This is a genomic window from Saprospiraceae bacterium (assembly GCA_016709995.1).
Taxonomy (GTDB): domain Bacteria; phylum Bacteroidota; class Bacteroidia; order Chitinophagales; family Saprospiraceae; genus JADJLQ01.
The window spans coordinates 1,258,086-1,315,756 of sequence record JADJLQ010000001.1 but is presented as its reverse complement, the minus strand read 5'-3'; the positions used below and the strand labels follow the sequence as shown (position 1 = coordinate 1,315,756).

The 57,671-nt window shown below is 40.7% G+C and carries 51 protein-coding genes and 3 tRNA genes (1 of these 54 only partly in view); 29 read left to right on the top strand and 25 right to left on the bottom strand.

What is annotated here, in order from left to right:
• Positions 1-817 precede the first annotated feature (817 nt).
• Positions 818-1,870 carry a DUF1080 domain-containing protein gene (locus IPJ09_05555; GenBank protein MBK7370894.1) on the top strand — a complete coding sequence of 351 codons (1,053 nt, stop codon included), beginning with the start codon at positions 818-820 and terminating at the stop codon, positions 1,868-1,870.
• 268 nt (positions 1,871-2,138) lie between these two features.
• On the opposite strand, the gene IPJ09_05550 is transcribed toward IPJ09_05555, so the two are convergent.
• The 10 genes from IPJ09_05550 to IPJ09_05505 form a co-directional block, all read right to left on the bottom strand.
• Positions 2,139-2,309 (bottom strand): hypothetical protein, encoded by a 171-nt coding sequence (locus tag IPJ09_05550; GenBank protein ID MBK7370893.1) that lies wholly within the window; start codon positions 2,307-2,309, stop codon positions 2,139-2,141.
• A 39-nt stretch (positions 2,310-2,348) separates the two neighbouring features.
• Positions 2,349-3,080, bottom strand: a complete 732-nt coding sequence (locus tag IPJ09_05545; GenBank protein MBK7370892.1) for a hypothetical protein — start codon at positions 3,078-3,080, stop codon at positions 2,349-2,351.
• Between the two features lie 310 nt (positions 3,081-3,390).
• Complete coding sequence (locus tag IPJ09_05540; protein ID MBK7370891.1) at positions 3,391-4,476, bottom strand: gliding motility-associated C-terminal domain-containing protein; 1,086 nt, start codon at positions 4,474-4,476, stop codon at positions 3,391-3,393.
• 42 nt (positions 4,477-4,518) lie between these two features.
• Entirely contained in the window at positions 4,519-5,133 is a 615-nt protein-coding gene (locus tag IPJ09_05535) for a LamG domain-containing protein (GenBank protein ID MBK7370890.1), read from the bottom strand.
• 123 nt (positions 5,134-5,256) lie between these two features.
• Positions 5,257-5,502, bottom strand: a complete 246-nt coding sequence (locus tag IPJ09_05530) for a DUF4190 domain-containing protein (GenBank protein ID MBK7370889.1) — start codon at positions 5,500-5,502, stop codon at positions 5,257-5,259.
• 39 nt (positions 5,503-5,541) lie between these two features.
• Complete coding sequence (locus tag IPJ09_05525; protein MBK7370888.1) at positions 5,542-5,775, bottom strand: hypothetical protein; 234 nt, start codon at positions 5,773-5,775, stop codon at positions 5,542-5,544.
• Positions 5,776-6,224: 449 nt separating this feature from the next.
• Entirely contained in the window at positions 6,225-7,292 is a 1,068-nt protein-coding gene (locus IPJ09_05520; GenBank protein MBK7370887.1) for a beta-propeller fold lactonase family protein, read from the bottom strand.
• Positions 7,293-8,065: 773 nt separating this feature from the next.
• Positions 8,066-8,704, bottom strand: coding sequence for a response regulator transcription factor (locus IPJ09_05515; GenBank protein ID MBK7370886.1), 639 nt, complete (start codon positions 8,702-8,704; stop codon positions 8,066-8,068).
• A 324-nt stretch (positions 8,705-9,028) separates the two neighbouring features.
• Positions 9,029-11,284, bottom strand: a complete 2,256-nt coding sequence (locus IPJ09_05510) for a hypothetical protein (GenBank protein MBK7370885.1) — start codon at positions 11,282-11,284, stop codon at positions 9,029-9,031.
• A complete protein-coding gene (locus tag IPJ09_05505) occupies positions 11,260-11,667 on the bottom strand; it encodes a hypothetical protein (protein ID MBK7370884.1) in 408 nt (135 codons plus the stop codon). Before IPJ09_05505 ends, IPJ09_05510 begins: the two co-directional genes overlap by 25 nt.
• 508 nt (positions 11,668-12,175) lie before the next feature.
• On the opposite strand from IPJ09_05505, the gene IPJ09_05500 reads away from it, so the two are divergent.
• Both IPJ09_05500 and IPJ09_05495 read left to right on the top strand, forming a co-directional pair.
• Positions 12,176-12,994 (top strand): LamG domain-containing protein, encoded by an 819-nt coding sequence (locus tag IPJ09_05500; GenBank protein ID MBK7370883.1) that lies wholly within the window; start codon positions 12,176-12,178, stop codon positions 12,992-12,994.
• A gap of 14 nt (positions 12,995-13,008) precedes the next feature.
• The gene (locus IPJ09_05495) at positions 13,009-13,539 is read left to right on the top strand and encodes a T9SS type A sorting domain-containing protein (GenBank protein ID MBK7370882.1); all 531 of its coding nucleotides are present in this window, start codon (positions 13,009-13,011) and stop codon (positions 13,537-13,539) included.
• A gap of 312 nt (positions 13,540-13,851) precedes the next feature.
• Here IPJ09_05495 and IPJ09_05490 read toward each other — a convergent pair whose 3' ends face one another.
• Positions 13,852-14,859, bottom strand: coding sequence for a hypothetical protein (locus tag IPJ09_05490; GenBank protein ID MBK7370881.1), 1,008 nt, complete (start codon positions 14,857-14,859; stop codon positions 13,852-13,854).
• Between the two features lie 325 nt (positions 14,860-15,184).
• Between IPJ09_05490 and IPJ09_05485 the strand changes: the two genes are divergently transcribed.
• From IPJ09_05485 to IPJ09_05460, 6 genes are all read left to right on the top strand, one after another.
• The gene (locus tag IPJ09_05485) at positions 15,185-15,538 is read left to right on the top strand and encodes a VOC family protein (GenBank protein ID MBK7370880.1); all 354 of its coding nucleotides are present in this window, start codon (positions 15,185-15,187) and stop codon (positions 15,536-15,538) included.
• 198 nt (positions 15,539-15,736) lie between these two features.
• The gene (locus IPJ09_05480) at positions 15,737-17,257 is read left to right on the top strand and encodes a VCBS repeat-containing protein (GenBank protein ID MBK7370879.1); all 1,521 of its coding nucleotides are present in this window, start codon (positions 15,737-15,739) and stop codon (positions 17,255-17,257) included.
• 491 nt (positions 17,258-17,748) lie between these two features.
• Positions 17,749-17,822: transfer RNA gene (locus tag IPJ09_05475), tRNA-Pro, on the top strand.
• A 39-nt stretch (positions 17,823-17,861) separates the two neighbouring features.
• Positions 17,862-17,938, top strand: a tRNA-Pro gene (locus IPJ09_05470).
• Between the two features lie 50 nt (positions 17,939-17,988).
• A tRNA-Val gene (locus IPJ09_05465) sits at positions 17,989-18,063 on the top strand.
• 7 nt (positions 18,064-18,070) lie between these two features.
• Positions 18,071-18,733: a YggS family pyridoxal phosphate-dependent enzyme gene (locus IPJ09_05460; protein ID MBK7370878.1), complete on the top strand. Its 663-nt coding sequence runs from the start codon at positions 18,071-18,073 to the stop codon at positions 18,731-18,733.
• Here IPJ09_05460 and IPJ09_05455 read toward each other — a convergent pair.
• Entirely contained in the window at positions 18,730-20,004 is a 1,275-nt protein-coding gene (locus tag IPJ09_05455; GenBank protein ID MBK7370877.1) for a tyrosine--tRNA ligase, read from the bottom strand. The two genes, IPJ09_05460 and IPJ09_05455, sit on opposite strands and share 4 nt — an antisense overlap.
• A 44-nt stretch (positions 20,005-20,048) precedes the next feature.
• On the opposite strand from IPJ09_05455, the gene IPJ09_05450 reads away from it, so the two are divergent.
• Together IPJ09_05450 and IPJ09_05445 are read left to right on the top strand one after the other, a co-directional pair.
• Positions 20,049-21,266 carry an ABC transporter permease gene (locus IPJ09_05450; GenBank protein MBK7370876.1) on the top strand — a complete coding sequence of 406 codons (1,218 nt, stop codon included), beginning with the start codon at positions 20,049-20,051 and terminating at the stop codon, positions 21,264-21,266.
• 74 nt (positions 21,267-21,340) lie between these two features.
• The gene (locus IPJ09_05445; protein ID MBK7370875.1) at positions 21,341-21,964 is read left to right on the top strand and encodes a hypothetical protein; all 624 of its coding nucleotides are present in this window, start codon (positions 21,341-21,343) and stop codon (positions 21,962-21,964) included.
• Positions 21,965-22,001: 37 nt separating this feature from the next.
• Here the strand turns inward: IPJ09_05445 and IPJ09_05440 are convergent, their stop codons facing one another.
• The gene (locus IPJ09_05440; protein MBK7370874.1) at positions 22,002-22,874 is read right to left on the bottom strand and encodes a TIM barrel protein; all 873 of its coding nucleotides are present in this window, start codon (positions 22,872-22,874) and stop codon (positions 22,002-22,004) included.
• 58 nt (positions 22,875-22,932) lie between these two features.
• Complete coding sequence (locus IPJ09_05435) at positions 22,933-23,517, bottom strand: MarC family protein (GenBank protein MBK7370873.1); 585 nt, start codon at positions 23,515-23,517, stop codon at positions 22,933-22,935.
• A gap of 89 nt (positions 23,518-23,606) precedes the next feature.
• On the opposite strand from IPJ09_05435, the gene IPJ09_05430 reads away from it, so the two are divergent.
• Positions 23,607-24,149, top strand: coding sequence for a hypothetical protein (locus IPJ09_05430; protein ID MBK7370872.1), 543 nt, complete (start codon positions 23,607-23,609; stop codon positions 24,147-24,149).
• Here IPJ09_05430 and IPJ09_05425 read toward each other — a convergent pair whose 3' ends face one another.
• The 3 genes from IPJ09_05425 to IPJ09_05415 all read right to left on the bottom strand — a co-directional run bounded on the left by IPJ09_05425 (position 24,150) and on the right by IPJ09_05415 (position 28,046).
• Positions 24,150-24,590 (bottom strand): hypothetical protein, encoded by a 441-nt coding sequence (locus IPJ09_05425; protein ID MBK7370871.1) that lies wholly within the window; start codon positions 24,588-24,590, stop codon positions 24,150-24,152. It abuts the gene before it with no gap.
• Positions 24,591-24,632: 42 nt separating this feature from the next.
• Complete coding sequence (locus IPJ09_05420) at positions 24,633-26,825, bottom strand: carbohydrate binding family 9 domain-containing protein (GenBank protein MBK7370870.1); 2,193 nt, start codon at positions 26,823-26,825, stop codon at positions 24,633-24,635.
• 66 nt (positions 26,826-26,891) lie between these two features.
• The gene (locus IPJ09_05415) at positions 26,892-28,046 is read right to left on the bottom strand and encodes an aminotransferase class I/II-fold pyridoxal phosphate-dependent enzyme (protein ID MBK7370869.1); all 1,155 of its coding nucleotides are present in this window, start codon (positions 28,044-28,046) and stop codon (positions 26,892-26,894) included.
• A gap of 137 nt (positions 28,047-28,183) precedes the next feature.
• Between IPJ09_05415 and IPJ09_05410 the strand changes: the two genes are divergently transcribed.
• On the top strand, positions 28,184-29,593 hold the full coding sequence (locus IPJ09_05410) for a redoxin domain-containing protein (protein MBK7370868.1): 1,410 nt from the start codon (positions 28,184-28,186) through the stop codon (positions 29,591-29,593).
• Here IPJ09_05410 and IPJ09_05405 read toward each other — a convergent pair whose 3' ends face one another.
• Entirely contained in the window at positions 29,594-30,505 is a 912-nt protein-coding gene (locus IPJ09_05405) for a methionyl-tRNA formyltransferase (protein ID MBK7370867.1), read from the bottom strand.
• 285 nt (positions 30,506-30,790) lie between these two features.
• Here IPJ09_05405 and smc point away from each other — a divergent pair, with 285 nt between their 5' ends.
• Entirely contained in the window at positions 30,791-34,381 is a 3,591-nt protein-coding gene (gene smc / locus IPJ09_05400) for a chromosome segregation protein SMC (protein ID MBK7370866.1), read from the top strand.
• Positions 34,382-34,423: 42 nt separating this feature from the next.
• Entirely contained in the window at positions 34,424-34,915 is a 492-nt protein-coding gene (locus tag IPJ09_05395) for a hypothetical protein (GenBank protein MBK7370865.1), read from the top strand.
• Between the two features lie 9 nt (positions 34,916-34,924).
• Here IPJ09_05395 and IPJ09_05390 read toward each other — a convergent pair whose 3' ends face one another.
• A complete protein-coding gene (locus IPJ09_05390; GenBank protein ID MBK7370864.1) occupies positions 34,925-35,755 on the bottom strand; it encodes a T9SS type A sorting domain-containing protein in 831 nt (276 codons plus the stop codon).
• A 135-nt stretch (positions 35,756-35,890) separates the two neighbouring features.
• Between IPJ09_05390 and IPJ09_05385 the strand changes: the two genes are divergently transcribed.
• Both IPJ09_05385 and IPJ09_05380 read left to right on the top strand, forming a co-directional pair.
• Positions 35,891-38,065, top strand: a complete 2,175-nt coding sequence (locus tag IPJ09_05385; protein ID MBK7370863.1) for a TonB-dependent receptor — start codon at positions 35,891-35,893, stop codon at positions 38,063-38,065.
• A 97-nt stretch (positions 38,066-38,162) separates the two neighbouring features.
• Entirely contained in the window at positions 38,163-38,612 is a 450-nt protein-coding gene (locus IPJ09_05380) for a DUF2721 domain-containing protein (GenBank protein ID MBK7370862.1), read from the top strand.
• A 91-nt stretch (positions 38,613-38,703) separates the two neighbouring features.
• Here IPJ09_05380 and lysM read toward each other — a convergent pair whose 3' ends face one another.
• The 3 genes from lysM to greA all read right to left on the bottom strand — a co-directional run bounded on the left by lysM (position 38,704) and on the right by greA (position 40,220).
• A complete protein-coding gene (gene lysM / locus IPJ09_05375) occupies positions 38,704-39,180 on the bottom strand; it encodes a peptidoglycan-binding protein LysM (protein MBK7370861.1) in 477 nt (158 codons plus the stop codon).
• A gap of 158 nt (positions 39,181-39,338) precedes the next feature.
• Complete coding sequence (locus IPJ09_05370) at positions 39,339-39,740, bottom strand: HIT family protein (protein ID MBK7370860.1); 402 nt, start codon at positions 39,738-39,740, stop codon at positions 39,339-39,341.
• Between the two features lie 6 nt (positions 39,741-39,746).
• Positions 39,747-40,220, bottom strand: a complete 474-nt coding sequence (gene greA, locus IPJ09_05365) for a transcription elongation factor GreA (protein MBK7370859.1) — start codon at positions 40,218-40,220, stop codon at positions 39,747-39,749.
• A 386-nt stretch (positions 40,221-40,606) separates the two neighbouring features.
• Here greA and IPJ09_05360 point away from each other — a divergent pair, with 386 nt between their 5' ends.
• Both IPJ09_05360 and IPJ09_05355 read left to right on the top strand, forming a co-directional pair.
• Entirely contained in the window at positions 40,607-42,982 is a 2,376-nt protein-coding gene (locus tag IPJ09_05360; GenBank protein MBK7370858.1) for a TSUP family transporter, read from the top strand.
• A gap of 13 nt (positions 42,983-42,995) precedes the next feature.
• Positions 42,996-43,610 (top strand): hypothetical protein, encoded by a 615-nt coding sequence (locus tag IPJ09_05355; protein ID MBK7370857.1) that lies wholly within the window; start codon positions 42,996-42,998, stop codon positions 43,608-43,610.
• A 33-nt stretch (positions 43,611-43,643) separates the two neighbouring features.
• Here IPJ09_05355 and IPJ09_05350 read toward each other — a convergent pair whose 3' ends face one another.
• From IPJ09_05350 to sppA, 3 genes are all read right to left on the bottom strand, one after another.
• Complete coding sequence (locus IPJ09_05350; protein ID MBK7370856.1) at positions 43,644-44,342, bottom strand: SDR family oxidoreductase; 699 nt, start codon at positions 44,340-44,342, stop codon at positions 43,644-43,646.
• Between the two features lie 109 nt (positions 44,343-44,451).
• A complete protein-coding gene (locus tag IPJ09_05345; GenBank protein MBK7370855.1) occupies positions 44,452-45,042 on the bottom strand; it encodes a YceI family protein in 591 nt (196 codons plus the stop codon).
• A 184-nt stretch (positions 45,043-45,226) separates the two neighbouring features.
• On the bottom strand, positions 45,227-47,005 hold the full coding sequence (gene sppA, locus IPJ09_05340; protein ID MBK7370854.1) for a signal peptide peptidase SppA: 1,779 nt from the start codon (positions 47,003-47,005) through the stop codon (positions 45,227-45,229).
• A gap of 283 nt (positions 47,006-47,288) precedes the next feature.
• Between sppA and IPJ09_05335 the strand changes: the two genes are divergently transcribed.
• From IPJ09_05335 to IPJ09_05290, 10 genes are all read left to right on the top strand, one after another.
• Positions 47,289-48,242: a magnesium transporter CorA family protein gene (locus IPJ09_05335; protein ID MBK7370853.1), complete on the top strand. Its 954-nt coding sequence runs from the start codon at positions 47,289-47,291 to the stop codon at positions 48,240-48,242.
• A 433-nt stretch (positions 48,243-48,675) separates the two neighbouring features.
• The gene (locus IPJ09_05330) at positions 48,676-49,653 is read left to right on the top strand and encodes a ribonucleotide-diphosphate reductase subunit beta (protein MBK7370852.1); all 978 of its coding nucleotides are present in this window, start codon (positions 48,676-48,678) and stop codon (positions 49,651-49,653) included.
• 97 nt (positions 49,654-49,750) lie between these two features.
• Positions 49,751-52,237, top strand: coding sequence for a ribonucleoside-diphosphate reductase subunit alpha (locus IPJ09_05325; GenBank protein MBK7370851.1), 2,487 nt, complete (start codon positions 49,751-49,753; stop codon positions 52,235-52,237).
• 615 nt (positions 52,238-52,852) lie between these two features.
• A complete protein-coding gene (locus IPJ09_05320) occupies positions 52,853-53,209 on the top strand; it encodes a hypothetical protein (protein ID MBK7370850.1) in 357 nt (118 codons plus the stop codon).
• Positions 53,210-53,899: 690 nt separating this feature from the next.
• A complete protein-coding gene (locus IPJ09_05315) occupies positions 53,900-54,199 on the top strand; it encodes an RNA-binding protein (GenBank protein ID MBK7370849.1) in 300 nt (99 codons plus the stop codon).
• A gap of 150 nt (positions 54,200-54,349) precedes the next feature.
• Positions 54,350-55,468 (top strand): serine hydrolase, encoded by a 1,119-nt coding sequence (locus tag IPJ09_05310; GenBank protein ID MBK7370848.1) that lies wholly within the window; start codon positions 54,350-54,352, stop codon positions 55,466-55,468.
• Positions 55,469-55,542: 74 nt separating this feature from the next.
• The gene (locus IPJ09_05305) at positions 55,543-56,004 is read left to right on the top strand and encodes a GNAT family N-acetyltransferase (GenBank protein MBK7370847.1); all 462 of its coding nucleotides are present in this window, start codon (positions 55,543-55,545) and stop codon (positions 56,002-56,004) included.
• Positions 56,005-56,065: 61 nt separating this feature from the next.
• A complete protein-coding gene (locus tag IPJ09_05300) occupies positions 56,066-56,452 on the top strand; it encodes a hypothetical protein (GenBank protein MBK7370846.1) in 387 nt (128 codons plus the stop codon).
• 180 nt (positions 56,453-56,632) lie between these two features.
• Positions 56,633-57,556, top strand: a complete 924-nt coding sequence (locus tag IPJ09_05295) for an ATP-binding cassette domain-containing protein (GenBank protein MBK7370845.1) — start codon at positions 56,633-56,635, stop codon at positions 57,554-57,556.
• A gap of 43 nt (positions 57,557-57,599) precedes the next feature.
• Positions 57,600-57,671: the 5' end (the start) of an ABC transporter permease subunit gene (locus IPJ09_05290; GenBank protein MBK7370844.1), read on the top strand. Its footprint extends 642 nt past the window's final position; only the first 72 of its 714 coding nucleotides appear in the window; the start codon lies at positions 57,600-57,602; its stop codon lies beyond the right edge, outside the window.

Below are 57,671 nucleotides of genomic sequence, written 5' to 3'. Positions count from 1 at the left end.
AATGTGGTAAGCATTCATGGCAGTTTTTCTTAATGTTTTGATCAGCCGGAATTAGCCACGAATCCAACAGGTACACCCATGGTGGGTATCAGTTGGGCTATCTTGGCAATATAGTCGAGGGTATTCCTGCTGCTATTATGGACAGATTGACAACCCAAGCACACAGAATAGATTTAAAAGGTGAATCATTCAGAAATAAAAAATGATAAAACCAAAGACTTAAGGCTACCTCTAATAACCTCCTTTTGACCGAACGGTAATTTTAATAATATTACCTAATAGGTTCTTTTAAAGTTATACTTCGTTGATTTTTAGTTATTCCGTCAAGATCGACGGGACTATGCGCCTTCAACTCGCCTCGTCTAATTTTATAACAACCAATTTCTGAACAAAACTAGGTTATTAGAGATAGCCTTAATAATATCAACAAGTTGTAATGTTTTAATAGATTCTGTCTGGTCATGTTTCTATGACGGTCTGTCGTCACACGTACCACACTTGGTCACCCGGAGTGGGTATTCCAACCTCCCGGACCGTGATCACCTCCGGTGCACCATATTTTAAATGAATCGCTGCTTGCAGGGATAGGTGTGGTGAAGGCAAGAAAAATCGAAACCCCCAAAACCCATTTTAGTGTCTAATTTATAGCCTTTCATTATCTTTATGTGAAAAATTGCCTTCAGCAAAATAAGGATCAGGTAAAGGTGGTGTGATGGACAGCCGTTTTTCCGGATGTTCAACTCTTTATTACCTCCTCCTGTTTGCCTACAAGTAAATTTCACATTTATACATTGATCATTATTCAAACTATCTTTCGATGAAAACCAAGCTTTTATTCTTCGCCGCATTATTAATTTCTTTATTCTTCACGTCGTGTACGGAACCAGCTAAACAGGAAGCGGCGCCGGCACAAAAAAAATCTGATATCAGCGAATTCCTGGGTCAGTGGACCATCGATGTGGATGGGGGTGGAGTGAGTTGGCTCGAAGTGCGCCAGGAGGCTGGCTATCTGGATGCCGACCTGCTTTGGGTCGGCGGCAGTGTATCTCCGGTAGCGAATGTATATATGGACAATTCGAATCATCTGATCGTTGACCGCATAGACAATGTCGTGCGGACCAAGGATGCCAGCAATGCCCCGATTCGCACCCAGCAAGCCACTAACTGGCTGGAAGTATCCAAAAATGGAGATAAAATAGGCGGCTACCTGTTAAGGCCTAAACGAAATGGCATCGGAGTGGATTCGACTGCGTTCACCGGCACGAAATTGATGGCGCCTCCTGCTGCGCCTGATTTGGCTGCTGCCAAATGGGGTCAACCCATCCAATTGTTTAACGGGAAGGACCTGACCGGTTGGAAGCTGATCAATGAAAAACAAAAAAATGGATTTTATGCCAAAGAGGGCATTCTCGGTACCAATCCTGCACAAGTGGAAGGACAGGAACATATCAGCTACGGCAATCTTCGCACGGAGCAGGAATTTGAAGACTTTAATCTGAAGCTCGAAGTGAATGTGCCGGAGGGCAGCAACAGCGGAGTGTACCTGCGTGGCATCTATGAGATCCAGGTGTTCGATTCTTACAAAAAGCCGCTCGACTCGCACAATATGGGAGCCCTTTACAGCCGCCTGACGCCCTCCGTGAGCGCTGAAAAGCCGGCCGGAAGCTGGCAATCACTGGACATCACGCTGTGTGACCGTCATGTCACAGTACTCCTCAATGGCACTAAGATCATCGACAACCAGCCCGTATACGGACCCACCGGAGGAGCCATGAAATCGGATGTGAATACTCCCGGCCCCATTTATCTGCAGGGTGACCACGGTAAGGTGGAGTACCGAAACCTGGTGCTGACCCCGATCGCAAAGTGAGCTAAACAGTAAAAATAAACCTCCGGTTATCAGCTGATCCTATACTCCTGGTGCGACGGATTTTCTTTTTTGAAATTTCATTACCAGGTTAGTATAGCAGACCGGGAATAAAAACATGCTGAACAGCAAGGTATACAGGAGTAGACTGGCGAAAACAGGGAAATAAATGATGAAAAAGGTGAAAGTCGTATGGACGATGGACATGGCATACATGGTCGTAATAGCTTTTTTATAGTTTATTTCCTGTTTGGAATAATTGGCTCTCCGGTCATACAAAGTCTGCTCGCCTGGTACCTACTTCGATGTCTTCATAAAAGATGGTCTGTCCTTCTTCGCGCACAAAATTAAGGTGGGCTCTCTCCATTTCTATCGCGGGGCAAGTACTTGCATAAATGTCCTTAGGCTCCACCTCTGAATAACACGCCTTTAGGCAGGTCACAGGCCATAAGGTGTACCCAGATAAATGGTTAGTTTAGCCTTAAATCAATGATACATAACCGGTATCGGTGAAGCGAATCATGTGACCAGCCATGACAGTGACCGATTGATTTATGGCATTTTGATACGTGCTATTACTGTCTACGGTTGCGCTTAAAACATACCCGGTGGCAAAAAATTCAATGCTGGATCCAGCCCGGGCAGTGACCGATTGGTTTCTTGCGTTTTGATATGTGCTGTTACTAGCGAGGGTAGCGCTCAAAACATACCCATTAGCAAAAAATTCAATGCTGGCCCCTGCCGCAACAGTAACCGATTGATTTCTTGCGTTTTGATACGTGCTATTACTGGTTACGGTAGTGCTTAAAACATACCCGGCAGCAAAAAACTCAATTCTGGACCCTGCCAGGGCTGTGACCGATTGATTTCTGGCATCCTGATAAGTACTATTACTGGATACTGTAGCACCGGAAACGCTCCCGGTTTCAAAAAAATCGATCCTGGACCCTGCCTGGGCTGTAACGGATTGATTTCTGGCATTCTGATAGGTACTGTTATTTGCTACAGTAGCACCGAAAACGTTCCCGGTTGCAAAAAAATCAATTTCGGTACCTGCCAGGGCAGTGACCGATTGATTTCTGGCATTTTGATAGGTGGCATTGGACGCCAGCACGGCCGACACGACTTTGCCGTTTGCATCAAATTTAACCGGCGTTCCCGATTTACAAGTCACCGATTGATTTTTCGCATTTTGATAGGTTTGATTGCTCATGATACTTCGGTTTAAATAATTTAAATAAAATCATGCAAATGGAGTATAAAGATACGGGTAAGTTCCTCTGCCTGTCAGCTTGTATTCGATCCGATCGAGTCTCTTGTTGATTCATAAACGATGCGCAACGGGAAGCTGCCATGACGATGCCATTGTGCGCCAAGGGGGTAAAATTCATGAACGGTCAGCCTATCGTTTTTTCAATTTTTCGCGGAGATGAAGTAAGCATTCTCGCATACTGACGCAAGCGTTGGGCTTGATGGTTGCGCATTGGCGTCAGATGGCTTGAGTGCATTGTTTCTTGCTATATTTATTTTATTAAAGTTACATCTCCTTTTATTATCGTCTTTTTACAAAATTCTGTTTCGATTTCAATGAAATAAGTATAAACCCCAGCATCACACTTTTCACCGCTGCTTCCTCCGTCCCAACAACTTTGTGGGTTTTCTGTGTGAAAAACCAAACTTCCCCACCTGTCAAAAATGCCAAGCCGATAGGAGACAAAAGACAATTCTGAAAAATTGGGAAAAAAACAATCGTTTATACCGTCATCATTTGGACTAAAAACATTCGGGACAAATGATTTGACATTGAATTGAATATAAATTGTATCAACTATTTCGCAACCATTTGCATCCAATATTGTTGCCCAATAGGTTCCAGTTTTGTATATTATTTTGGTTTTGGCCGTTGTATTGTCAAACCAAGAAGTGTTGTCAGATGGGCTTTTCAAAAGGAAGTCTCTCGCGATACAAATAGAAGTATCATAACCCAAAAAATCATTACGAGCAATTTTCAAATCCAATATTATCAAACTATCGCACCCGGATAGAGTATGAATAGTATCCAAATATTCGCCTTCGTTTGAAATCATCTGTCCGTTAAAATCATAGCTTGATCCCGCACAGATGGTTTTTGTTTCTTTGATTTGATAATTGGGGTTTACAGTTAAGTTTATTGTTCTGATGCTGTCGCATCCGTTTGATGCCATTCCTATTAGCGTATCAACATAAGTGCCGGCAGTAGTGTATCCTGCAAAAACTGTCCCATTGCAAATTTTTTGGTTTAAAGTTCGTGCCTTTTTGGACAAAACTGATAGGTTAATCGTTCGAATACTGTCGCAACCATTTGATGCTTTCTTTAAAAGTGTATCGATAAAAATACCCGTCGTCCCATGCCCTTCAAATGTTTCCCCCTGGCAAATGCTTTTATATACTGTTCCGGCCTTTTGGGGCAAAACAGTCAATATTGTCTTTCGAACTGAATTGCAAGTGACTGTATCATAATAAATCTCGGTAGCACTGTGTCCTTGATAATTTTCACCTGCGCATATATTAATGTTATCAACTATTTCATATAAATTAAAACAAGCATTATTTACTTCCTGAATGGACAAGAATTTATTAAATATTTTTACATCGTCAATGGTCCCTTTAAATCATTCTGGGTAAATTGAATTTTGATAATTTGCCCCTATGAGTAATTCGTTATTATTGGTTAAGTCAAAATTTGAGGTGGCAATGGTCTGTTGTGTATTAAATACTCCGTCAATATAAATTTGTGCAAATGAATCTCTTTTCACAACGCCTGCAACACAGTGCCATTGATCGTCATTTATTGTGGTTGTTCCTGCGAGATAAACTTTGCAACTTGATTGATACGCATTTTCTAAATGTATTTTTGATGCACTTGAACTTCCTGTTCTCATCATATAGCCTGTTTGACAACTCGAACTTCCTTTTGAAATAATTCGGCCCCAATTGTAACTTGAAGTCTTAATCCATGCCACTATTGAATAATCTTGTTTGCCAATATCAAGCACGTTATTATCAGGAATCGTAATAACATCATTCACACCGTCAAAATAATATGCCGAGTTTGGATGGCCGCACCTATCTTCAGTTAATACCGCTCCTGTGACTGTGCCGATTAGCCCATTTGATGAAAGGTCGCCGGCGTTTCCATTAAAAGGAAAAAAAGCAATGTTATTAGATTGGCAAGGACAAACCTGGTTTATCAAGACGAGAAAAAACAATAATACATATTTATTCATTTACTTGGGTTCTGTTTTTCACTTACATGGAACGACGGACTATAAAATGTGTCAGAAATATGGCGTGAGCTTTTGATTCGCTGTCATGGACGAAGAGCCATTGTTTTGTCCGTTTTTTTATATCTACGCAAATGCCAATAGAAATCCTAATATAAATATCAGCCATGCTCCTGCTACCACTATTCCTGTAACCAGTCCAGCAACTGCTAATCCTTTTCCTTTTCTTGGTACCCGTTGCCGTTTAATTCTTTTTAATGCAATGGAACTAAAAAGTATTCCAAGGAGCCCACCGAATATTGATAAAAAAATAAAGAGGTTAATACCTAACAGAAGGCTTGCTACACTAATTGAAAATCCTAAAATTGCCATGGAGTCGGTCTTTGCTTCTTCAGGAGTTGTTTTGGTTTGCTAGTTTAGTCTGAGTTCGATGAGTTTTAACACTATTTTTTCCTTTAATTTTAGTTTTCTACCAATTTTTGCTTCTAGATCTTTTCTGTCAAGGTTAAATAAGTCTTCTGCTTTTGGGCTAATTTCAGAGCGCAGGAGTTTTTGTGTCTCGCCTTGAACTACTCCTGCTATCCCCAAAAGTGGCGCCATCATACATAAAGCCAGAAGAAAACAAAAGGTGATTGATTTATTCATTTTTTAGAAAATCAGGTAAAATATTAGTTTCATGGTACAACACTTTGATATTTATTATCATCTTTTTAGAATATAATTGGACAGATCATCTGTGTTTGTGAATGTTTCGAATTTTCCTTTTAATCGAAGTTTTTGAGAAAGTCCTATGTTATGAATTGACTGATTTTTATTCTGGGACATTTCATTAATGAAAGTTAAGCATTTCAATGATAATATTTATGCAATAAATTGAAGCACTGATGCTTAATGGGCCTAGCCTTCATGACACCTTTTCTTCCAACCCTGTCAGCTTCGTGATGCGCACAGCATACTTGAGCGACCCGTCTGTCCAGGATGCTCTGCATAATCACCATAACAGATAGGAGATGACCGTAACAATGCCACAGCCTCACCTGAAGCACACGCCCTGTTGGCTACAATTATAATAGAGGACACTGTCGCGATGCACCTCAACGGAGTGTTCGAATCCGGTGGGCCTCGCTGTCACCCACATATAAGACTCCGTGAGCGTCTACCAGCACGCCGTGCGGTCGCGCGAGCGCACAGCGATGGGGATCAGGTTCTGGTCCGTCGCCCCGCCGACCGGTACCCAACACGGTGTGAATCAGTCCCGATTTTAATTCAATCCCCCTAATGACATGGTTTTCGGTGTCCGCTACGTACAATAAATCCTGGCTCCAGGCCAGGCCCTTCGGCCCGCCTAATTTGGCCAGGCGCGCCTGGCCACCGTCTCCGAAGTACCCTTTCTCCCCGGTTCCGGCTAAATGATGAAGGGTCAGAGAGGCGCTATCAATGCGGTAGATTGCATTGCCCTCCCGCAGCGCAAGGTACAAGTCGCCGGCTGGATCGAAGGCAATGGTCCTTGGCCCATGGAGTGGTGTACCGCTCAGGGGAGCGCCATCAGGGGTTGGCTGCTGGTCACCGGTGCCGGCGAAGGTGTCTATCAGGCCCGTCGCGAACTCCACCCGCCGTACCCGGTGATTACCGATGTCGCAGATAAACAAGAATCGGCGCGACGGGTCTACAGCAATGCTATGAGGCTGGCGCAGTTGCGCCGCGGAGGCAGGCCCTCCGTCGCCCGAAAATCCAGGAGTCCCGGTGCCTGCAAACGTTGAGATGGTGTGGGTGTAAGCATCTACCTTGCGAATCACATGATTGTCTCGCTCAGCGATGTAGAGATGTCCTACAGCGTCGAATTGTATCTCGTGCGGCATGTTCAGTGAGGCCTTTGTCGCAGCTGCACCATCACCCGAATAACCTTTCTGTCCGTTCCCCGCCACGGTCTGCGTTTGGCGAGTCCTGAGGTCGAGTCTACGGATGCGTTGATTGTCCAAATCGCAGAAATAAAGCGCCCCGTCAGGTCCGATTGCGAGACCGTAGGGGTTGTTGACTTGCCGATTTGAGTATCCGCCCGAACCTGTCCCGATGAGTGTCGAGACGGAGGGCCCCTGCGCCATCCCCGGCAGGCGGACAAAAAGGGCAAACAGTGCTTTGAGCGCGTCACGCCGTTGAATCATTTTTCACTCTCCCCGCTTGTGCCGTGCGTGGTGCCGTCTTACATATATTTCTACTGCCAATAGTAGCATTAAAGTAAATATATGGGATTTTGCAGGATACTGATTTATATTTAGTACGGTTATATATTGACTCTGTATGTCATTTTTTTGCAATGTAAAAATTAAAATTATTAAGTCGAAAGGAGCGCGCCATCCGGACCATACATTTAATCTATATCCATTGATTTTTCAATTTTGTCTAACTTTCATCAGCCAAAATAAGATATATGATTACATCGGTCGCCCCCAAACTTCCATACATAAATGCTGATATAACCAAGGAATATTATCCTGGGTTATCGATATGAACATGATCAACCCACCAACTTTTAACCAAATTGTTGTAAAATATTTTCCTACTAAGGTTCCAACAACCTAACTTTCAGCAAACTACCAAACGCGAGGTTCCTCTCGTTTGCCTACTCAAATCTTTAGTACAGCACCATGAACATTGCAAATGTGAGGGCCAGGCGGCGATGATACGGTTACCCATTTGACTTTCTAATACATGTGTCATCATTGGGGGCTGTCCACTCAGGGGATATCGTTGATGATCTTATACCTCGGTCTTTGAAATGTCCCATTCATAGAACCATCAGCCGGATGTAAAGCAACCTCCATCAGATCAAATGGGATGGTTTCAATGGCTCATAGGGCCAATTGAATGAGTTCCTGACGCTCATATGATACCTTATTAAAGGTACCCGGAAAGTGCAGTGATCAAATGGAATTTTTTATACAATTTTCTTCTCCAGTGCAAGTATTACCGCTTCGGTAGCCGAATGGACATGCAGTTTCTCATAAATTTTTTTAAGGTGTGAGTTTACTGTATTGAAACTAATATCGCTGGATTCTGCAATCATTTTATAACTCATTCCTTTTGCCAGCATCGACAATATTTCTTTTTCACGGGGGGTGAGGTCAAAATTATTTTCGGGCCGATTTAAAGGCTGTTGATTAAAAACTTCCAGGACTTTTTTCGCGACGGACGGTGTCATTGGGGCGCCTCCATCTAAAACATCGCGGATCCCTTCGATTAATTTTAAAGGGTGCGTTTTTTTCAAAAAATATCCATGTGCTCCTGCGTGAATAGCTTCGAATATTTTTTCTTCATCTTCAAACACTGTCTGCATGATGATGTACACTTTTGGAGCAAACTGGCGGATTAATTTAAGACCCTTGATGCCATTGACCTTGGGCATATCGATATCCATCAATACAACATCCGGGTTAGCAGTCTTAATATCCTGCTCTACGGTACTGCAATTTATTTTTGCCCCGGCAAACTCCATATCGTGTGTGGTTTCCAATAACAACTTAAGTGCTTCTTGTCTCCCAATGTTATCATCATAGACAAATACCCGGGTAACCATGGCGTAATATTAGCATTTTTTATTGTATCTCTTCTCTCACTAATAATAGGGAGAAAAGAACGGAAAAGGGAATGCTTTGTTCATTTTTTTATTTTAGTTACTTTTATACTTTAAAATTTAATTTAATTTCAGTTCCTTTTCCGGGTGAAGTCTGAATATGGAACTGACCTTTAAAGCATTGGCCCTAGAACGTAAATTCAAAAGGCCATTGCCATTAGTTATCGTTTTAGGGTCGAAGCCTATACCATTATCTTTAATGATCAAAGTCAACAGGTCGTGATGGGCTTCCATGGTGATCCACATCTTTGCCCCGGGCGTATTTTGCTATATTATTAATTGCTTCTTTATAGATGAGGTAAAAGTTTTTCGCTCCTCCATATTCAAAGAATACGAATTTATCCTTTCATCAATAGACAAGTGGACTGAATAACCCTTTGTTTCCAGCACTTCTCCAGCCAGTTGCCGCATGCGGTTGATAATATTTTCGAAACGATCATTACGGGTGTTGACCATCCATACGATATCATTCATGGCGTCCATCGATGTTTGTGTATAGGTGCTTATTTTTTTAAGTAATTCATTATTATCATCGGATTTTTGTTGGGCCACCTCACTGAAAATAGCAATATTACTGAGATTGCTTCCTATTTCATCGTGCAGGTCTGTGGCAATCCGGTTACGTATAGCCATTAGTTTAAGTGTTTGATTTAACCGGTATCTGTAAAATGCATAAGCACTAAGACACACCAGGCATGCTATCAAGCTTTTGAACCACCAGGTCATATACCAGGGCGGAATGATGGTAAGCAAGACAGACGCACTCTGTTCACTCCAGATTCCATCTTTATTACTTCCGAGGGCTTTAAAAGTATAGGTCCCCGGATCAAGATTGGTATAGGTCGCCGAGTGAAAATAGCCTGAGTTTACCCAATCATGATCAAAACCTTCCATCCTGTATTTATATTGATTTTTATATGGAGCGGTATAATCAAGTGCAGCAAATTCGAAGGTGATCATATTATCCTGATAAGGTAGTGTGATTTGTTGGGTCAGGTATGCAGCATTTTTGAGTGGTGAATTAAGTTGACCGGGATCTATCGATTTATTTCTAATCAACAGACCGGTAATCGCTATTTGTGGTGCAATAGGATTCATTTCTATTTCATCCGGATTGAAATAATTGTAACCATTGACTCCTCCGAAAAAAAGAATGCCATCTTTGTTGCGTAAATAAGCATTGTGATTAAATTCATTGCTTTGAAGTCCATCTTTATCTTCATAGTTTTTAAACGTTTTATTCAAGGGATTAAAGCATGATAATCCTTTATTGGTACTCAACCACAAATTATTATTGTTGTCTTTCAAAATACCGTAAATCACATTATTGGGCAATCCATCTTTTACAGCATAGCGATCACATTTTCCTGTGGAAATATCCATTCGATTCAAGCCTCCTCCATTGGTTCCTATCCATAAATATTTATCCGGAGCTACCGGGTCAAGGCAAAGACTAAAAATGGAATTGAAACTCAATGAATTCTTGTCTTTAGGATCTGTTCTATATATCTTCCAGGTGGACTGTTCAGGATCAAAACAAAACAATCCTTCCATCGTACCTACCCATATTCTACCTGTCTTGTCTTCTTTGAGATCTGATACCATGGAATAATTATTATTGGTCTGTTTTACTGGTAAAGGAAACGAACGAGTTTCTTTGGTGATGACCTGGTAATACGCCAGTCGTTCATTATCCCCAAACCAGCGTCGGTTCCTTTTATCTATGATCGAAGGAAATGATAATGCATTAAAATTTTCAAAGTAGACTTTTGCGTCTTGAATATCCATCGTATCGATATAGGTGCCGGTGGTCAGGTCCAAAGTCTTGGCCAGGCTGGCTCCACTGTTAATGAGTATTCGGTTATCCTCCAATTCAGTAATAGAAAATACGGAAGTATTGTCCGTATGGTGAAATCTTCGGGCGCGATAATTTATAACGTTGATTCCATATCCTTTGGATCCGATCCAAACCAAACCACTGCGATCCACGTAGACGGAATTAATAAGAATGGTGCGGGTTCTGCCTGCATCTTCTGTGGATGTGAGAAATCTCAATTTCCGGCTTTCCAGATTAAATATGCCCATTAGGTCATTATAACTAAACCAGATATTGTGTTCATGGTCAATAAAGCATTGTTTACGGTCAATAGGATGCCTGAGAATACATTCTGATGCTTTGCCGTCCCGAAGTCGAATAATGCCCCTGGTACAGATGAAATACAGATTATTAGTCAAAGTATCCTCGAGTATTTGATAGATTTTGATCTGTTCAGAATTAAGATTGGTTTTTATAGGGTTAATATCCAGGTTATGCGAAGACCAAATGTGGGATGGCGGAAGAAGTTCAAAATATACAGGACTATAGTTTTGCGCAAAAGAACTGTAGTTTTCTAATAAATAAATCATACTGGAGTTTGAAATAAATAATAAGGGACTAATCATCGGCAATGGAAACACATATTCCTCGGTTGAATAAGCCAATGAATCCACTTCATTATTCAATGCACGCTTAATGACCAGCATTTTTTACTAAATAATACTACGATGTCTCCTTGTTTATCTTCTATAATCTGATAAACCGGTCCGTTAGGTGCCTTTTGGGATGTCGTAGCTTGCAGGATGACATGTTGAAACTTACCTGAAGTCTGGTCAAAAAAATCAACCGTTCCGGATGAAGTGCCTACCCAAATCCGGCCCTGACGGTCTTCACATAAGGCATGTACATAACTATCAGACAGGGAAGCAGGGTCTTCAGCATCGTGACGGAATATTTTAAATTTATACCCATCATATTGATTCAATCCATCTTTGGTAGCAAACCACATAAATCCATATCTGTCCTGGATGATCTGATTGACCATGCCTTGTGAAAGTCCTTCGTTGATGGTGAGGGACTGAAAAGCCATCTTTTCTACAATGTATTGTTGTGCATGAAGGCAGCACGCAGAAAATAAAATCCAAATGCAGCAGATCAAATAATGTCGTAGTACCTTATTCATCTCTTAGTTACTCATTAAATGATTGTGATAAAATGTATCTGGGGACATAGTCTGCAGGACGCATATAGAGAATTGGGAATTAATTTTCAATTTATGAAAGCTTGAAGTTAAGGATTAACGCGGTTTTTTTATTATAAGCTGGCTGATATTCCCTCGGCTGTCAGGATCTGGATAAATTGAAGCATTTTTATTACTTTAGGTACAAGACAAATGGTCCATGGTATCCTTGGATTTTGTAAGGTCATTTTTACTGAAATTCCCATTCATATAGATAAAAATTAGCCGCTTGGCAATAGGGTATCACTACAATTAGGGATTGTTTTCTGATTCTGTTTAAAGTAGGTTTACATCGAAATAAACTGGCGCTTCTAATTAAGCCTAAATAATTGCGAATAAAACTTTAAAACAAACCAATATGAAAAAACATTTGTATTTGACATCAGGTCTATCTATTTTATTAATGCTCCTGCTGTCTAAAGGCCTCGTAGCTCAGCCTGGTGCAGCCTTAAATTTTGACGGCGATGACGATAGGATTCAATTGGAGGGACTGAACTTAACCGGAGCATTTACTATTGAAGCATGGGTAAAACCCAGTGAAAAATCGGATTTCAGCACTATTCTTTCCAATAAATATGGTGGGTATGAGTATAGTGGTTTTTCTTTCGCTATTAATACGTATGGAAGTTCGAATGGTAAATTGTATTTGGAGACTCAACTCGCTTCTGTAGTATCTTCAGCTTCAGTAACCTGGGGTGTATGGCAACATGTTGTCATTACCTATGATGGACTTAATGCCGTAAAAATGTATATCAATGGTACAGAGACAGGCACGGAAATAACCTCCTCAATAAACTTAAATGCATCCATCTATCCTACAGTAATGGGTGACTGGTCAGTTTACGGTGGCAATGGTAAATATGCTGGCACCATGGATGAAGTACGCGTTTGGAATTATGCAAAATGTAAACTTGAAATTCTGGCTCAAATGAACTGCGAGCTTATTGGCAATGAAGGTGGACTGCTGGCGTATTATAATTTTAATCAAGGACAAGCAGGTGGCGATAACTCAGGTACCACGATACTAAATGATATAGCAGGAGCTGATAATAATGGTTCATTACAATATTTTACACTGAATGGTAACGCTTCTAATTGGGTCAGTCCTGGGGTGTTGTATCCGGACGCACTTGTTCAACCAATAGCAATCAGGGAGATAGTGACTGTGACGGAGTAAGTAATACATGTGATGTGTGCCCCGGGGGTAATGATAAAGTAGATAATAATCATGATGGCAAACCTGATTGTAAGTATCCTCCTGCAACTCAAACAGAATTAATAGCAGCATGGAAGTGTGGTACCAACAATAAAAAAGTGCTTGTCTGCCATAAAGGAAATACCCTTTGTGTTGACTATTCAGCTTTAGCTGGTCATCTCAATCATGGTGATTATATTGGCCCTTGCGGAAATGCCAATTGTGTCAATGGAATAAATAGTCTAAATAATCAATTAACCCGATCTGATATTTTGGGAAATAAAGAATTGGAAATAACTACTTTCCCAAATCCCAGCACCAATGAATTCCAACTTTCAATAAACAAGGTGATCAACACAGAAAAAGTATCCGTAAAAGTAACGGATGTTCAAGGCAGACAGTTATACTTGCAACAAGGATCTTCTAATCGGGTCTTTAGATTTGGTAGTGATTTTGTAGCTGGAATATATGTATTGGAAGTAAGCCATGCTGGTGAAAGAGAAGTGATGAAATTAATAAAAAATTGATTTTTTCATTACGAATTAGTTTAGGTACTTTCTAATTAAACCGGATAATAAAATATAGCCGCCAACTCATATTGAAAGATAAGGGTTCGGTGGCTATTTTATAGATCAAATGCCCTTTTGAGTAAAAATGATCTTTATTGCTATTTATATTATTTGTTTCAATTTAATTTGAAAGCGTTTTTCAAAAATGGGGATTGCTGACCAGGAGAATAAAAGATTTTTGATTTTTTCAGATTAATATAAAATCTATCATCAGATTTCTATTATACACTATTCCAATGCACCCTTTTCGTTGGTTATTGAAGATAATCCTTATCGAAGGATTCGAATCCTATGTGCCTCGCTATCGCCCACATATAGGGCTCCCCGATCGTCTACATGCACGCCATGCGGTCGGGCGAGCGCACAGCGATAAGGATCAGGCTCTGGTCCATCGCCCCGCTGACCGGTGCCCAACACAGTACGAATCAGTCCCGTAGATAGCTCAATTTCGCGAATGACATGGTTTTCGGTGTCCGCTACGTACAATAAATCCTGGCTCCAGGCAAGACCCTTTGGCCCACCTAATTTGGCCAGGCGCGCCTGGCCACCGTCTCCGGAGTACCCTTTCTCCCCGGTTCCGGCTATATGATGAAGGGTCAGAGAGGTGTTATCGATGCGGTAGATTGCATTGCCCTCCCGCAGTGCAAGGTATAAGCCGCCGGCTGGATCGAAGGCAATGGTCCTTGGCCCATGGAGTGGTGTACCGCTCAGGGGAGCGCCATCTGGGGTAGGCTGCTGGTCACCGGTGCCGGCGAAGGTGTCTATCAGGCCCGTCGCGAACTCCACCCGCCGTACCCGGTGATTACCGATGTCGCAGATATACAAGAATCGGCGCGACGGGTCTTCAGCAATGCTATGAGGCTGGCGCAGTTGCGCCGCGGAGGCAGGCCCTCCGTCGCCCGAAAATCCAGGAGTCCCGGTGCCTGCAAACGTTGAGATGGTGTGGGTGTAAGCATCTACCTTGCGAATCACATGATTGTCTCGCTCAGCGATGTAGAGATGTCCTACAGCGTCGAATTGTATCTCGTGCGGCATGTTCAGTGAGGCCTTTGTGGCAGCTGCGCCATCACCCGAATAACCTTTCTGTCCGTTCCCCGCTACGGTCTGCGTTTGGCGGGTCCTGAGGTCGAGTCGACGGATGCGTTGATTGTCCAAATCGCAGAAATATAGATCTCCGTCAGGTCCGATTGCGAGACCGTAGGGGTTGTTGACTTGCCGATTTGAGTATCCGCCCGAACCTGTCCCGATGAGTGTCGAGACGATGGGCCCCTGCGCCATCCCCGGTAGGCGGACAAAAGGGCAAACAGTGCTTTGAGCGCGTCACGCCGTTGAATCATTTTTCACTCTCCCCGCTTGTGCCGTGCGTGGTGCCGTCTTATATATATTTCTACTGCCAATAGTAGCATTAAAGTAAATATATGGGATTTTGCAGGATACTGATTTATATATAGTACGGTTATATTTTGACTCTGTATGTCATTTTTTTGCAATGTAAAAATTAAAATTATTAAGTCGAAAGGAGCGCGCCATCCGGACCATACATTTAATCTATATCCATTGATTTTTCAATTTTGTCTAACTTTCATTAGCCAAAATAAGATATATGATTACATCTGTCGCTCCTAAACTGCCATACTTAGATGCTGATATAACCAAGGAATATTATCTCTCCAGGTTGGAATTTTCCTTAGTCAGTCAATATCCTGATTATATGATTATGCGCAAAGATGCCATAGAGCTTCATTTTTTTGCTTTTCCCGCCCTGGCCCCTAAAAAATCTGATTTTATGGTTTATTTGAGGATTGACCAGGGCATCACGACTTTTTATCAGGATTTACAGGCAAAAGGGGTCGAGATTCATCCGAATGGTAGATTAGAGGACAAACCCTGGAATATGAAGGAATTTGCCTTGCTGGACCCAAATGGTACTTTGCTTACATTTGGACAGTCCTGTTAATCTGTCTCTTTAGGCCTGACTTACCGGCCTAACGCTCCTAACTATTTGATTAAAAGAAAGATGATTTGTTCGTCTTTCAAAATTTTATTTCACCTATCTATGTTTACCAAGGTCTTGGTTAAATTGGGTAATTTTATTTGGAAATAAGAAGATTCGTAAATAAGGCTATTTTAAATTGTTTTTTTATACTTGACTGTCATGCCCCTCCACCATAGATTTTTGATTGGTTTGATTTTGGTCGGCATTACCTATGCTTGCAAGACCCATGAAAAGCCATATATCGCTCCAAAAGATTCCAACCTGGATAGCATAGCTACCGTCCAAAAATTCTGCAGTACTTGCCATATGGTACCTGGCTTTGAACTCGCCGATAAGAAGACCTGGACTCAGCAAATACTGCCCAATATGGGCTGCAGGTTAGGCATAAACACCATTGATTACGATCCGGTACAGAGCATGGATATGATGGATCAGCTCCTGGTGATGCAAGCCAAAGTATACCCTGACAGACCTCTGATATCAGAAGGTGATTGGCACAAGATCAAAGACTATATCAATGCTCATGCTCCTGATTCACTGATAGTTGACTCTATGCCTACGCTGCCGATGAGCTTGTTTAGCGTGATCCCCCTGGGCAAACTGGCCGGCACGCCAAAAATCACGCTGCTGCATTTTGATCCTGATCAACGAAGCTTTAAGGTCGGTCAGGAATCCGGTAAAATATTGACTTTTAATACTGGATGGAGCCTGATAGATTCGTTGGATATCGGATCCACTCCCTTAGATTATGTGCTTGACCAGGCTCAAAATGAATATATCCTTTCTGTAGGGCGTATGTATCCTTCAGAGCAAAAACTGGGCACTTTGCTCAAGGTACGCGGGCACAGGGTAGATACGCTGTTGCAAGATCTACATCGTCCGGTCCAAGCCCAATACCTGGATCTGAATGGAGATCAGAACAAAGAGGTTATCATCAGTGAATTTGGCTACGAGACTGGTGCCTTGAGCTGGTATGATCTTCATGAACCCAAACCAAACCGCAAGCCCAATCTGCTTAGCTCAATGCCGGGAGCTGTAAAAACGTTAGTCCAGGATATGGATGGCGATGGTGTATCAGACCTGGTGGCCTTGATGGCCCAGGGAGATGAACATGTATCTATTTATAAAATGAAGCCCGGAGGGATTGATCAAGAACTTAAAGTGCTGAGATTTCCACCGATTCATGGAGTATGTGATATAGACCTGGTAGATTTTAACCAGGATGGACTTATGGACATCGTTATTTCCAATGGTGACAATGCAGATTATTCTCCTATCAGCAAGCCTTATCATGGCATCACAATCTATTTAAATCATGGCAATTTGGAGTTTCGAAAATCCTTGTTTTTACCTTACCCCGGGGTACTCCATACCATAGTGAAGGATTTTGATCAGGATGGTGACCTGGATTTTGTGGGGGTGTCCTTTTTTCCAGGAGATCGAAAAACATCGGTTGCTCCTTTTGTCTATTTTGAACAAAAGGATGGCAAATTTGAAGCGCACAGTTTTGAGGAAACTTATTTTGGCAAGTGGATGACTATCATATCGGGTGACTTCGATTCGGATGGAGATGAAGACCTATTGATGGGGTCTTTTTTATTAAACAATTTTCTTGTAAAAGGCGGACCTGCACAATGGAAAGATTACAGCCTGATCTTGCTTAAAAACAATGTGAAATAAAAAAGGCAACATATACGAGATATGTTGCCTCAGAAGTTGGGTTTGCCTTTACATCTCAGGTTGAATTTCGACATAAAAGAAGGATGATTTTTAAAATCTACCCTTGTTAAACCCTTCCGGCTCTGACAACCAGAACTTGTCAGGTTGTTTCCAGGCAGTGTACGAATACATAAATATATTAGCACATAACCAAATGCGAATCAAGGATTTACTGTCTGGGATGCTAGATATTTTGACCGGACAACTTTCTTAACTTTAGAAGAAAGACCTTAAAACGATTCTTAAAGATATGCTAAAAAACTAGTCCTGTCAATATCAGGTAGTTAAAAAATTTAATTGTTTATATATAAAATATCTTGGGAGCTAGTGGTTTAGTGGAAAAATTGAATGGTTTACGGAGCAGAAAAATTAAAAATATCTTATTAACTGGATGGCATCGATAACTAGTTGATGTTTATTTGAAATAAATTTTAATTTTGCAATCTCAAAGGCGGGGTGTAGCGCAGTCCGGTAGCGTATCAGCATGGGGTGCTGGAGGTCGCTGGTTCGAATCCAGTCACCCCGACTAATGTTTTTGAAATTGTTTTAATCCATTCTGTGGTTTCGGGATGTAGCGCAGTCCGGTAGCGTACTTCGTTCGGGACGAAGAGGTCGCTGGTTCGAATCCAGTCATCCCGACCAGACTGATTATGATTCAGGAAAAAGTCTCCTGGATAGAAAGACAAATTTTAGGGTGTTTAGCTCAGTTGGTTCAGAGCGCTACTTTGACAGAGTAGAGGTCACTGGTTCGAGCCCAGTAATACCCACTTTTTTATTTTATTTCCCGACTTGTATCTACCTATCAAACAATACTGTGAAGCTCACCAGGCCGAATTAATCGTGGTATCTAAGCTTCGAAACATAGAGGAAGTATTGGCCGTCTACCAACAAGGTCAGCGAAAGTTTGCAGAGAACAGGGTTCAGGATCTTTTGATCAAGCAGGCTCAAATGCCTGAGGATGTCCAATGGCATCTTATTGGGACCCTACAAACCAACAAAGTAAAATATGTAGCCCCTTTTATTCAATTGATTCATTCTGTTGATGACTTGGGGTTATGGAAGGAGATTGATCGCCAAGCCAAAAAATTTCATCGGAAGATACCCTGTTTGCTCCAAATTAAAATCGCCCGGGAAGAGACCAAGAGTGGATTTGAATGGTCTGATTTAAATAATATACTTGGCAAAGATGATTGGCAGGCTTTTGAGGCTGCCCCAATTCATGGGGTGATGGGAATGGCTACTTTCACCGACGACCAAAATCAGGTACGCACAGAATTTGCATTACTCAAAACCTATTTTGACACTTTAAAAAGCAAATATTTTAACCTAAATCCTGATTTTAAAATAATATCCATGGGGATGTCCGGCGATTATACGATCGCGATCGAGGAAGGGGCTAACATGGTTAGGATCGGCAGTCTGATCTTTGAGCACTAATGCACCTCTATCAAATACTTGTTTTTCTTGCCGTTTTCCAATAATAACCATCTGTCATGTATAAAATCTGCATTACTGATCTGGTGATCAGGCTGAACTATTTTAGATTTATTGATGCTGATGGCCTGGTTTTGTATGGCTTTTTTGGCTTCTGATTTGGAAGCACAAATAGAAACATGTTCGGCCAGTACATCTACGATGACAGCGCCTTCGAGTACAGATTTACTTATGCTAAACGATGGAAGTTCGCCGCTAATCGTATCAAACTGGTCCGTAGTCAGACTTTTAAGAAAATCAATATTTACTTTGGGATTAAATAATAATTCACTGACCTGCATAGCTGCTTCAAATGCCTCATCAGAGTGGATCCTCCGGGTCATCTCCTCTGCAAGGACTTTTTTTACCTGTTGTGGATTGGAAGCAAGTTCTGTCTCAAGGTTTAGGATTTCTTCCTGAGATTTGAGTGAAAAGGTGCGTAAAAACTTAGGCACATCCTGGTCATCAGCATTGATCCAGAACTGATAAAACTTATAGGGGCTGGTAAGGTTGGGGTCCAGCCAGATATTGCCATCCTCTGATTTGCCAAATTTTTTGCCATCTGATTTGGTCAAAAGCGGAGAGGTGAGGGCATGTACCTGGGCATGGTCAGTATTTCGTCTGATGTATTCGGTACCGGCAGTGATATTGCCCCATTGATCTGAGCCTCCCATTTGGAGGCTACATCCATATTTTTGATATAGACAGTAATAGTCATACCCTTGCAATAGCTGGTAACTAAACTCTGTAAATGAAATACCCGTTTCCAGCCTTTTTTGAACTGAATCTTTCGACAGCATGTAGTTGACGGTAAGATGTTTTCCTACTTTTCTCAAAAATTCAAGCACATTCATTTCTTTGTAGAAATCATAATTGTTCTCAAAGATTGCTTTGTTTTCGCCCTGATCAAATTCGAGGTACTTCAAAAATTGCTGCTGTTGAAAACTGAGATTGCGGTCTAATTCTGCTTCGGTTTTTAATTCCCGTTCTTTGTCTTTACCAGACGGGTCGCCTATCCGCCCAGTCGCCCCGCCCATCAATACAATCGGTTTATGACCTGCCAATTGAAAGAATTTAAGCAACATCACCTGGACATAATTGCCTATAGTCAAAGAAGGAGCAGTGGGGTCAAAACCAATGTACCCTGTCATCATACCTTGACGCAAGGCCTCTTCCAGTTCAGGAGTAAGATCATGAACCAAACCTCTCCATCGCAGCGTCTCCAGAAAATCCATATATTTTATTATTGAGTGGTGCAAAAGTAGGACATTTGCATTAGATGAATAGTTGGCATATCGCACAAAGGTTGATGAATTACGAAAAGGGGAGTTTTGTGCGATTTATCTTAAGATTGGCCTATGCCAGCACAGCCTTATCTGTCGCCGTGATGATCGTTGCTATAGCGGTTATATCAGGATTTAATAAAGAGATTTCCAATAAAATATTTGGATTTTGGGGACATATCCAGGTCAATAGTATACATAGCTCTCAACTTAACTTGAGTGATCCTATTGAATTTGATACAGCATTTACCAAGGTCCTCGATACGCTCACCGGTGTGCAACATTACCAGGTATTCGCTTTTATGCCAGCGGTGGTCACTGCTGGAGATGAATTGGATGGATTGATCTTAAAAGGTGTAGGTAAGGACTTTGACTGGGCTTTTTTTAAGAAATTTTTGGTATCAGGGCATATTCCAGACTTCCATGACAGTACTTCGCGATATATTATTTTTTCCAAGAGTCTTGCTTCCAGGTTAAAGTTGTCTGCTGGTGAGCGTTGTAAACTCAATTTTGTGATTGATGAACAAGTGATCACCAGGACTTTTACCATTGCTGGTATTTATAGTACTGGGTTGGAAGAGTATGATCAAAAATTGGCGTTAGCAGATATCAGTGAACTCCAGTCACTTGCCGGTTGGACTCCGACACAGATAGGCGGTTATGAATTATTTGTGAGCGATTTGAAAAATGTGGACCAGATCGCGGATAATATTTATGAGAATTACCTCGGTGAGGAATTATATGTAGAAACCATTCGCCAAAAATTTCCCAGCATTTTTGATTGGCTTAACCTGCAGGGGACCAACCAATATGTCATACAGATACTCATGCTGGTAGTAGCTATGATTAATCTGGTGACCGTCCTCCTCATTCTTATACTTGAACGAACACGCATGATAGGCACCTTAAAGGCGCTTGGCATGAAAAACGGACCTTTAAAAAAGATATTTTTGATGCACGGCTTTCAGATACTTTCAAGAGGATTGATTTGGGGCAATATCATTGGCATACTGGTGTGCCTGGTCCAACAATTTGGTAAGATCATAAAACTCAATGAGGCCGATTATTATTTGAGTGTAGCCCCCATCCATTTAAATCTCTGGAGTGTCGTTTTTCTCAATCTAGGTACTATCCTAATGACACTATTGATCTTATGGATCCCCACAGGCGTCATCACCCGTATATCACCCTTAAAGGCCATAGGTTATAGATAGCTATGGAGGAGCATCCGAATTTGAAAAAGAAAAATCGATTATCCAGGTTACGAAAACTTGTAAATCATATCATCATGCCAGGATCTGATCCATATTTAGGCAGGATGCTCCAACTCAATAAATATGGTGTTTTCCTGGTGCATTATATTTTCGAATTACCGCTCAGGATCCTGGATGTTTTTGGATTGCCGGAAATATTCAATTTTTTTCAAAGAAAATTAAAACCATTCTCTCGCGAGCTATATGAGTTTGAATCTAAATTGGCTCAGCAAATTTTTGCAAGTAGTCTCGACCTTAGCCAGGTGAGAATAGATGAATCCAGTCATGTAGGCACACACAATGGCAAATATGCCTATGTGTCTTTTTATTATATCAATTGCAAGGGAATGTTACAGCTCCCTATACTTATACATGAGATCGTCCACATTCTGCAATATGAACAGGATGGATCACCCTATGCCTTTAGAAATATGATAGCGCATCTGGTGCCACCTACCTATGATTACGGTGGACTAGGTACTATCCAGGCCATTGTGGAGTCGCCAAACAAAGTCCATGACCTTAATTATGAACAACGGGCAGATATTTATTCAGATTATTGCCTTTTGTTATTAGGTAAACGGCCTGAGTGGGGTAGTGCTACCTTACAGGATGCTATGCAATATTACAAGGTAATCAAGCTTCTAAACCAAGGTTAAAGCCAGCGTTTTGTAGAAGAAAAAATTGATTCAACAATTAAACATCACAGATTCTCACGCCCTGCTCCAGGCTAGCCAATGCATCGGGCTTGGCAGGTATGAACTCTTGAGCCACGTATCCTTTGTATCCAGTATCCAGGATGGCCTGCATGATGGCAGGATAATACAATTCTTGGGTAGTATCTATCTCATGTCTTCCAGGTACTCCACCGGTATGGTAATGTGCGATATACTCATGATTTGCTTTGATCGTGGCAATCACATCTCCTTCCATGATCTGCATATGGTAGATATCATAGAGTAGTTTAAAGCGATCAGAACCGACCATTTTGCATAGCTCTACCCCCCAGCTGGTATGATCACATTGATAGTCTTTATGATTGACTTTGCTGTTGAGTAGCTCCATAACCATCGTCACTTTATATTTTTCAGCAATGGGCATGAGTGGTTTTAATCCTTTGGCAGATACTTCTAATCCCTCCTCTTCCGAGATACCTGCACGATTTCCTGAAAAACAAATGATTTTATCATATCCTGCTTCTGCTACTTTAGGGATGATTTCGCTGTATTTTTTAAATAATTGTTCGTGATATTGTTCGTGATTAAACCCTTTGTCGAGACCGATCTCCCCACCATTGGGCATCGCACAGTGCAGGCCATGCTTCTTAAGGATACTCCATTCGCCGGGTCCTACCAGTTCAATCGATTTTAACCCTATTTTTTTGGCGGCGATACAGAGATCTTCCAATCCGATTTTGCTATAACACCATCTGCAGACGGAGTGATTGATATTGCTTTTAAGCTTGCGTTTTTCCATGTCGTTCGCTTTAATATTAAGTGGGTTGATAGCAAAAAGCGATGCCCCGGTACCCAGTTTTTTAAGTGCCTGCCGGCGAGATTTACCTTCCATAATTGATGTATTAATAGTTTATAAATATAGGATGATTTTTATTGAAAAGGTACTTAATTTATGACGGGAACAATGACCCGATATGTGAAGTGAATATTTTGACAGCAATGGCCAGCAAAATCACTCCAAAAAACTTTCTGATGCCGAGTAGGCCGGCCGGGCCTAAAATTTTGGCTATCCGTCCCAATGAAAGTAAAACTATATATACAATACCCAGATTGACCAAAATTGAAGTAAAAATAACGGCACTGCTATAAGTAGCCTTTAAAGAAATGATCGTCGTCAAAGTACCTGAACCTGCTATCATTGGAAAAGCTATCGGCACCACAGTACTGCCAGAGGCAGAGGTGTCAGCTTTAAAAAATTCTATCCCCAGTACCAGCTCCAGACCCAGGATAAAGATGACGATGGAGCCAGCTACCGCAAACGAACGAACATCGACCCCCATTATATTGAGCAGGTTTTCACCAACGACCAAAAACAGGATCATCAGTAGTCCTGAAATCAAAGTTGCTTTGAGTTCATTTATACCTCCCTGGCTTTGCTTAAGCCCTATCAATAAAGGAATGGAACCGATAACATCTATCACAGCAAAAAGTGTAAAACTTACAGTAATCCATGCATCTAAAGTCCAGGCTCCCATAGTATAAAGATAATACAGTGCCTGTAATGAGAATTAATTCCTTTCGGACTCAAAAATTACGAGCCCAGATGCTTATTTTGTACCGCTTTATGGAAAATCAATTGCCACCTGTCCTACAGGAATATATTACCCACAGGCCTCAGAAGGAATTACAGGCAGATCATGCATGGAAGTTATACAGTTCATTGCAGGAAATGATCAGATTTGCAGATTACAAAGTGTATTTATTGTACATGATTGCAGGTGTGGTGCTTTCTTTGGTATTCAGCGAATTCAAAGATCTGTTGGCTCTGGGTCTCGCATTTAAAATATTGATTGCTCTTCTGGTTGCATCATCCGGATTTCTGATTTTATATTCTATGAAAACCATGATGCCCAGAGCCTCCACCAAACATATCATGAAATCCCAAAAGTTGATTTATTTTCTGGATATTGCTTCCCAGGAGGATCATGAGTTTGTACAGCATTTTTTGGAGCTTCCGACTTCCAGCATCACGGAAGATGTGCTGGTGCAGATCGCCATTCTCAGTGATATATTAAAACAGAAATTTTATTACCTCAACAAAGCAATGTTGTCCTTTTACGGAATCCTGTTCATCGTGCTGCTGATTCAAATTTTTAAACTGTTTTGATTAAAATTTTAGCTGACGGACTGACACTGTCTGACCCTCAGTTTTTAGTGACAGAATCACCTGAAAATTAACTTTTTTGCCCCGATCAGTAGCAGGGATCCACTTGGGCATCCTTTCAATACATTCTACAAGCTTATACGGTACCGGGTCAATAGAGGGGTCATTGGCAGAAGACCTGGACAAGGAAGAATAACCATTTCTATCAATCGTAAGCGTCAAAAGCAAGGTACATGGAGCAGCATGTTCGATAGCTGTATTTTTAGCAAAAAAGTTAATAAAGTATTGTTGTAAATGAATGGACTCATCCAGGTTGGAAAATACGGCCTCCTGGTCGGCTTTGGTGTATACTGTCCCTATAACAGGATCTTCTAGTTTGATGGATTGGCCTCTTATTGCAAGGGAATTTATTAAGAATAGCCACCATAAAGATTTGACTAACATGCTGCAAAGCTACATGCCTTCATGTGTTTGTACAACAGTTCATTAGAACCAATAATTTATTTTCAAAACCATACTCCGGTTTTTCGGTCCCCAGAATTCAACTGCATGATTGTCAGTATAAACCAGATAGATATCGGACATTGGCCTATATCTCCATTGCAGTCTGCTGTTGACATTAAAATTATCTGCTTGAGTATTATATTGCAAAAAAGTAGTCCAAAATAGATTTTTTGAGAAATTGAATTCAATTCTTGGATTGATCAATAGGAATCTTGCCCTTCCAAATGGTTCTGGAAATTTAAGATCACTATATTCAACATTCATCTCAAAATTGCCCCAGGGCTGAGCTCTGTACTTGACACCAAATAAGGTTGATTGTATATCACCATTATAAAAGCCGCCGACGGTGCCTTCAAATTTAACCACGAATTTTTTTCTCAAATCAGAGCTATACTCGAGTTTCAAATTTGTGTAAGTGTATTTACCAGGAACTAAAGGCGTGTCCTCCGTAAAAGAAAATGGAAACAATAATCTTGTGAAATTATGCACCAGGGTTATACCTGACAGACTGGAGGAAGCAAAATATAGGTTATAACCAGCTTTAAGGTTCCATTCTGTCAACAGATCGTCCGGGTTGATCTTAAGATTGTTGTTAATGCGAAATTCGTGTGAACTGACTATCTTATGATTAGGTGTGCGAAGGGTGTAGCTCAACATATTGGAAGCTGAGTGAAAACCTTGGCGAATGACAGTATCCCTAAGAGCATCATAGAGATCCAATTGATTCACGAAGCCCATATCAGAAGTATAATTAGTGCCTACTGTACTCAAACTTAATAAACCGGCAATGTTTTTTTTTCGAATAAAAAAGCCGGTACTATACATCGAACGCTTTGCTTCAATATTGTATTTAAATGATCTATGAAGTCCTATCCAACTCAGGACAGAGCCTTCTCCATTCTGGTATATGGCTTCCAGGGAAGCATTTCTACCATAATCTATGTTAGAGAATTCTTTGCCTGCCATTCCCTGGCGATTGGTCAAAAGGCCTTTTACCAAAGATCTTTTAAATAATTTTTTGTGAAGGGTAAAAGCAGAATAATTTTGACCAGCCTGACCGGCTGTTTCTTTTGTTTGCATAGACAGCATGCCTAATCGCCAGGAGTCTCCTACATTGCCAGTGAGTCGCGCACCTCCTAATATTGGGACTGATCGCCCTTCGTCATCCAGACCAATTCGACGGGAAAAAAATATGGGCGATTCGGGATCGCCAAATTGGCTGAATAAGTCTGCATTCTCGAGAAAAAAATTGCGTCTTTCAGGAAAATAAACATCAAATCTTGTAAGATTGGTTACCTGTTGATCCACTTCTACTTGAGAAAAATCCGGATTGAGTGTCAGATCCAGGTTAAGACTGGAGGAGAGTGTGATTTTAGTATCAGCACCAAACCCAATCTTACGAGCAGTATTTTCATTTTCTTCAAAATCTTTGGCATCACTTAGGTTGGTATAAGGGATCAGTGTCACCTTGCCTTTTTTATTTGGTAGCCGGCCATCCCAGGCTAACTTGCCAAAATAACCAAGATCTATACCATCATACTGCTGTGGAATTTTAGTCCAGGTATAAAAGCGATAATTTTTGACATCCCCACGGATAAAATTGAGCCCCCAAGTCATTTGGTTGGGGTCATATCTCATAATATGGAGCGGTATCGCAAGTTCTGCGACCCATTTATCATCATAAGTTTTGACAGATGAATACCATTTTGTATCCCAGTTGGCATCAAAATCAAATCTGTTTAATATAGCATCAGCCTGCACTCCTTTGGGGGTAATAGAAAAGAAGTATGCAGTATTCTGTTGCCCGGCGGGATCGACCATAATAGACATGGCATCGCTGCCATCAAACTCATAATCCCGCTTCAATGTCTGTACTATATAGTGCTGATCAATGTCGTGACAGACAAAACCAACATACAAAAATTGATCATCATGGGTGACCATAGCCTCTGTCTTAAATATGACTTCGCGACCATTTTGTGGCCAATGCTCTTGAAAAGTGCAAGCCTTTTCCACCTTCTCCCATATCCCTTCATTAAGCAAACCATCAATGGTGATTTTTTCTGTTGTAGTAATCCCGTTATAAATGAAGCTCTGCTGCGTTTGTGCTGGCTCATTTTGACTAAAAGACGGGAGAAAAGCAGTGATAAATATGAATAAGGGGCAGCATTTCATGAGAGCGCTGCAAAATTAGCAGCCCAACTGGTTTATTTAATATTTCGTGGAAGCCTTAACTTTTTCTTATTTCAGGCGCTCCAATGCCTGTAACAGGTCTTTATACAATATGTCCACCTCTTCGAGTCCTATATATATCCGAACAAAATTCCACGGCAATTCAGGGTCCGGCATACCCGGCATATCATAAAAAGTAATAGTAGGCATGATCAATGACTCATGACCTCCCCAAGATACTGCCATCAAAAAGTATTTGAGTGACTCACAGAAAAGCATCATGTCTTCTTTCGTTTTAGCCTTGACTTGCATTGAAAATAAGCCACCTCCCCGCATTTGTTTTACAGCGAGTGCTTGCTGCGTACTGATAAAAGGATAATAGATCTTTTCAATCTTTGGATGAGTAGACAATCGTTCCACTAATGTAGCACAACTATCATGTGATCTCTGTACCCTCAATGGCAAAGTCCTGAGTCCTCTTATGGCTAAAAAGGCATCTTGCGGGTGAAGTATATGCCCAATGGTCATGTACTCACTGAAAAAGATTTTTTTGATCATTTCGTTACTGCCGCACAAAACCCCCATGACCACATCACTATGTCCGTTGATATATTTGGTGCCCGAATGCAACACGAGGTCTATACCATAATCTATGGGATTTTGAAAATAGGGTGAGCAGTAACTATTATCAATCACTGTGATGAGTCCATGTTTTTTCGCTAGTTGAGCACATGCAGCCAGGTCTTGCAATTCGAAGGTCATCGTGGTCGGACTTTCAAGGAAAAGTAGTTTAGTCTGAGGAGTGATAGCCGCAGCTATAGCATCCAAGTCTTTTCCATCTACATAGGTGTGCGTGACACCAAATCGACTTAAATATTTTTGAAGTAAGGTCTTAGTCCAACTGTAGACTGATTTGACACAGACTATATGATCGCCAGCAGCTACATTGCCCATTATGGAGGCTGCGACCGCAGCTACTCCACTGGAGAATACGAGGCAGTCTTCGGCATGTTCCAGGGCAGCTAACTTTTTTCTCAATATTTCAACCGTCGGATTGTTGCCGCGGGTGTATACATTGGTTTCGAATTCCTGAGCTATTTTTTCCCGAAAGTCTATTACTGAGTCAAAGGCAAAATTGCTGCTTTGAATGATGGGAGGGGCTATCGCATTAAAATAGTTTTTTCGATCTTCTCCCAGGTGATTGAGTATATAACTGATATCCATTCAATAAATGTATTGAAAAGCATGCAATCTGGCGAATGTGTATTTTATGAAGCCCTGAAGGACCCTTAAGGTTAAAAATTAATTAATACTGTCAGAAATTGGTCAGTCTTTGCGACTTTTGTGTTAAGATTATTTGTATGCACCTATTTTTTATTTTATTTTCTTTCTTTCGAAGCATCATTGGGACTGATCCCGGGTATGATATTCAGATCAAATTGAAACATGCTCCTTCAGATACCTTATATCTTGGATATTATTATGCTGACAAACAATTTCTGAGAGATACTGCCGTAGGTAAGGATGGGTTATTTAAATTTAAAAATACTAAATCGCTCGAGCCGGGTATCTATTTGCTGGTCATGCCCCCAAAGAATGATTTTATTCAATTATTTATAAATGAAGGCGAGCAGCAGCTTCAGATTGAAGCGGACGCACAGGAGGTGGTCAAATCATTTAGGATCAAAGGATCACATGACAATGAGGTTTTTTATGACTATTTAAATTATCTGGACATCAAACGACCTGAAGCACAAGTACTTACTGAACAAATCAAAGCAACTGCTGACGATAAAATTAAAGCTGGTTTGCAAGAAAAGTTGGACGATCTCAACAAGGCAGTCAAGGACAAACAAAAAAATATTGTAGCCCAAAATGCCGGCTCATTGTCTGCTTTATTGGTTGAATCCACCCTGGAGGTGGAGATGCCTTCGTTTGAAGGAACTAAATCGGAAGTGGATATGCAGCGTTATTTGTATTACAAGACGCATTATTTTGATCATTTGCCTATTGGGGACCAGCGGGTGCTCAGAAGCCCACTGTTGCATGATCGGTTAGAATATTATGTAGAAAAACTTACACCACAGGAGCCTGATTCAATAAATGTCGCCCTGGATTATATTTTCAAAAAAATTAAAAATTCTGAAGAGACTTTTAAGTACTACCTCATTCATTTTCTCAACAAATATGCAGGGAGCAAGTTGGTTGGTTTTGATGCTATTTATGTCCATCTTGTGGATGAATATTACAGTAAGGGCTTTGCCTCCTGGATTGATGAGGAACAGCTCCAAAAAATGGAAAAAAATGCTGCCGCGCTTAGGCCTATCCTCATTGGTAAAATTGCCCCTGAGATCAAACTCATCCAATATCCGAATGAAAAGCCAATCAGTCTCCACCAAATCAACTCGCCGTATACTATTTTATTTATCTGGGACCCCACTTGCAGCCATTGCAAAGCAAGTATGCCTTTTGTAGTGAAGTTTTATGAAAAATTCAAATCCCAGGGAGTTGAACTGCTGGCGGTCTGCAGCCAGTTTACGGACAAAGTGCCTACCTGTTGGCAATACCTGGATGAACAAAAAATAAAACCGGGTTGGATCAATGCTGCAGACCCGTATCATGCTTCCAAATATAAAGTACTTTATGATGTTAAATCTACACCCCAAATCTTCATTTTGGATCAGGACAAAAAAATATTGTCTAAAGGGATTGGAGCTGAACAGTTGGATGAAGTAATGACCCATATCATCGAAGTGGTGTCACATAAATGATCAGTTGAAATCAGGATTGTTTCTTACTCCATTGATAAAATCAGGGGTGGTCATTTTTCTTTTTCCTTCTGGCTGGATTTCTAAAATTTGAAGCATTCCGTCATTCAAATTAAGGTACAACTTATTTTCCTGAATCATCAAAGCACCTATTGGTTTATCTGCCTGGTTGGTTAGGGTAGTTGTCTTACTCAGATGAATAAAGTATTTTATGCCTCCATACCTCATCCAGGCAGTTGGTTTGGGATTGAGTCCTCGTATGAAATTGTGGATTTGGACCATAGACTTTGAAAATGCTATCTCACACGTTTCATGATATAGTTTTGGAGCTGTGCTCGCTACCTCATCATTTTGTTTTATCGGCACGAATGTTTCATTTTCTATCATAACAACACTAGTGACGAGCGTTTCGGCTCCAAGCTGCATGAGTCGGCCATATACCATTCCGGTAGTTTCATCTGGACTAATTGACAACTTACTTTGGGCTATAATATCTCCAGTGTCTATCTCCTGTTTAAGCTTAAATATAGTTACCCCGGTTTCTTGTTCACCTTGCATCACTGCCCAATGAATCGGTGCTGCACCACGATATTTAGGCAACAAGGAGCCGTGCACATTGATGGTGCCCAGCGGAGGCATATTCCATACTACTTCAGGTAACATTCTGAAAGCAACGACCACTTGCAAATCAGCTTTTAGGGACCGAAGGGTTTCCAGGAATGCTTTCGACTTGAGGTTTACAGGTTGTAGAATCAGCAGTCCTTGGGATAAGGCATATTTTTTTACTTCGGATTGAATCAGTTGATGCCCTCCACGGCCGCCCATTGAATCTGGTGCGGTCACTACACCTACTATCTGATACCCTGCTTCGAGCAGTGCTTTCAAAGAAGTTACTGCAAACTCTGGAGTGCCCATAAATACGATCTTCATGCGACAAAATTGCTCAAATAATCCTATTTTGGAGCTGATTAATCACCCTTCGATAGACAACATCAAGTAATAAAACATTCTTTATAGTCCGTTCAGAGGCTATAAAAAAAAGTTTTCTACGAAGGGTGTTATGTTTGTTTTTTGATTTATATTCTCTTTAAATTCATCGAAAAAATATCTATAAACTACAGAATATCAGATAGTTATTATCCTTAACGACGATATCATATTTAGGAAATTTATATAAATTATTTCTCTATTTTTGCCGCCATGCAACTGAACTCCATCGAAATAAAAGGTTTTAAAAGTTTTGCTGACAACACTGTACTTAAGTTTAACGAAAAAGTGACAGGTGTGGTCGGCCCTAATGGCTCTGGTAAGTCAAATGTAGTAGATGCCATCAGGTGGGTATTGGGAGAACAAAAACCAACTGAACTTCGCTTGGAACGTATGACAGATGTGATTTTTAACGGCTCCAAAAAGCGCAAGCCGGGTGGAGTGGCTCAGGTATCATTATCATTTGACAACACTAAAAATCTGCTTGGTACTGAATATCAACAGGTTACTATATCTAGATTATTGTATCGCTCAGGTGAAAGCGAATACCGTATAAATGGCACTGCCTGCAGGTTGAGGGATATTCATTCTTTATTTATGGATACGGGCATTGGATCAAATTCATATGCCATTATTGCTCTGGGCATGGTAGATGAAATATTGCAGGACAAAGATCATAGTCGCAGAAAAATGTTTGAGCAAGCAGCGGGAGTCACCAAGTACAAGCAACGCAAGCATGAGACCATGCTCAAACTCAAGGCTACTGAAGAGGATCTTTCAAGGGTGGACGACATTTTATTCGAAATAGAAGCCAATCTCAAAGCTCTGGAGAAACAAGCCAGTAGAGCTGAGAAATATATAGAATTAAAAGAACAGTATAAAAATTTGTCCCTGGAGCTGGCATACCTGGAGACTCAGGACATTCTCACTAAAAATGTTATCCTCCAAAAAAATTTAGTGACAGAACTTGACAAACTGCGAACCGTAGAGACTAATCATCGCACTGCAGAATCTTCACTGGAGGCTGGAAAAAAAGCTATCCTTGACGAAGAGCACTCGCTCAGCTCCTATCAAAAGGAGCTCAATGCTATGATCCATCAGCTTCAAAACCTGGAAAATAGTAAAAGGATCTCCGATCAAAAATTAGAGTTTTTATCGACCAATCGGGCTAAGCTCTCTGAGCAAAAAGAAACCTGGATCTCCAGATTGTCCATGTTGGATCAAGAGATTATCAATAAAAACGAAGTATTAGAACAATTAAAAATATCTGCAGCCGAACTTCATGATTTACTGGCTAAAATGGAGTTAGAGCGCAGCCAGATCGAAAGTCAACACGGCGAAGTCAAATCTTCCTTTGAGGTTCTCCAAAAAGAACAGCAGGAGATCGAAAAAGACTTATTTGAAAAAGAAAAGCAACTGGCCATCAATCAAAACAAATCTGAAAATCTCGAGCAGAGTCTGGCCAGGATCGCAGAAGAAAATGTCAATAGAGATAGGCAGTTAGAAACGATCGGTGTCGAATTGGAGGGTTTGCGGGATGCTATTAATCAGGTTCAGGCAGAGCTGACGCATCATGAAGCAGAAGAACTCAACCGAGTTGAACTCATAACAGAATTAAACAAAAAGCTCGATCAGACTAAGCAGGTTAAGGCTGGAATAGAGCGAAAACTGGATGCAAAACAAAATGAACACCAACTCCTAAAAAGTATGGTAGACAGTATGGAAGGCTATCCCGATTCTATTCGCTTCTTGCACAAGAACTGGAAAGAGGACCTTCCTTTGCTCGCTGACCTGATTTATGCCCCGGAAGAATATCGGGCGACCATTGAACAATTCCTGGAGCCCTATCTAAGTCATTATATCGTCGATACTTACGAAGATGCCGGTCATGCAATAAGGATGTTGTCTGATGCTCAAAAAGGCAAAGCTAATTTTTTTGTTTTAGAAGCGATTACCCCGCTGATTCAGTCAGGACCGATGCGTATTGCGGGACTGATCTCTGCCCTGGATGTACTTAGATTTGACAGCGCCTATGCCAATCTGTTTAACCGTCTTTTCCAGCATGTATTCATAGATCCCAATCCCCTGGACAAAGCCAGGTTCAAGGAGTATGATGAAAATAATATTACCATTTTATCAGCCAATGGCAGTTATGTCAAAAGACAGTTTGCTTTGTCCGGTGGAAGTGTTGGTTTGTTTGAAGGTAAAAAATTAGGTCGAAGGAAAAATCTCGAGATTCTCGAAGAAGAGATCAAGCAATTGGAAGAGGAACATATCATATCCGTTAGGGAGACGAATAAATTGGAGTTGGAGCACAAAACGCTTGATCATCAGGAAATATTAAAAGCCATCGAGTCTACCAGGTTGCAATTGGAGCGAAAACATAAAGACGAGATTCAGCTTCATACCCGATATGAGAACCTGAATGAATTAAAGGTAAATGCCGCAGCTTCTGCCCAGGAATTGATTCAAACTCAACAGACCATTCAGCATCAAAACCTTGAAATCAATGACCACATCAACCAGCGTAGAAATGAGCTCAATGAAATGCTCAATAGGATAGTAGCGATAGATTCTAATTATCAGGTTGTAGCACAGACGCTTACCAAAGCACACGAAGCATTCAATCAAAAACAGATAGATGCCATCCGGCATCAAAGTAAAATAGATGCTCTGGTACAGGATATTGATTTCCAAACCGGGCGTAGAAGTGAGGCTGAGCAATTAATTGATAAGTTAGTTGACACCCAATCAGAGGAGGATGGCCAACGCGAAAAAATAACTGCTGAATTGGAAGGGATCAATGAGCAGCTAAGGGGTATGTACATTGATAAGCAAACTAAAGAGTCAGGGTTGAACGTGTTCGAACAGGAATATTTCAAAAAACGAAACGGAATCCATCAACAAGAGCAAATATTACGGGATTTTCAAAGAGAAGAAGCTCAGCTTCAAAATACCATCAATGGTCACAAAGATCAAATCAAGGATCTTGAGTTCAGATTGGAGACAGTCAAAGAAAGATTAAAAATCGAATTTAATATTGAAGTCCTCCCTGAGCTGGAGCCAATGACTGAAATCGTCGAGTCTGATGGCCCTGAAAATGCTACTGCTTCAAAATACGATCTGCTAAAAGATAAAGTTAGGAAGTTAAAGGATCGAATCGAAAATTATGGGGAGATCAACCCGATGGCTGTCGAAGCATACCGTGAGATGAAAGAAAGGTATGACAACATCTTTAACCAACGACAGGATATTCTCAATGCCAAAGAGTCCTTGCTGGCTACCATACAGGAGATTGATATCAGTGCAACCTCTAAGTTTCTGGAGGCTTTTGGCAAGGTCAGGGAGCATTTCATCCGGGTTTTCAGGAGTCTATTTACTGCAGAGGATAGCTGTGACCTTATCTTACTCAATCCGGATCAGCCACTAGAATCGGACATCGATATCATCGCCAAGCCCAAAGGAAAGCTGCCCAAGTCCTTGAGTCAGCTTTCTGGCGGAGAAAAAACCCTCACAGCGACGGCCTTATTATTTGCACTGTACCTGCTTAAACCTGCTCCTTTCTGTATTTTTGATGAGGTCGATGCTCCCCTGGATGATAGTAATATTGAAAAGTTTAACAATATCATTAGAGATTTTGCGGAAGAGTCACAGTTTATCATCGTGACACATAACAAACAGACCATGGCTGCCGTAGATGTGATCTATGGTGTATTTATGGAAGAAGTCGGTGTGAGTAAAGTGAGTGCTGTCGATTTCAGAGAGTTTGAGCATATGTCTCTTTTGGAAACATCTGCTAATTAAAAAAACATCGACTTATATTTGCAAATCTAAACGTATAAAGACATGATACATGATTTAAAACACCTGGAAGCATCCAAACTCATTCAGCTGCAAGAGGCACTCCCTTTGATCGCTATCCTGGTTGGGAAGGCTGATGGTGAGCTGGATGTCAAAGAATTGGATCTGGCAAAGAAGATAGCCCACATCAGAACTTACTCTTCTCCAGAATATTTAAAAGAATTTTACGAAGAAGTAGAAGCTCAATTTGATGCACTCATCGATAAATTTAATACTGAACTGCCTGAGGATGCTGATAGCCGCGGCCAAATCATTTCAGACCGGTTGAGCCAGCTCAATAGTATTTTAGGAGAAATCAACCCTAAAATTGGATCCAAACTTTATAAAGGATTCTTGAGATTTGCTAAAGAGATTGCCGGGGCTTCAGGAGGTTTTCTAGGTTTTATGGCTGTCAATGCTGCCGAATCTAAATGGGTTGGTTTGCCGATGATCACCCCAGTCATCCAGACAGAATTAGAAGAGGAAGAAGAAGAGTAGTGACAGCATTTAATGCAATACTATAAACCTCTTTGTGGTAGCTAATACTCCTTGTCTGAGGGTATAAGTGTAAACGCCATTTCCTAATTGATGCACCGGAACTACTATTTTATTTTCACCTTGTACGAGGCTTAAGCTTTGGCTACTGATTTGTCTGCCTGTAATATCGCGTATCCAAAGAGAGGAAGTGCCGGGCCTCAAAGCAAATACGGTAAAGTTTATATTTTGACCTGCTGGAATAGGATATGCTTTGATTTCCCCATCAAAAGTCAGGGATTGATGGATATCGCTGGTGAGACAGGCCGATGAGGTTTTTTCTGCGAGAGTAAGACTGTATTTACCAGGGAAAAATGGACCAGGAAACGCTACATCAAAAGTGCCAAAGGAGGTGATGAGTTTAAGGTTAATGATGAGGTCATAAATGCCTGGTTTGTTTGCAGTAGTCGGTTTTCCTTTTAATATTACACAGCCCAATACATTTTTTTTCATATTACAACTGCCGGGATTACAATAATATTTGATCCCAATTGGCAATCCAGTGACAGCATTTACAGTATCCAGGAAAGCATTTTCAAGGCCCAGTGTCACATTGGAGCCAGCTATTGGGATAGTGATCATGTCTGGAATACGGACAGTAAGCGGAAATTCATAATCCTGGTCTATACATGCTGCCTTATTTATGCCGCCAGTTTTGGTACTATCATTGTAGGGCCTTGGATAGATACCGGCTATACTATCTCTATACAAAGAATCTGGTACACAGATCTGATTTTGACCATAGATATTGTACATTTGAAATATTAGAGCAACTATCGTAATGTACCGGAAAACCTTTTTCATATGTCTGAATTGATGTATATTAGGAATAATTCTACTAAGTTACACCTAGATTTTAGTTTTTGGATTCATTATTCAAATGTTGTTTTTGTTTTCTTGGTTTTTTTTGCTGTTAGCATCCAAGCTCAATCATCAGGAGTGAAAGGCGCGATCAAGGATAAATCTACCAGGGAGGCTATGGTTGCGGCAACCATAGCCTCCGGTACAGTCGGTGGTATAACGGATGAAACAGGTCATTATCAAATCCTATTGCAGCCCGGAAAATATAGGTTGGACATATCGTATCTGGGATATACCACTGAGCACCGGGATATAGTCATCAAATCTGACGAGTGGATCGACCTGGATGTATGGATGGAATCAGCTGAAAATGTACTTCAGACTGCCGTCATCAGTGACAGTCGATATGCCAAACCCATCAGTGAAAGCACGATCTCTATGGAGGTGATCAAGAGCTCATTGATAGATCATCTCAACGCGACATCTGTTGATGAAGTATTGGACAAAGTCCCTGGCCTCACCATGGTAGGTGACCAGGCCAATATAAGAGGTGGAGCTGGATTTAGTTATGGAGCTGGTAGTAGGGTGTTACTGATGATCAATGAAGTGCCCGCTTTGCAAGCAGATGCGGGATACCCTAATTGGGATGATGTGCCTGTAGAAAACATTGAACAAATAGAGGTTATCAAAGGCGCTGCTTCAGCGAGTTATGGATCATCAGCTTTGAATGGTTTGATTCACGTGCGCACCGCCTATGCCAAATCAGATCCCATTTCCAAAGCATCCGTATTCTATAGCGCCGTGTTGCCTCCAAAAGATAGATCACAGCAATGGTGGCATGCCATTCCTTATACTACTGGCATGAGCTTTTCCCATAGCCAAAAGTATGGCAGACTTGATGTGGTGGGCAGTACTTATTTGCAAAAATCTAAAAGTTATAATGAGACATCAGGCTCAGAATATGCGAGAATCAACGGCAGTATTCAGTATAGGATTACTGACCGGTTGACGGCCGGTTTTCACCTCAACATGAACAGGAGAAAATCTCAAAGTTTTTTCTATTGGCGTGACGGCGTCACTGCTTATTTTAGACCTGACAGCTCTACTTTGAGCAATTCTAATTCTTTTCGATATCACATAGATCCTTTTATCACTTATTTTGACAAATCAGACAATAAACATGCTTTTAGGTCAAGAATCTATGTAGTAGACAATACAGTATCTAATGGTCAATCCAATAGTTCTACCTTATTATATGGAGAATACCAGTTTCAAAGGCAATTCAAAAAGCAAGGCATTTATCTGACTAGTGGATTAGTGGCCAATCATAACAGCAGCAATTCTGACTTATTCAGCCGGCTTCCATTTAAATCTGATAATCTTGGACTCTACCTGCAGGCGGAGAAAAAATTGTATGATCATACTACCGTTTCCGTGGGATGGCGGTTTGAAGATTATACCTTGCATCGACCCGAGGTATTTGAAGGTGATACTTTACCTGGAGGGATCCGGAAAGAAAATAAAAGTTTATGGAGAGTTGGAATAAATTCAAAAATCAACAAGGGTTTATATCTCAGAGCGAGCTGGGGGGAAGGTTTTAGATTCCCTACATTGGCAGAGCAATTTATCACTACTTCATTTGGGGCTACCTTCATTTCACCCAATCCCGGTCTAACTAGCGAGCGAGGTTGGAATGGCGAAGTAGGTCTCAAGCAAGGATTTCTTTGGAAAAAATCCAAGGGCTATTTGGATGCCGCAGTATTTTGGTCGAAATACACTGATATGATGGAATTTGTTTTTACCGGATTTGTCAAAGGATTTCAATCTCAAAATATTGGTAATACGGATATCAAAGGATTTGAAGTTTCAGCCGCAGGAGCAACACCTATCGGAAGACACCTGCTTACTTATACAGGAGGGTATACCTTTATTGAACCCAGGTTTGTTGAATTTACTGAAGAAGACAATCGGCGATCATCTGCGGATTTTAATATACTCAAATATCGCTCAAAACACCTTTTTAAGCTGGATATCGAAGACCAGCTAGGGCCATGGATATTTGGATCAGGCATTTTATATACGAGTAAAATGGAAGCCATAGATGCTATATTCGAATTGGTCATAAAGGGCCTCAAAGAATTTAGGCAAAATCATGGTGGATATACTGTTGTAGATCTGCGAGCTGCCAGATCCTGGCGAGGTGTGACTTTTAACTTGATTTTTAAAAACCTTTTTAATGAGATTTACACTTCCAGACCGGCACAAATGGAAGCTCCCAGAAATATTACTTTTAAAATTAACTACAATTTTTAATAGAGCTTAATCAGCAGCCATTGATTCATAAAGATTGAGAATGGTCTAAACATGCTTGTTACCATATTATCATAAATAACCATCTAAGCACATCATTATGGAAATCACTTTTAATACTCCTGCTGTTTTATTTCCTGCCATTAGTTTGCTGATGCTGGCATATACCAATCGATTTTTGGCCCTCGCCAATCTGATCAGAAAATTACATGAACAGTACAGGGCAGGCAAAGATGAAAAAATGATGTTGCTACAGATCATGGGACTTCGAAAGCGGTTGTATTATGTGAGGTGGATGCAGGGGCTCGGCGTCTTTAGTTTTTTGATTTGTGTTTGCACGATGTATTGTATCTATAGCGGGTGGCAGTCTATTGCGCATGGCTTGTTTGCAGTCAGTTTGATTTCATTGTCAGTTTCCCTTGTTTTTTCGTTGATTGAGATCATCCAGTCTACCAATGCCTTAGAGTTGGAGTTAAGTGATATGCAAGGATTGGAAGAAGAAGGTTTTTTTAAAGAACTTTGGAACAAATACAAAACAATGCGAAAATAAAAGAACTCCCAAAACAAGTCAGATCTGTATAGAACCAGGCAAAAAAAAGGCCCGATTAAATCGAGCCTTTAAAATTTTTAGTCTGAATGGATTATTTTGGGATTCTAAGCATTTGACCTGGATAGATTTTATCAGGATGTTTGAGCATAGGCATATTGGCCTCAAAGATTTCATTGTATCTCATTGGATCGCCATAAAAATGTTTGGCAATCTTTGACAATGAATCACCGGATTTTACTTCGTACATTTCAGCTTCTGGCTCTGATATTAAGACAGATACCCGATCATCAACGGAAGCAACTCCTTCTACATTGCCCAGCGCAAGTATCAGTTTTTCTTTGTCAGCTTGAGTTTGAGCTTGACCATATACTGTGACTTTGTCACCTTCAAGGTCAAGGTCTATATTGGCGATATCAAGGCCAAGGCCGGTAAGATAACTTTGCATAGCAGTGATCTTCCTTTCTCTTTCTATTGCTGCTGCATCTACCTCTGGTACTGCTGGTGCAGTGGGTGTTTTAGAGCCAAATAGCTTTTCTCCGGCTCCTTTTAAAAATGAAAATAATCCCATAAATACTTGTTTTTAATTGGTTAAAAAATTAATACTGCAAAATTAAATAAATCCGACTGGTTTTCCTAAAAAGATTGGTCGAGACTTCAACTTATCGCAAGCCTGTACCTGGAGTTCAATAAATCAAATTATATATTAAAAGGACTTCAGAGTAGCGGTTACTTATCTCTAAACTCTCCATGGATACTTTCGGCCAGTGCGGAAAGTGCACTGTGATTAGTTGTCTCTTTGGGCGAAGAAAAGTTCATGTCCATCATAGTGTTGATAGGCACCAGATGAATATGGGCATGTGGCACTTCTAATCCGATCACGGTGATTCCAATGCGCTTGCATTCTACCTTAGTTTGGATAGCATGCGCTACTTTTTTGGCAAATACCATCATCGCCCCGAGTGCATCATCTTCAAGATCAAAAATATAATCGGTCTCTTGTTTAGGGATCACCAGGGTATGACCTTTTGTCAATGGGTTAATATCTAAAAATGCAAGAAAGTCATCATTTTCAGCCACTTTATGGCAAGGGATTTCGCCTGCCACTATTTTTGAGAATATGCTTGCCAAGGTAGATTAGATATAAATATTTATGATCTCAAACTCGATCGTGCCATTTGGAGTACTGATCTCAGCTATTTCACCAATCTTTTTGCCGACGATTCCTTTGCCAATAGGGGATGCTACACTGAGTTTGCCTGATTTAAGGTCTGCCTCAGCTTCAGAGACCAATTTGTAGTCTTGTAGTTTACCTGATTTTTTATTACGGATGGTGACGGAGGACAATATATTTGCCCTGGAAATATCAACTTGAGATTCATCGACCAATTTTACATTGGCCAATTTTTTTTCCAATTCATTGATTTTGTATTCCAGCATGCCTTGCGCATCTTTTGCAGCATGGTACTCCGCGTTTTCTGAAAGATCGCCTTTTTCCCTAGCCTCCGCAATAGCTTTCGATGCATCTTGTCTTCCATTCCCTTTTAATTCATCGAGCTCGTGTTTCAATTTTTCAAAACCTTCAGGGGTCATTAATGTCAATTCCATGATATTAACAGTTTTTAAATTAGAATAAAAAAAATTATAGAGTGGCTATGTCCTGAGACGCAGATCTGTTGACCGTATGATTGATAAAGCTCTCCATGTATAGATCAAATCGAAAATACAAAGAACGTTTTCAGTATCCTTCCGAAAACGTTCTTTAGTAAAATTCTTCTGCCAAAGATAATACTTTCTTCCTGCATGGGTCAAGTTTTTTAAAGGTGGAAAATCAAATTGTAGCCTTAACCAGCGTATCTGATGTATACCCAATGTATCAAGACCAATTCTCTAATAATTGGACAAAATGAATTAAGCCCAGCAAATTTATATCCGTAATATATTCGTATTCCTGTCAGCAACAATTCATACCTTTAGAATAATTCTAGCAGGTTTTTATGAAACAGATATTGGCATTGATTTTAAGTATTTCTATCTTATATCTTTCCGCTCAGGAAATACCTTTACCAGAACACCCGCGACCAGATTTTTACCGCAGCCTCTGGATGAATCTCAATGGAAGTTGGGATTTTGAGTTCGATTCTTTAGATCGTGGGCTTAATGAAGCCTGGTATGCTTCAGGAAAAGTACTTTCAAAAAATATAGTAGTTCCTTTTCCATGGGGATCGCCCCTTTCTCAAGTCAAAGACGAAGCAGATATAGCTTGGTACAAAAGGTCAATCCGGGTCCCAAATGAGTTTGTTGGCAAAAGAACCTTTCTGGTCCTGGGGGCTTGTGATTGGGAGACTTCGGTTTGGCTGGATGGGCACTTCCTTGGTAAGCATGAAGGTGGCTATATGCCTTTCGAATTTGATTTGACTCCATATCTCAATGGTTCAATGGCTCACGAAGTAACGATCAGGGTAGATGACAAAAGAAGGGACTTTACTTTGTATGGCAAGCAGGGTTATGGCAATGCACGTGGTATGTGGCAGACGGTCTACCTGGAGGCTCGTGGCCGGGATTTTATTGATGCCGTCCATTGCTTACCTGATATTGATCTACACAAGGTTCATGTTACCGTAGCTATTACTGAAGCCCCAGTCGAACCAAAATCATTTACCATTCACGTTCTGGGCGAAGGTTATGATGCGAAGGGAAGTGGAATAATTTCTGCTGGGATGACAGAGGGTTCGTTAGATATAGCGATCCGGGACCAACATCTTTGGTGTTTGGAGGATCCATATCTATACAGTATGATTGCCGTTTTGGGTGCGGATACCGTGCACACCTATTTTGGCATGCGCAAGATTTCTGCGGTCAATCTTCCAGGCACTAATATTCCCTACATAGCTATCAATAATAAGCCAATATATCTTCAATTAGCCCTGGATCAATCTTATCACCCGGAGGGATATTATACTTTCCCATCAGATCAATTTATGAAGGAGGAGATCCTTCGAAGCAAATCTATCGGTCTCAATGGTATCCGTACCCATATCAAGCCGGATCTGCCTCGCAAGCTCTATTGGGCTGATAGGCTGGGGCTATTAGTGATGGCTGATCTACCCAACAGTTGGGGAGAGCCTACAGAGCGGATGCAACATGAAGCTGAAACTACCTTGCGCCAAATGATCAAACGGGATTTTAATCATCCTTCTATTTTTTCATGGATAGTCTTCAATGAGACCTGGGGTCTGACTACCAAACAAACTATCGACGGTAAAACAAAAAGTCAATACCTCCCGGAAACTCAACAATGGGTGACCACCATGTATCATCTGGCAAAGGGATTAGACCCAACCAGGTTGGTTGAGGACAATTCTATATGTTGTGGGCGAGGCCATACAGAGACAGATATCAATAGCTGGCATGAATACCTTCCGGGCTGGGCATGGGATGACCATTTAAAAAAAATTACAGAAAATGATTATGCAGGTAGTACATTTCATTTTGAAAAAGGATATCTGCAAGGCAATCAACCAAATATTAATTCTGAATGTGGCAATGTCTGGGGATACGAAGGGAGCACCGGTGATGTGGATTGGAGTTACGATTACCATCGCATGATCAATACTTTTAGGATGTATCCCAAGGTGGCTGGTTGGTTATATACCGAACACCATGATGTAATCAACGAATGGAATGGTTATTGGCGATTCGACCGTTCAGAAAAACAAACAGGATTGGGTGAAATCTTCCCCGGCATGACCTTGAATGATCTGCACAGCAAATATTATCTTTCACCAGGAAACGAAATCACTAAGAATGTTCAGGGGGGCTCTACGATCGATGTACCCTTGTACCTATCCATTTATGATGACCTCCGGGTAAACAAGTTTTCTAAAGGGCATCCCTGGACAATTGGCGCTTTCCACGGAATCCTTACACTAAAAAATATACTCATCGGTATGGTGATCATTTTGTTTGGAGTCTTGGAGTTTACAGGTTTTGGCAGAAAGCCGTGGCGGGTACAATCCGTTGCAGCCGGAGGGCTTTTGTCAGGATTTTTAGGCGGTTTCAGCGGTCACCAGGGGGCGTTAAGAAGTGCGTTTCTCATACGATACCCCATCAGTAAAGAAGTGTTTATTGCTACCGGAGTGGCGATCGCTTGTTTGGTAGATATTACCCGACTGTCTGTTTACTTGCCCAATCTTGTGCATGGCCAGTTACCGCCCGGTTATGAATTGGTGTTCATCGCCATCGTGGCTGCCTTGTGTGGTGCCTGGGTAGGGAATGGGCTATTGAAAAAACTGGACATAAATGTTATTAAAAAGATAACTGCTGTTTTTGTCATCACGATCGGAGTAGCAATCTTGCTCGGCATTTTATAAAATTTGATTAAACATGGCTTGGAATTGGCTTTCAGATAGAGTCCCCGGATATCAAACTATAGCGCAAAGGCTGGGAATGCAGTTTTTTGAACAGGATGTCAACAAACTGGTTTTTACAAATCATAAATCCTTCCAATTGTTCAGACTGGGTATGGCCAGGAAAGTAAGATTTATTTTGGAGGGGTGTACGAATCAAGATGAACCCCTGAGGGTATTTGAATACAATTACACCATCTCTACTGGTAAATCTTCACACACTTATATCCAGCATGTATATTCTGTAAATCTTTTTAAACCAATTCCAAGTTTTGTCATCAAACCACAAAATTTTTTTCATGAGATAGGCAAGTGGTTCGGAATGCAGGATATCGAGTTTAACGCCTACACAGAGTTTAACAAAAACTACCTGGTAAAATCAAAAGAAGAGCAAGCTTTCAGAAGTTTTTTTAACGATCAGATTTTAGGATTCTTGAGCTATGAGACCGGTTGGATGATAGAATGTAACGGTGATCAGATCATTTATTATAAACCTGCTAAAAGAATGAATGAAGAAATGATCGAGCCATTCGTGCAGGTTGCTTCAACCATGCACGATTTATTGGTAGGGCGGGAAACTATCCGATCCTGATCAAATTGGTGAAAGCCCAGTTTTATATAAAATTCAAGATGTTTGTGATGGTCTTACTTCTATTTTACTCGGCAAGGTCCTTGGATTCATTGTAAGCAGATCGATGACCAATTTTCCTATATCTTCCGGTTGGATTTTCCAGGCATCTTTTTCATCAGGTATATGATTGTTAAAATAGGTAGCTACTGATCCCGGCATAATCGTAGTCACTTTGATTTTAAATGGTCGAAGATCAAGCATGATGGCTTGAGAAAAACCAACCAAACCAAACTTGCTGGCATTATAAGCAGAAGCCTGTGGAAAAAAATTGGTCCCTGCCAGGCTGGCTACGGTGATAATATAACCCTGGCTTTCTTTGAGCATTGGAATAGCAGCCTGTACACTGTTGAAAACTCCCGTTAGATTGGTGTCAATTGTATCATGCCATTGAGCTGAAGTCATCTGATCAATGGGTACAAAATGACCTACTCCGGCATTGGCTATCAGCACATCCAACTGCCCCCATTGGGCTTTGATTTTAGCGACAGCAGCTTGCTCATCTTCAGCTTTTTTAACATCGGAATGCAGAAGCAGAAAATTATCTTTAGAAAATGCAGTAGTATCAAGTGTATCGATGTTTCTCGCACTGACAGCTACTTTCATTCCATGGTTCAAAGCTTCTTTTAAGATACCCAGGCCAATACCTTTGGTACCTCCTGTGATATACATTACTTTGCCGGCCAGATGATTCATATTTGAGGTCTTTAATTATATCTTTTTGTGATAGTCTCTATCAAAGATGCAAAAAAAAGCCATCCCAGGCATCCCGGAATGGCTTTAAAACAAAACCTATGACATTTTATTATAAAGCTTTGCCGAAGGCAAGATTGACTTTGAGATTAAATTCGTCGTGGATCATTTTATCACCAATATTTGGAAAAAATTTGCCACTGCCATATCTGATATCAAAATCTGTACGGTCCAATTTGATGTCTGCAGTGGCCGTACCACCAGATTGATTCACCAGTGCATTAAAAACCACCTCTTTGGTAATCCCCTTTATAGTCATGTCTGCAGTAACGGTATATACCCCTGCTGACAGGAGCGCTGCATTTTTCACCACAAGCGTCGCAGAATTAAATTTTTCTACACTAAAAAAATCATCACTTTTTAAATGACCTAATAGTTTGGCGCCCCATTCTCCCTGCAGATCTGTGATAGCAAGTGTAGTCATGTCAATTTCAAATTTTCCTGCCATCAGTTTTTCACCTTCAAATTCGAGGTTGCCACTTTTTACGCCTACGGTACCATTGTGCTTACCTGTGACTTTAGAAGCAAACCATTCAACCTTGCTTTCAGTTGGATTGATTTTGTATGGTATTGGTTTAGGAGCTATATTGGCAATAGATGCAAATGCAAATGTCAAAAAAAGCAAAGAACTGAAAAATTTCATGTTGAGATATTTTATGTTTAAAATGTATTTGATGGTAAGGAAACGTACAAGATTGGACAAGTGTTCATAAAATACTAACTTCCAAAACTTAAAGTTTTCTTAAAAGCAATTACGTTAAATCGTCTATCTCAGTTGCTTTCAGTATTCATTCAATCACTTTTTGAATCTGAAGCTTCATTTATTTTTACTTTAACAAAAGTTGAAAAGGCATCAACATCTTCGGTTTAAAATAGTCCTGGTCCATCTGTTTAAAATAGGTGACCGCAGGATACCATGATTTGAAATATTTTTTTAAAAGAATGTCCTCGGTATTCGAATCCTCATTAGAGATTTCTTCAATTAGTTTTGTCCATGAATCTTTAACGAGTGGATATTCTGAGATCTTGTATTTTTCTAGTTTGGCCAATCGGGCTGCACAATTCATGGCGGCATCGAGGTCGCCAATTTGATCGACCAGCCCATTGGATTTTGCTCTCGCCCCTGACCATACACGACCTTGAGCTATCGCATGGATATCGTCTTTAGACTGATGCCTGCCTTTCGAGACAACGGTTAGAAATTTATCATAGACCATATCTGTTTGCTTTTGTGCAAACACTCCTTCTTCAGACGACCAAGGTAAGAGCGGGCTGAAGGCCGTGGCGTATTTAGCGGTTTTTACGGTATCAATGTTTACTCCTAATTTTTCGTTTAAGAGTTCGCTGGCATTGGGCACCATAAAGAATACCCCGATAGAGCCGGTGATAGTGTTAGCTTGAGCAAATATGCTGTCCGCATGACAAGCAATATAATAACCTCCTGATGCAGCATAATCTCCCATTGAAACTACTATAGGCTTGCCGGTTGATTTGATCAAATCGACTTCATGTAAGATATTGTCAGATGCCATGGAGCTTCCCCCCGGGCTATTGATTCGTAATACGACCGCTTTGACTTTGTCATCTTCCCTGATTTTTCTTAAGATTCTGGTGTATTTGGCAGATCCGGTCTGACCATATTTTCCTTCCCCATCTACTATTTCTCCCTCAGCATATACTACTGCTATACGATCGGTGGCTCCAGTTACGACAGGTTTGACTCCGGGTGTCTCAAAATATCGATTGATGGTGACAATCGATGGTTTATCAGCATCAGAGCCTTTAAGACCCTCCTGTAATAATTTGTAGAGATCATCAACATAACCCAAAGTATCTGCCAACTTGTAGGTCACTGCATCCTGAGGACTTTGAATGAGGTATTCATTGGCTATTTTTCTGATTTGATCGATGGGGATGTTCCGGGAGCTGGCGATATCCGCAAGATGTATTTGGTATAGATCTTCGAGGTACTCCCTGGTTTGTTTTCTGTTTTGATCACTCATCTTATCCAGCCTAAAAGGTTCCGTAGCACTTTTGAACTGTCCGGCATAATAAATGTCAAATTTTATCCCCACCTTATCTAAAAGATCTTTAAAAAAAGGAATCATCGCGCCATACCCTCTGAAGTCGATGGTGCCATTTGGGTTGAGCATGACTTTGTCTGCGGTAGATGCTAAATAGTAGGCTCCTTCAGTATAGACATCAGCGTAGGCATAGATTGGTTTGCCGGACTTTTTAAAATCTAAGAGCGCGTTATGAAGTGCCTGTGCGCTGGCTGCTCCTAAATTAGAATAAGTGGATCGGAACAAAATCCCTTTTATTTTTGAATCGCTTGAAGCTTTTTTAATACAAAGTAAGAGGTCAGTGAGACCAATTTCTTTTTTCTGAGTCAGGGAAAAATTAAATTTTTCAACATTGTCAGTTTTGTCAGGATATACGTGGTCAGATCGTATTTCGAGAAAGCTGGCCTTGTCCAGAGGTTTATGGGATTGATTAGAGGAGACACTAGCCAGTCCTGCCAGTATGGTAAAACTTATAATTCCTAAAAGTAATATCCCTGCGATAGTACCTAAACAAGAACCCAGTAGCAGTTTAAAAAAGTTCATTTTTTTTGAATATGGTTTTAATGATGCAAATTAATCCAATCAATACCATTAGTGACCTTTTTTCGAATAAATAGCCATTGTAATCTACCAAGTCCACTATTTTGAGCTTTTCTGTTTCGTAGATTGGAGACTCAAATAAGATTGCAAGGTTAAAGGTCTATGAAACTTTAAGCGTGGTTATATTTATTTTAATGGCTTTAACGAGACAGATTTTCGAATAATTGTCTATTATTGCGGCCACAAAAGGATTTTATATTAACCATGGACGGCTCAGGCAGTAGTTATGATTCAATTTTATACCAGGGTAGATGGCCATTTGAAGCAGTTGCAACAAGCTTCGCCGGGGTGTTGGATAGACATTCATCCTCCCTTTGAGCAAAATGAGTTAGAATCATTTGCAGTTTCCAAAGAAATTCCTTCTGATTATTTAACGGATTCCCTTGACCCGGACGAACGATCACGATATGAACGCTGGGATGAAAACCTCCGCTTTATATTGATTCAGACTCCCATTCTCAATCCGGATGAGGAAGAAAATCAGCCTATTTACATCACCATACCAATTGGTCTGCTCATTACCCCTGATACCATTATCACCATTTCCGCTCATGAGAATACCATCTTGAAAAAATTTATCGATGGCAAAGTAAAAAATGCTGATCCCGCGGATATCAGGTCGTTTACGCTACATATACTTGATCAAAATGTGTGGGCATATCTCGATAGCCTCAAACGCTTAAATTTAAAGCGCAACCTTATAGAACAAGAGCTCTACGATTCCAGTAGAAATGCTGAATTAAAGCAGCTTTTAAGGATAGAAAAAAGCCTCGTGTATTTCGTCAACTCACTGAGTGCTAATGATCTGGTTAAAATGAAAATGAAACGAACAGACTTCCTGCAGATCACTGCAGACGAAGACAAGACAGATTTGTTTGAAGACATCCTCATCGACAATAATCAGGCGCTTGATATGGCCAATAGACACACCAATATCCTGTCTGGCACCATGGAAGCTTATGCAAGCATAGTCTCCAATAACCTCAATAAGTTTATCCAAAGACTGACCGTGGTGACCATCATTTTAATGGTGCCTACACTGGTTGCCAGCTTTTACGGGATGAACCTGAAGTACCTCCCCTTAGAGGACAATCCGATGGCTTTTTATTATATTTTGTTTCTTTCCGTTTTGCTGATTGTGTTCCTCGTTTGGTTCTTTAGGCACAAACAAATGTTTTAAAGCCTTTTTACCCTAATAAGTCATTTCAATGACTTCCTTTTTTTAAGATTAATTGATTTTTGGATACAGTTGCTAACAATTTATAAATTTTTAAATTGTTGATGTTCAATGTATTATGATCATTATCAACACTATGTTAGTAATTTCAAAACATATTAAAGAAATGTTTCATTTATTTAGCATCATACTTTAGTGATTTTTTTAATATGTCTTAAAGAAGTACATACAAAAAATAATCCGATATGAATGTTGAAACCAAGATAAAAATTAAAAAAACTTATATAAAAAATTTCTATATTAAGTTTAGATTAACAGATAAGAGCTTTATTTTTGATCCGCAGAACAGATAAATCGAATATTACTTCCGAAGCATCTCTCTGCATCTCATAGTCATCCATTTTCTAACCAATCCAATCAAACTGATATAAACAGTATGGAGCAACGTGTCGAACCAATTCTACAAGAGAACCCTAACCGGTTTGTGATATTCCCTTTACAACATAATGATATATGGCAGTTTTATAAAGACTCTGTAGCCACCTTTTGGGTAGCAGAAGAGATTGACCTTGCACAAGACATCATCACCTGGCAAGAGGGGCTGACAGATGACGAAAGACATTTCATCAAACATGTATTGGCCTTTTTTGCTGCCAGTGATGGCATCGTCAATGAAAACCTGGCAGAAAATATGCTCCGCATGGTGCAGTATCCCGAAGCTAAATTTTTCTATGGCTACCAGATCATGATTGAAAACATACATTCAGAGACCTATTCTTTATTGATAGACACATATATCAAGGATCCTCAGGAGAAGGATTACCTCTTCCATGCCATAGATCATATGCCTTGTGTCAAGAAAAAAGCTGATTGGGCGATGCGTTGGATAGAGCAGGGCTCGTTTCATGAGCAGCTGGTTGCATTTGCCGCGGTAGAAGGCATATTTTTTAGTGGATCGTTTTGTTCCATCTTCTGGCTCAAAAAGCGTGGCTTGATGCCTGGACTCACTTTCTCCAATGAGCTGATATCCAGAGATGAAGGCATGCACTGTGATTTTGCCTGTATGATCTATAATAAGCATCTGGTCAATAAATTATCAGATGAGCAAGTCGAAAACATCATCAGAGATGCAGTAGAGATTGAGAAGGAATTTGTCACGGATGCCTTGCCAGTACGCCTGATCGGTATGAATGCAGATCTGATGTGCCAGTATATCGAGTTCGTAGCAGACAGGTTATTGATGTCATTGGGCAATAAAAAGATATACAATGTGGAGAATCCTTTCCCATTTATGGAGATGATCTCTCTGACCGGCAAAACTAATTTCTTCGAAAAGAGAGTGGGGGAGTATAAGAAATCGGGCATCGGTACTACGCGAGACACACAAGTATTCAGCATCAATGCTGACTTTTAACATATAAACTACACAAAAACTACAATTAAGGTCAAGACTAGGCTATTATCTCAAAACTACTACAAATAAGAAAACCAAATTAACAAAGAAAACTACTATGAAGGTCTTAAAAAGGAGCGGAAAACAAGAGGAGGTGTCATTTGACAAAATCACAGCCCGCATCAAAAAGCTGTGCTACGGCCTCAACTCTACCTATGTAGAACCCATCGAAATTGCCAAAAGAGTGATCATCGGACTCTATGATGGCGTCAAAACTACCGATCTGGATGTATTGGCTGCGGAGACAGCTGCCTCTCTGGCTACAGTTCATCCGGATTATGCACTGCTAGCTGCCCGAATCGCTGTATCCAATCTGCACAAAGAAACCAAGAAGTCCTTTTCTGAAACCATCCATGACCTATTTAACTATGTAGACCCAAAGACAAACACCCCCGCCGGCCTGATCGGAAAAGAGACGCACGATATCGTCATGAAATCTGCTGATAAACTCGATTCAGCGATCATCTACGATCGGGATTACAATTTCGATTATTTTGGTTTTAAGACCCTGGAGCGATCCTACTTGCTCAGAATGTATGGCCAAGTAGTCGAAAGGCCTCAACATATGCTCATGCGGGCGTCAGTAGGTATTCACGGCACAGACATCACAGCAGCCCTGGAGACTTACGAACTCATGTCAGAGAAATGGTTTATCCATGCGACACCGACTTTGTTTAATGCAGGGACGCCCAAACCACAACTTTCTTCTTGTTTTCTTCTGAGCATGACCGATGATAGTATTTCTGGGATATTTGAGACCTTATCCCGCTGCGCCAAGATTTCTCAAAGTGCAGGCGGTGTGGGCCTGAGCATCCATAATGTGAGAGCACAAGGTAGTTATATCCGAGGCACAGGCGGTACGAGCAATGGTATTATACCCATGCTCAAGGTGTTCAATGATACTGCAAGGTATGTTGATCAGGGTGGTGGCAAGCGAAAAGGCGCTTTTGCGATCTACCTGGAGCCCTGGCACTCTGATATCTTTGATTTTCTTGAATTGAAAAAGAATAATGGCAAAGAAGAAGTACGTGCCCGAGATTTGTTTTACGCCATGTGGGTCCCCGACTTATTTATGGAACGCGTCAAGGCAGACAGTACCTGGTCATTATTCTGCCCTAATGAAGCCCCGGGACTTTGTGACACCTACGGTCCGGAATTTGAAAAGTTATATACTCAGTACGAACGCGAAGGCAAAGCCCGCAAAGTAATCCGCGCTCAGGAGCTGTGGTTTGCTATTCTCGACTCTCAGACAGAGACCGGCACTCCATATATATTATACAAAGACGCCGCCAATCAAAAATCTAATCAAAAAAACCTGGGCACCATCCGATCCAGCAATCTCTGTACCGAAATCATGGAGTACACTTCTCCAGACGAGGTAGCAGTCTGCAATCTGGCGTCGATCTCTCTGCCTAAATATATCAATGATAAAAAAGAGTTTGATCACCAAAAGCTTATGGAGATCACCCGGGTGATTACACGCAATCTCAATAAGATCATCGATATCAATTATTATCCCATCCCGGAGGCGAGAAATAGCAATTTCAGACACAGACCGATCGGCATCGGTGTACAAGGACTTGCAGATGCATTTATTTTGATGGGATTTGCTTTTGATAGTCCTGAAGCCAGATTGTTGAATAAAGAAATCTTCGAGACTATCTATTATGGTGCCTTGCTCGAATCCTGTGCCTTGGCTGAGAAAAATGGTGCCTATGAGTCATATAAGGGATCTCCCGCCAGTGAAGGTATACTCCAGTACGATATGTGGAATGTGACACCTTCGACCAGATGGAACTGGTCCGATCTTAAAAAACAAATCAAGAAACACGGTATCAGAAATAGTCTATTGCTGGCTCCTATGCCGACAGCATCCACTTCGCAGATATTAGGCAATAATGAGTGCTTTGAGCCATACACTTCCAATATTTATACAAGAAGAACACTCTCAGGCGAATATGTAGTAGTCAACAAACATCTGCTGCATGACCTGGTCAGCCTGGGTCTTTGGACCAAAGAGATACGAGAGAAAATCATTGCTTCCAACGGATCTATCCAGCACATCATGGAGATCCCACCCAAGATCAGAGAACTCTATAAAACAGCCTGGGAGCTGAGTCAAAAAGTCCTCATTGATATGTCAGCGGACAGAGGGGCATTTATCTGCCAGAGTCAGAGTCTCAACCTGTTCGTGGAGAGTCCCAATTTTGCCAAGTTGTCTTCCATGCACTTTTATAGCTGGGGCAAGGGTCTCAAAACCGGCATGTATTATCTCCGCAGCAAAGCTGCAGTGGACGCCATCAAATTTACCCTCAGTGATGAGTATCAAAAGAAATTCGTCGTTACAGAGCCCGATGCCAAGATGACGGTCAGTGATCTGGACGAAACAGATGCTCCACCGATACCCAAAGCATCCCGACTCCAAAGTGTACCTTCAGTCGCTCCACAGGAGACGGTAGACGCAATGCTCAATGAACCGATCATGGCGAGTGCAGTACAGGCTTGTAGTATTGATAATCCGGATTGTGAGGCTTGTAGCGCGTAAGAAAGGATAATTCCTACTGACCTGGATGCTTGAACAACATCCAGGTTTTTTTATATTTTAATTTCGATTTTTCATTATGAAATTATTAACCCTTTTGTACTTTTTCCTGTGGAGTTTAACTTCCTTCACACAGGATCAAGAATCACTAATTTTTGCTCATGGAACCTTTACTTATTTTGCAAAGTGTAAAGATGGAGTAATCTGCGTTAGCGACTCGAGAATCACTAAAACTGAGAAAAATAATTTTGGAGAATCAAAATCGTATACTGATGGGAATACCAAGATTTTTAATCATGAGGAATAATATTTGCATTCTCAAGTAATTTAACTATTGGAAAAAATATATTCAGGATTTGTTGAATGGATTTACCATTACTAAAGAATGCAAAACAATGTTTTAGACAGCTTTTATGGACGGTTGCTTTCATTGAAAGGAAGTGAGTCTTATATTAATAAAGGGAAATGTATTCTTAGCTGGTAAGGAGTGAAAATGGCAATCTTTTTTTTTTTCGCAGTATTTTGATAAACAAACTCAATTGTTACCTGACTGATTCGGAAAATTATCTAACAAATCGAAGTGACTTTAGTACCAAAATGAATTTCAATCTTAAGACAATGGACGAAGCATTTGAGATTATTCAAGATGAAATTCAAACGTATTCTTCTAATGTTGATGAAATTGGAGGCAAGCTGATCGGGTTTAAATTGTATAATGATGGTAAGGTGAATAGTATTGAAAATGGGAAAATTATAGTCCATTTTAACCTTGCAGAAAATTTCGACCAATTAAATATTACTAATCAACAAAATTACACCACTTATAATATTCAACCTTATTCTGAAAGTCTCATAGTTACTTCATTAATGAGTGCTCCTAAAAAAAATATAACAACAGCTAATATTTTCGATCAAAACATTCCTCCCGAGGTCATTCCTTTAGGTGGTTTTTCAATTGTTCCACAATCTAATTGAGGATTTTTCAAGTTTTATTTCAAATGATAAAAATTTAATCACTCAAAACCAGTGGGATCTATTCATAAATCCCTAACTCAAATCTATCAAAATTGACTTCAAATAGTATTTTGAATATAGAAGGAATGCCTATCTCAAAATTTGATATTGACCCTAATTCAAAAGTTATTGATTTCTCTTTATTGAATAATCCTTATTCAAGCGCCATGCCTATAACGATTTCACCTTTTCAAAACAGTAGCTTCAAAGTGCTTCGTTCATCGAACTAATTTTATTTTTCGCCATTCTACTTGTGTTGAATCTGTTTAGCTTTGAGTGAATTTAGCTTTTGGTTATATCCAAGCTTAAATTTTACATCTAATTGATTTTCTGTTTTTTATATAACATTTTTGTATTAATCTGAATCCATTTCCTGGCAAATAGGTGCTGGTCACATTTGTCAACTGTGGCACATTTTTGCTGAGAGATGGTTATTCATTTGTAGTAACAGGGCAAAGACCAATAACACCCCATTCACAATAAAAACTGACACCTTGTCTAATAAGCTGTATCTTTGTCACGTGATTTTAGATTATTAAGCATTTCTCCTTCGATTAGTTTTCCTCCCCAACAAGAGTTTTATTTTTCACAGCAGACTACTTTCTACCCTTTATTCACGTTATTTTTTAATCTTTTATTTTTTTTTCAAGCATGAAAATTTATGTTTCAAATCTTGGATTCGGTGTTACTGATGCCGATCTGAGTACCTTTTTCACCGAGTATGGTGAAGTAGTATCTGCCAAAGTGATTATGGATCGGGAGACCGGTAGATCACGTGGTTTTGCATTCGTAGAAATGTCTGACGAAGAAGCTGGTAAATCAGCGATTCGTGGACTTAACAACAAAGACATCGATGGCCGTACCATCTCTGTTTCTGTAGCCAAAGACAAATCTCAACTAGGAACAAGTAGTTTCGGTGGGGGCAATAGCTCTTTTAAGAAAAAGTGGTAAGCCTCGTGCTCATCCTTTTTTAGGAATCAATCACCCATTTTATTTAAGATAAACTGAGTAAGATATAAAAGACAGCAGCGATGCTGTCTTTTGTCGTTTTAGGGATATAGTTAGATGAAATAGCACCGATTTGGTGGCTCCAAGCAACTTTTGGGGTCAAACATTGTCTTTGATCGTATGCACGGAGTGATATATGGCCTGTGGTTTTTAACTTTGGTATTATCCGCTTGCTCCAAACAGGTTGAGGTAGTCCCGCGTGCGTGGGAAGACCCGGGGTTGATCGATTTGCATCGTCCTTGGGAGGTTTCGTCTCCGGCGAGTCAGCACTTGGTAGATGATGCCGTGACGGAAGTAATGGAGAGAGGTGCAAAAGTCCAAGGTTTGCAATCTATTGTAATTGTCAAGAATGGTAAACTTATAGGCGAAAAATATTACCAGGGCACTGCTGAGGATTTAAGGCATATCCGGTCCTGCACAAAAACTATAGTCTCTTTACTTGCAGGTATTGCTATTGAACAAAAACAATTAGAGTCTGTCGACCAACCCATATTTCCGGACCTATCTCCGGTCCAGGTACAAGCTAAAGACACTTTTTTCCAAAGTATCAGACTCAAGCACCTTCTCACTATGACAGGAGGCTTTCATTGGGACGAATCGGATTTTACACGTTGGATCGATGCTCCAAATCAATTTATTGATATCCTGGGCCATGATTTAGATCATCCTCCGGGTACCTATTTTAATTATTGTTCTCCGTCCAGCCATCTGCTTGGAGCCATCATCTCCAAGGCAGCCGGGGCTACGCTGGATTCTTATGCTCAAACACAATTATTTGATTACCTGGGCATTGAGCATTCGTCGTGGCTACAAGATCATGAGGGTTACCAGTTTGGGGCATTTGGACTACAGTTGGCTACCCGCGATATGGCCAAAATTGGATACTTATTGATACAACAAGGACACAATGGCATCATTCAAGTCGTACCCGCCACTTATATTGATCGTTGTGTCAAAAATATTTTGACCAAGCCACAACTTTTAGGCCCGCTTCAACTTGGGTTCGGCTATTCAATCTGGACTACCACATCCATTCATCATACCGGATATCTGCTTTGGGGATATGGGGGGCAATTTATCTATTGTGTCCCATCTGAGTACCTGGTCATAGCGAGTAGCGCGGCATACGATCTCGATCAGTCTGATGCTACCAAACAGGAGACTAGTATCATGCATTATATAGTGGATGCAGTCCATAAATCAATCTATTAAAATATGCAGTGAAAGCTTAGATTGTATGATTACATCATGTATGTAATATTTGGTACTTTATTCTATATTTAGTCATGGATGATTTAATTATACGTGAAGCTCATTTGGATGACCTTCCTGGTTTGTTAAAATTCGAACAAGGGGTGATCCATGCAGAACGACCTTATGACGATCAAATCAGGCCTGGATCGATCCAGTATTATGATCTTGCAGCTTTGATTCAAGGTCAGGATTCTGTGGTGATGGTGGCTGAGTACCAGGGTGAATTAATCGCATCAGGCTATGCGGACATCAGGGTACAAAAGCCTTATTATCTAGGAGACCGATATGCCTATCTTGGGTTCATGTACGTATTACCTGCTTATAGAGGCAACAATATAATCAATCATATCCTGGACGCCCTAAAACTGTGGAGTGCTGATAGATCTATATCGCAGCTTTGGTTAGAAGTATATGAAGAAAACAAATCAGCGATCCGGGCATATCAGAAAGCAGGCTTTCAAAAAAGGTTGGTCGAAATGAGACTGACTATATAGATATACCCTCTGAAGGCAACCGGCATTTAAATAACCTCGTTTGGATTATTAAATGTCAAACATGAAAAAAATAACTTTTGCCTTTTCTTTTACCATCTTGATGTTACTAAATGCTTGTAGTAAAGACGAGGACAATGGGGATTCCGGAGGAAATAATGGGGGGAATTCTGGCGGAGGAAATACCACTGTAGATTGTGGGCCAGTAGCCAAAGCTTTCGCCGCAGATGTCAAACCAATCATCACAGCCTCATGTACTGGGTCCACCTGTCACGCCAGTGGAAGTGGCAATGGACCTGGAGCTTTGCTGACTTATGATCAAATCAATGCTGCTAAAGTAAATATCAAATCCGCTGTAAGTAGTGGTCTTATGCCTAAGGAAGGGAAACTAACCACAGCTCAAAAAAACACCATCATCTGCTGGATTGATGCTGGTGCTCCAAATAATTAGTGATGTGATTAAGCCTATATATTAGTTTTTTGAAACCTGCCCAGTACTCCTCGGCAGGTTTTTTTTAGAACTCCCTGCTCTTCTCAATGATTTTAACAAAAATTTATATTTATTCTTTAAATCATTCCCATCTGGATTTTGATACTTTTACACTGTGTTTTCTAAAACAAGTATAATAAAATGGATATCAAAGTCCGCAACCTGACCAAGGTTTATGGACCGCAAAAAGCGGTAGACAATATCAGTTTTGATGTAAAACCAGGAGAAATTTTGGGATTTCTGGGTCCCAATGGTGCCGGCAAGACGACCACCATGAAAATGATCGCCCAGTATCTGGATATTGAGCAGGGAGATATACTCATCGGAGGCAAGTCTTTAAAAGATCACAGCCTTAAAAGTGAAATCGGGTATTTGCCTGAAAGTAATCCACTCTATCACGAGATGCCGATCATAGACTATCTGGAATATGTAGCGGCGCTTCAAGGTCTCTCCAAGGATAGGACCAAAGAACGAGTACGTGAAATGATCAAAGTTTGTGGCCTGGATATAGAAAAACACAAACTCATCTCCGAGCTTTCAAAGGGGTATAAACAACGGGTAGGTCTGGCTCAGGCCATGATTCATGATCCGGCTATCTTGATCCTGGACGAGCCTACCACAGGTTTGGATCCTAACCAAATCATCGAAATCAGAGAATTGATCAAAAATCTTGGCCGTCAAAAAACAGTGTTGTTCAGTACTCATATTCTGCCGGAAGTAGAAGCTACCTGTGATCGGATTTTGATCATCAATAAAGGCAAGATTGTAGCGGATGGTACTGCCACCACGCTCAGGCAACAAGCTCAGGGTCAGGATATCTATCATGTACGCATCGAAGATGGACCTGTCGAAGAGGTTCGCAACCGGATACGATCGCTGGCTTCTGTAGAAAGCGTCGATATCCTCGATGCCGGCAGACACCGATTTGAAGTGATCAGCAAACCCAATATACCTTCTAATAGAGACCTGTTCAATTTAAGTGTGCAACATAAATGGGTGATCACAGAGATGATACCTTTTGAAACGAAGTTAGAGGATATATTCAGAGATCTTACCATGAATTAAGTGATAGCTGCATTCATTTATTCTAAAATCTTCAATCAATCATATGTCTAAAGTATTTGTAATAGCCCGTAAGGAATTTGGATCCTTTTTTGACTCCCTGGTGGCCTATATCTTG

Coding starts and splice junctions, on each gene's coding strand:
- IPJ09_05315 (MBK7370849.1), top strand. CDS start 53,900: ATGAAAATTTATGTTTCAAATCTTGGATTCGGTGTTACTGATGCCGAT.
- IPJ09_05300 (MBK7370846.1), top strand. CDS start 56,066: ATGAAAAAAATAACTTTTGCCTTTTCTTTTACCATCTTGATGTTACTA.
- IPJ09_05335 (MBK7370853.1), top strand. CDS start 47,289: ATGATTCAATTTTATACCAGGGTAGATGGCCATTTGAAGCAGTTGCAA.
- lysM (MBK7370861.1), bottom strand. CDS start 39,180: ATGGGATTATTTTCATTTTTAAAAGGAGCCGGAGAAAAGCTATTTGGC.
- IPJ09_05455 (MBK7370877.1), bottom strand. CDS start 20,004: ATGGATTTTCTGGAGACGCTGCGATGGAGAGGTTTGGTTCATGATCTT.
- IPJ09_05325 (MBK7370851.1), top strand. CDS start 49,751: ATGAAGGTCTTAAAAAGGAGCGGAAAACAAGAGGAGGTGTCATTTGAC.
- IPJ09_05525 (MBK7370888.1), bottom strand. CDS start 5,775: ATGAATAAATCAATCACCTTTTGTTTTCTTCTGGCTTTATGTATGATG.
- IPJ09_05545 (MBK7370892.1), bottom strand. CDS start 3,080: ATGAGCAATCAAACCTATCAAAATGCGAAAAATCAATCGGTGACTTGT.
- IPJ09_05295 (MBK7370845.1), top strand. CDS start 56,633: ATGGATATCAAAGTCCGCAACCTGACCAAGGTTTATGGACCGCAAAAA.
- IPJ09_05430 (MBK7370872.1), top strand. CDS start 23,607: ATGGAAAATCAATTGCCACCTGTCCTACAGGAATATATTACCCACAGG.
- sppA (MBK7370854.1), bottom strand. CDS start 47,005: ATGAACTTTTTTAAACTGCTACTGGGTTCTTGTTTAGGTACTATCGCA.
- IPJ09_05520 (MBK7370887.1), bottom strand. CDS start 7,292: ATGATTCAACGGCGTGACGCGCTCAAAGCACTGTTTGCCCTTTTTGTC.
- IPJ09_05435 (MBK7370873.1), bottom strand. CDS start 23,517: ATGGGAGCCTGGACTTTAGATGCATGGATTACTGTAAGTTTTACACTT.
- IPJ09_05535 (MBK7370890.1), bottom strand. CDS start 5,133: ATGAATAAATATGTATTATTGTTTTTTCTCGTCTTGATAAACCAGGTT.
- IPJ09_05440 (MBK7370874.1), bottom strand. CDS start 22,874: ATGGAAGGTAAATCTCGCCGGCAGGCACTTAAAAAACTGGGTACCGGG.
- IPJ09_05490 (MBK7370881.1), bottom strand. CDS start 14,859: ATGGCGCAGGGGCCCATCGTCTCGACACTCATCGGGACAGGTTCGGGC.
- IPJ09_05305 (MBK7370847.1), top strand. CDS start 55,543: ATGGATGATTTAATTATACGTGAAGCTCATTTGGATGACCTTCCTGGT.
- IPJ09_05445 (MBK7370875.1), top strand. CDS start 21,341: ATGCCAGGATCTGATCCATATTTAGGCAGGATGCTCCAACTCAATAAA.
- IPJ09_05500 (MBK7370883.1), top strand. CDS start 12,176: ATGAAAAAACATTTGTATTTGACATCAGGTCTATCTATTTTATTAATG.
- IPJ09_05425 (MBK7370871.1), bottom strand. CDS start 24,590: ATGTTAGTCAAATCTTTATGGTGGCTATTCTTAATAAATTCCCTTGCA.
- IPJ09_05480 (MBK7370879.1), top strand. CDS start 15,737: ATGCCCCTCCACCATAGATTTTTGATTGGTTTGATTTTGGTCGGCATT.
- IPJ09_05360 (MBK7370858.1), top strand. CDS start 40,607: ATGAAACAGATATTGGCATTGATTTTAAGTATTTCTATCTTATATCTT.
- IPJ09_05510 (MBK7370885.1), bottom strand. CDS start 11,284: ATGCTGGTCATTAAGCGTGCATTGAATAATGAAGTGGATTCATTGGCT.
- IPJ09_05380 (MBK7370862.1), top strand. CDS start 38,163: ATGGAAATCACTTTTAATACTCCTGCTGTTTTATTTCCTGCCATTAGT.
- IPJ09_05395 (MBK7370865.1), top strand. CDS start 34,424: ATGATACATGATTTAAAACACCTGGAAGCATCCAAACTCATTCAGCTG.
- IPJ09_05530 (MBK7370889.1), bottom strand. CDS start 5,502: ATGGCAATTTTAGGATTTTCAATTAGTGTAGCAAGCCTTCTGTTAGGT.
- IPJ09_05415 (MBK7370869.1), bottom strand. CDS start 28,046: ATGGATATCAGTTATATACTCAATCACCTGGGAGAAGATCGAAAAAAC.
- IPJ09_05515 (MBK7370886.1), bottom strand. CDS start 8,704: ATGGTTACCCGGGTATTTGTCTATGATGATAACATTGGGAGACAAGAA.
- IPJ09_05420 (MBK7370870.1), bottom strand. CDS start 26,825: ATGAAATGCTGCCCCTTATTCATATTTATCACTGCTTTTCTCCCGTCT.
- IPJ09_05330 (MBK7370852.1), top strand. CDS start 48,676: ATGGAGCAACGTGTCGAACCAATTCTACAAGAGAACCCTAACCGGTTT.
- IPJ09_05350 (MBK7370856.1), bottom strand. CDS start 44,342: ATGAATCATCTGGCCGGCAAAGTAATGTATATCACAGGAGGTACCAAA.
- IPJ09_05345 (MBK7370855.1), bottom strand. CDS start 45,042: ATGAAATTTTTCAGTTCTTTGCTTTTTTTGACATTTGCATTTGCATCT.
- IPJ09_05450 (MBK7370876.1), top strand. CDS start 20,049: ATGAATAGTTGGCATATCGCACAAAGGTTGATGAATTACGAAAAGGGG.
- IPJ09_05390 (MBK7370864.1), bottom strand. CDS start 35,755: ATGAAAAAGGTTTTCCGGTACATTACGATAGTTGCTCTAATATTTCAA.
- IPJ09_05320 (MBK7370850.1), top strand. CDS start 52,853: ATGGACGAAGCATTTGAGATTATTCAAGATGAAATTCAAACGTATTCT.
- smc (MBK7370866.1), top strand. CDS start 30,791: ATGCAACTGAACTCCATCGAAATAAAAGGTTTTAAAAGTTTTGCTGAC.
- IPJ09_05355 (MBK7370857.1), top strand. CDS start 42,996: ATGGCTTGGAATTGGCTTTCAGATAGAGTCCCCGGATATCAAACTATA.
- IPJ09_05505 (MBK7370884.1), bottom strand. CDS start 11,667: ATGGCTTTTCAGTCCCTCACCATCAACGAAGGACTTTCACAAGGCATG.
- IPJ09_05485 (MBK7370880.1), top strand. CDS start 15,185: ATGATTACATCTGTCGCTCCTAAACTGCCATACTTAGATGCTGATATA.
- IPJ09_05405 (MBK7370867.1), bottom strand. CDS start 30,505: ATGGGCACTCCAGAGTTTGCAGTAACTTCTTTGAAAGCACTGCTCGAA.
- IPJ09_05410 (MBK7370868.1), top strand. CDS start 28,184: ATGCACCTATTTTTTATTTTATTTTCTTTCTTTCGAAGCATCATTGGG.
- IPJ09_05555 (MBK7370894.1), top strand. CDS start 818: ATGAAAACCAAGCTTTTATTCTTCGCCGCATTATTAATTTCTTTATTC.